This is a genomic window from Kastovskya adunca (genome assembly GCF_059505785.1).
The window spans coordinates 57,467-106,572 of record NZ_JCACLG010000057.1; the positions used below are offsets into that span (position 1 = coordinate 57,467).

The following is a 49,106-nucleotide window of genomic DNA, read 5'->3' on the forward strand; positions in this document are numbered from 1 at the left end:
TTCCCACAACAGAAGCTTTTGATCCTGGCGAAATGCGTCAACTCGCTGATGCCAGTTTTGCGGCAGAGGCTTCCCAACCCCTGAAGGTGGCTGTAGTGGGAGAAGTTGTTCGCCCCGGTCCCTACACCGTAACAGGAGCCTCGGCGGGAGCAACCAGTGCCGACCGCACCAGTGGCGGGAGCAGCAACGAAATACCAACAGTTACCCAAGCGATTCAAGTCGCTGGCGGTATTACCCAATCGGCTGATATTCGCTCAGTTCAAGTGCGCCGACCTACCAGAAATGGCAGTGATAAAACTATTGATGTCGATCTTTGGCAACTTTTGCGGGAAGGGGATCTATCGCAAGACGTAATTTTGCAGGAGGGAGACACAATTGTTGTACCGACGGCAACCGCCCTCAGTTCTGAAGAAGCAACCCGGTTAGCCTCAGCCAGTTTTTCGGCAGCCGTGATCACAATCAATGTTGTGGGGGAAGTCAAGGACCCCGGTATTGTGGAAGTGCCAGCGAATGCCCCACTTAATCAAGCCCTCCTCGCGGCTGGAGGATTTAACAATCGGGCGCGTCAGGGTGAGGTAGAGCTGATTCGCCTGCAACCTAACGGTACGGTTGACAAACGTGAAGTCTCAGTAGATTTTACAGAGGGAATCAACGATCAAACCAATCCTCCCCTCCGTCCTAATGATGTGATTGTGGTTAATCGCTCTGGTATTGCCCGTTTCTCAGACACATTAGGCACGGTTTTAAGTCCCGTAGGGGGGATTTTCTCTTTGTTCAACTTCTTTAGAATCTTTCGCTAAAGGCAGTGGATGAAGTATGAAGTATGAAGGCTGAAGGATGAAATTAATGATAGGGAGCGGGGGTGATGAGGGGATGAGGAGATGTGGTGATGAGGGGATGAGGGAATGGGTAGAACCTCTAACCCCTCATCGTTCATACTTCATCCTAGCCTTGGCTACGCCACGCTGCGCGAACAGCAACGGCTTCGCCGAACATACTTTCTTTCCGACTCACCGACTCCTTTCATCCTTCATACTTCACACTTCATCCTTATAAAGGCTTTCCTTAAATCAAATCAATCAGGCTAGGGGGAAAGATGGAATCGGGCAACAATCAAGGATCGTTATCGTCGAATGGAAACGGCAAAAATGGCAACCCGGTGCCGTCATTGCCTCTTATGTACCAAAATCAGTTTTCCGACACGGCTGATGAGTTAAATTTGCGGCAACTAGTTGTTGTGGCGCGGCGTCGGGCGCTAGTGATTGCAGGGGTAGCGATCGCCGTTACCTCCGCTGTGGCTTTTTGGACGTTCAATCGTACCCCGCAGTACGCAAGCAAGTTTCAGCTCTTAGTCGAGCCAGTAGCAGGGGAAAGTAAGCTAGACCAACTGACCTCTGGAGTTCCTGGTGTTAATCCAGAACGGCAAGGCTCCAGTTTAGATTACGAGACGCAAGTTCAGGTTTTACGCAGTTCTAACCTGATGTTGCCGATTATTGAGGAGCTTCAGACTCGCTACCCTAACATCACCTACGATGAACTGATGAGTGGCAACGGTCTGACAATTACTCGACTGGGAGAAACCAAAATTCTCGAAGTTAGTTATCGCAATCCTGACCCTAAAAAAGTTCAATTTGTTTTACACGAAGTGGCAAAAGGGTACTTGCGATATTCACTTCGCGAGCGTCAGCTCAATGTCAATCAAGGATTGAAGTTTGTTGAAGCTCAACTCCCCACCCTACGAACCCGTGTAGACAAACTCCAAGGAGACTTGCAGGACTTTCGCCAACGGTATAATCTCCTCGACCCTGAAAACCAAGCAACCGAGTTATCGCAGCGGGTCAGTACCATTGATCAGCAACGATTAGCCACTCAGGTGGAACTGCAAGAAACCCAAACTCTTTACACCACAATTTCCCGCCAACTCAATCTATCCCCCAACCAAGCGATCGCGACAGCCGCCTTAAGTGAAGCCCCGCGCTACCAAAGCTTGCTCAACCAGTTACAAGAAGTCGAAGCCAAAATTGCCATTGAGTTAGCTCGCTTCACCGAAGAAAGCCCTAGCGTCGAAGCACTGCGGGAACAACAGCGAAATTTGCTGCCACTGCTCCAACAAGAAGCCCAGAATGCCTTAGGACAGAATTTGTCTACCGCTGGTGTCTCAACGACTTCTCCTAGTTCAATTCGCTTGCAGTTGACTCAGGAATTAGTGAATTCAGCTAATCAGCTAAAAGTTTTACAAGTACGTCAAAATGCGATCGCCACCGCTCAAAGTGGTCTGGAGCAACAAGTTAAATTTATGCCCGTCATTGCCCGCCGCTACACCGATTTGCAGCGGGAACTTGGCGTCGCCACCGAGAGTTTGAACCGCTTTCTCGGTGTTCAAGAAACCTTGGAAATCGAAGCGGCGCAAAAGGCACTACCCTGGCAACTGCTCCTCAAACCCCAAGAACCCAAATTCCCCGTCTCACCAAACACTCAGCGCAATCTTACTCTCGGCGCGATCGCAGGCTTATTACTCGGTATGGGTGCGGCTTTACTAATTGAGCGACTAGACAACGTTTTCCACTCCCCCGACGAACTCAAAGACACTACAAAACTTCCCCTATTAGGCATTATCCCCTACCACAAAAAACTGCGTCAGATGACATCGTTAACTAGCATTGCCGGGTTAATGTCCAAAACGGGCAATGTTGCTGATAATCCTGCCCCCCGTGGTAACCGCCGTCAACTGCAATGGTACAACGCCTCTCCCTTCCTGGAAGCCTTCCGCTCTCTGCATACTAATATCCGGTTCTTAGGCAGCGATACCCCAGTTCACTCCTTGGTGATCAGTTCCGCCACCCCCGCCGATGGTAAATCGACTACGGCTGTCCACTTGGCACAAGCCGCCGCCGCCATGGGACAACGGGTGTTACTAGTTGATGCCGATTTGCGACGTCCGCAAGTTCATCACATTTTGGAGTTGGAAAACCACCAAGGTCTGAGCAATGTCATTGCCACAGGAGTTCCCGCCAAACAAGCCATCCAGCGCTTACCCATGTGGGATCATCTCTACGTACTCACGGCGGGACAACTGCCTCCTGACCCCACGCGGCTGCTCTGCTCCAAGAAGATGGGCTATCTGATGGAGCAGTTCCACGCTGTCTTTGACCTGGTGATTTATGACACCCCACCCCTCCTCGGCTTGGCAGACAGCCGACTCTTGGCAGCACACAGCGATGGCGTTGTTGTGGTCGTAGGACTCGGTCGAACCGACCGTTCAGCGATCATGCAAGCTTTAGATGGGTTAAAACTTTCTAGCGCCACAGTTTTAGGTGTAGTCGCCAACGGTGTCAAAAATCACATCACTACCTCCTCCTACTACCATCAACGGTATTACGCTCAAGAGTCAGAAGTAGAAAAGGCAAAACAACTGTTGCAAAAACGCATGGGCTAATTTGATTGCAAATTAATTAGCACTTCAGATCCCCGACTTCTTAGAGAAGTCGGGGATCTCCTACAACTTCCTCTGCCCAAATATCTAACCCCTCATCCCCAACCATAGAAGGGGGAAAGAGAGCAATAGAGGGTTCTTAAAGTCTCTCTTCCGTGGGAGACAGATTTAGAGTGAGGACGAAAGACTTTTGTCAGTCAACCCGCTTCATATTTCATACTTCATACTTCATCCTTCATCCTTCATCCTTCAAAGTCTCTCTTCCGCTCTGGGAGACAGATTTAGAGTGAGGACAAAAAACTTTTGTCAATCAACCCGCGTCATACTTCATACTTCATCCTTTATCCTTCATCCTTCTCCCCATCCCTGTTTTGAGACTAAATCAATACAAAGTTGATTGACGGCTTCTCTATCTACACTTTTGGGTAACTTAGAAGCAACATAAGCGCTATCAAGTTCTTTGTAGAGATTATTGGCGATCGCCATTACCTCTTCATAGCTATATTCCCCCCTTTTAATCGCCAACAACTCCTCCGCATCACCCGCTTCTCGTCGGTCAACCATTAGAGTTTGAGTCTCTAAAATCTCAATCCCCGTTCTCAATAAACGGATGGCTTGCATCGCAAATTTGCAATCGTAGCCAACCTTAGCTTCCATTGCTGCTCTCGCCGGATTGCGATTTTCCTTCCATTGCTGATAGTTTTTATACTCCCGAACAGCATTGTGATATTGCTGATTTTTTTGTAGCAATTTGATGAAATCCTTGGAGCTACTTGTCAGTTCCCTGGTATATTCTAATGTATCTTCTGGCAACGGATATTGTTTTAAAACTCCTTTGAAATCAATTTTTGCCGTCAGTAACTCATACAATTCTTGGGATTCTTCCAGAAACTGAATCCGGTTTTGAACTAACAGGTACAGGTAGCTCAAAAAAGCATGAAGCTCGCTCACACTCAGCAATTGCTTGGGCATTAAACCAAAATCTTCCGATTGTGGTTTCTTCTGCGGTGGGTCAAGTAACCAGTGGCGATGAGACTCCAGTTTTTTGATTTGAGCATAACCGTATCCCGCATAAGTATGCTTCACCTTTTTCGAGAGAAACATCTGCTTATGCTGCCTCAAAATACTACCCACTTCAGTTAGGTGAATGTAGTCTTTAAACCAGAGCAGTTCCAGAATATTTGGGTTGTTATTAGCTGAAAGTTCCAGAAACTTTTTCAACTCATAAATACAGGTATCTTTAGATAAATAGGAAAAATTTCCCGGTTCTTCTGTCCATCCCCGGTCTTTTTGTTCAATCTGACTAAATCCCAAGTAATAAGGCTTGGTAGCAATAAAAACACCGCGATAGTCGTAGTCAGAGGTGGCTGTGGCTAGCCTGTAGCCCCTGGAACCTGTCAAGGCGATGAGGATAGTTCTGGCTTCTACTTCAAGGCGGTTCATGGCTATCAAATCCCTACAATTTGCAACTTCTATCGGGCAGCGCCAGAAGTTGCTGAGTATCAAAAACTGTTTGTGTTACACGTGTAACACAAATTGATTATACCTAGATAGCATTGCTTGTGCCAAGTATTAAGTTATGAGGAAATCTGCCAAAATAAATTCCGATCCGTCAATCACTCATTACTTACTTGCACCACTTTCAGGGTTTGCAAACTGGGATCGCTAGAGCCTGTAATGCTGCCCCCAAGGTCGATAATTTGCTGCAAGTACTCTAAAGCCGCTGGGGTAATCAGTTCCCCTGGCATTAGGGCAGGGATTCCTGGTGGGTAAGGACAAATAGTTTCAGCGCTGATGCGATCGCTCGCTTGTTCGATGGGTAGGGTTTCGGTGGCGGCAAAAAATGCCTTACGGGGAGAAAGCGGCGGACAAAGGAGGAAGGATGCGGGATGAACGTATAGTAGTTCTGTCTTCCACTTGCGGAAGACCTCCTGCCAACCTGTTTGTACCACTGTTCCCCAATATTTTTCACTTAAATGGGTAAAGGCTTGAACAAGCTGGTCGATATCGGCGCTGGTATTGCCAAGGCTAATAATAAAGGTCAAATGGCGCAGCGAGGGCAACTCGGCAGTGACACCCAGTTGATGGTTGAGAATTTCATCGGCTTCAAACCCATTTAGCCCTAAGTTACTCACCGTTACAGTTAACCTTGTGCGGTCGAGGGCAACAAAACCGGAGGTTTTGACCGCATTTAGCACCGATAAACCGGGGATTTGGCTGATTTTGGCTCTAGCATCATCAGCCAAATGTAGTGTTCTTGCCATCAGCTGATCACCGTAGAGTGCCATTTGCTGACGTGCAGCATCCAAGGACGCCAAAAGCAAGTAACTGGGACTGGTAGTCTGCACGAGTTGCAAGGCTTTACTGAGGCGATCGCGATCGATTAAGTCTCCCTGAACGTGCAGCATCGAAGCTTGCGTCATTGCCCCTAATACCTTATGACTCGATTGCACGCTCAAATCTGCCCCAACAGACAAAGCGGAGGGGGGTAAATCGGGGTGAAAGGCAAAGTGGGGCCCGTGAGCTTCGTCTACGAGGAGGGGGATATCGTATTGATGGACAAGTTGCGCGATCGCCTCAATATTCCCGCAGACGCCGTAGTAGGTTGGGTAAAGCATCATCACTGCTTTCGCATCCGGATGCTGGGAGAGGGCAGCCGCGACAGTACCAGGGGTAATGCTGTGGGCAATATCCAGCCCTGGATCGTATTCTGGGTTGATAAAAACGGGTAGCGCACCGGAAAGAATCAGTCCCGCGATCGCTGATTGATGAATGTTACGCGGCAGAATGATTTTGTCCCCCGTGCCGCAGGTTGCCAGAATTGCCGCCATGATTCCACAAGTGGAGCCGTTGACTAAAAACCAGGTTTGTTCCGCCCCAAACGCCTCTGCTGCTAATTGCTGCGCCTCCTTAATTACTCCTAGGGGCGCAAACAAGTTATCTAACTCTGGCAATTCCGGCAAATCCGCTGGAAACACCGATGTCCCTAGCAATTGGGCTAACGGCTGGTGAATTCCCTGTCCTCGCTTGTGTCCTGGAGCATAAAACGGTGCGTGAGACTTACGTGCCAAGGTCTGCAACGCCTCTAACAGCGGTGCTTGCGACTGAGAAAAATCTGAAGAAGATGGCATACGGCAACTACCGATTGTTAAGTTGATCGCTTCTCGCTAGTTAGGGAAATGCATCTGAACCTTTGAAAATAGGGGCTAGAGAAAGAATTCTATATCCTTTGATGGCAATGACGCCATCATGGCTGTTTTAGATTCAAACAGACCAGAGAGAAACAAGTTTTTCCGAAAAATTTCTGGGCGGCACACAGGGGGCATCTGTTAGAGTAGTTAACCTGTGTGCTGTTGAGCCAGCACCGGATATCTATCTCAGAGTAGACCAATCAAGGGTGTAACTAATTGGAGATGTGAGAAGTCGAGATTTTTCCTTACTGTAAGAGGGTCACGTCACCCAATGAGATGATGATTATTAGCCCAACTCCTCAACCCAACCCTCCGGAAATTCCCTCGACTGAACCAAATCCCTTACCCTCACCCAATCCGCAACCAACTCCCTCCCCCTCCCCCGAACCTGTACCCAGTCCCGTTCCTCAGCCCATACCAACACCCATTCCCCAACCTGCCGTACCCGCTCCCGTTCCCCAACCTGCCGTACCCGATTCCTCAACCGATTCCCGAACCTCAGTAAAATAGTTAAATTTCTCTTCTCCAACTGACCCTACACGCTACAAATTGCTATGTTAAGAGCCGGAATTGTCGGACTGCCTAATGTTGGCAAATCTACATTATTTAATGCCCTAGTTGCCAATGCTAAAGCGGACGCTGCCAACTTTCCCTTCTGTACGATCGAACCGAATGTTGGTGTTGTGGCGGTGCCGGATGAGCGCCTAGATGTTCTGGCAAAAATTTCCAGCTCTGACCAAATTGTGCCAACTCGCGTTGAGTTTGTTGATATTGCGGGTTTAGTGAAGGGGGCTAGCAAGGGAGAAGGGCTGGGAAACCAGTTTCTTGCCAATATCCGGGAAGTGGATGCGATCGTTCATGTCGTGCGCTGCTTTGAAAATGAGGACATCATCCACGTTTCCGGTTCCATCGATCCGGTGCGCGACATTGAAGTAATTAACTTAGAACTAGCTTTAGCTGATTTAGCGCAAGTTGATCGGCGGATTGATCGTGTTCGCAAGCAAGCGCGTTCCAGTAAAGAAGCTCAAGTAGAACTGGAAATCTTGGAGAAGTTAATCGTTGATCTTAATGAAGGTAAACCCGTGCGGCAAATGGGTTTTACTGAAGAGGAAATGAACGCGATCGCTACTTTAGGATTACTCACCAGTAAGCCCATTATCTACGCCACCAACGTTTCAGAAGATGACTTAGCGACGGGTAATCAATGGGTAGAGCAAGTTAAGCAAATTGCTGCCCAAGAAAATGCCCAAGTTGTCGTGGTTTCCGCTCAAGTCGAAGCAGAACTGATCGAATTACCCCAAGCAGAACGCGGCGAATTTCTGGAATCTTTGGGGGTTGAAGAAGGCGGCTTAAAATCTTTAATCCGCGCTACTTACGAACTCTTGGGCTTACGTACCTACTTCACCACAGGGCCCAAAGAAACCCGCGCCTGGACAATCCAATCGGGAATGGTCGCTCCTCAAGCCGCAGGGGTAATTCATACTGACTTTGAGCGCGGATTCATTCGCGCCGAAACCGTTGCTTACAAAGACCTCGTCGCCACAGGTGCAATGAATGCGGCGAAGGAAAAAGGTTTAGTACGCAGTGAAGGGAAGGAGTACGTCGTCCAAGAAGGGGATGTGATGCTCTTCCGGTTTAATGTGTAACCTATAGAATTTAGTTGTCTTCTTTTGGTAGCCTCCCGCCCTTTAGTCGCAAGACGCGAGTGCGGGATTTTTGTATCTGGCAAGAAAAGTTAAGTACCAGCGATAGACAAAGCGATCGCCTCCTGTTAGTCTGGGCAATTTTCATCCCCCAAACAGAAACACAGGTTGAGCGTCCTCATCTGGCACAGGGGTATTGTATTTTAGTACCCATGCCACAATTGAGGCGACTATTTACTCCTTCGAGAACGAGCCGAAGGCGATCGCAAACAATAAAGATAAAACAGCATCTCATCTTAATCAAGCTCGTCACTATACTGCTGTGCTGTTTGCTGAACTAGTTCTAAAGGTAAATCCAACGACTGGGCAATGATCTCTAAAGTCAAACCCAACCGGAGCATTCGTGGTATGGCTTCTAACTTACCTTCCTGCTTACCTTCCTGTTTACCTTCCTGCTTACCTTCCTCTAAAGCTTCCTGATATACCCGCGTTTGTTTTAACTCACTTAGATTCAACATCGCTTCAATCTCCTCGCGGCTTTTTTTCGGTAGTTTATAAACAATTATTGTCTCAATTAAATCGATCAGTTCGCGCTTGGTGGCTTCATCAGTAATCTGTTGTCTTGCTTGCTCAATTAAGCGCTTCGCCTGTTCAACCGCCGCCTCTTCCGACTCAATCACTAACTTGACAACACCTACTCCTAAGGAGTTCTCCGCCGCGTCCCCTAGCTCATTCAAATAAATGCGTCTGACTCGATTTAGTGCCAAAATTTCACTAAATTGTAGCGACTGGTTTCTTTCTACATCACGATGCGGGTAGATGACGACAACGCGCCAAGGCGATCGCGGTTTGTATTGCCTCAAGTAGAGGAAAAGTTCGCCAAATAAGCGGTAGTACAAATCCTCGTCGGGTTGAAACTGCACTTCAACCACATAAAACGGTTTTTCTACGTCGTTGGTAGTGGGTAAAAATAAACCATCCAAGCGGAAGGCAAGTTGCTTAACTTCACGGGAAGTGAATTCGTAAGCATTTGCTTCTGCTAGAGGTTGGTTAATCAGTTCAAAGAAGATACCGGGAAACGACTGAAACAGACTATAAAAAATGGTGTCGGTTTTCACACTGTCAATCCTGCTGCTCAGCAAGCTTGATAAAGTACTGACAATCAAAATCCTGTGCAGCGGTGCTATCCGCTTTGAGCGGAATCGTCCCTCAACTGCCAAGCAATGCCCAACCAGCGAAGGTTGAGAGAAGCTAGTAATCTTGTTAAAGTTAAGTTATATGAAAAATTCTCTCAGAATCTTGGTACAAGTTGGACTAGCGATCGCGTTCAATCTTGATGAAACCTAAAACTGCCCAGAAAAGTTAAAGCAAGTTGCAGCTCTAATCCTCATCCTCCCGACAGTACTGTACTGAAGACTTATATAAATCCAAAAATCCTTAACACAAAATCCCCAATGCCACAGAAAATCCTCTATGTTCGCCTTCCCTGCAACCCAATCTTTCCAATCGGTGTCGTTTACCTAGCCGATCACGTCCACAAGCTGTTTCCAGAAGTAGAACAGCGCATCTTTGACCTGGGTGCAGTACCACCGTTAGATTTCAAGCAAGCATTAGATGAATGTATAGATGAATTTCAGCCAACGCTACTGGTATTTTCCTGGCGAGATATTCAAATCTATGCTCCAGTAGGTGGCAGAGGCGGCAACCCCCTGCAAAATGCCTTTGAATTTTACTACGCTACCCATCCCTTCATAAAACTGCGGGGAGCCTTGGGTGGACTACGTTTGGCTGCATCCTACTACACCGAACTCTGGCGCAATTTGGGATTAATCAAGCGGGGGTTAAAACGCGCCCAACGCTACCACAGCGATGCTCGTGCAGTTATTGGTGGCGGTGCAGTTAGCGTATTTTATGAGCAATTGGGAAATAAGGTACCCAAAGGCACGATTGTTTCTGTGGGTGAAGGCGAAACCCTGCTAGAGAAAATTCTGCGTGGGGAAGATCTCAGCAGCGATCGCTGTTACATTGCGGGAGACAGCCAGCCGCGCGATCGCTTAATCCACGAATGGCCCACCCCCATTGAAAAAACCGCCTGCAACTACGACTACATCAGTAGCATCTGGTCAGAATTTCAATACTACCTACAAGACCAAGACTTTTATATCGGCGTACAAACAAAACGCGGCTGTCCCCACAACTGCTGCTACTGCATCTACACCGTTGTCGAAGGTAAACAAGTCCGCATCAACCCCGCTGATGAAGTCGTTGCCGAAATGCGCCAACTCTATGATCGGGGCATTCGCAACTTCTGGTTCACCGATGCTCAGTTTATCCCAGCGCGGAAATACATGGATGATGCGATAGAACTGTTGCAAAAAATTGTTGACTCCGGCATGACAGATATCCATTGGGCTGCCTACATCCGGGCAGATAACCTCACCCCGCAGTTGTGCGAGTTGATGGTGAAAACCGGAATGAACTACTTTGAAATCGGCATCACCAGCGGCTCTCAAGAACTGGTAAGGAAGATGCGGATGGGGTACAACCTGCGAACCGTTCTGGAAAACTGTCGTGACCTCAAAGCCGCAGGCTTCAACGATTTAGTCTCTGTCAACTACTCCTTTAACGTGATTGACGAACGCCCCGAAACGATTCGCCAAACCCTTGCCTATCACCGGGAATTAGAGCGGATTTTTGGTGCCGACAAAGTAGAACCCGCCATCTTCTTCATCGGCTTACAACCACATACTCACTTAGAAGAGTATGCCTTTAAAAATGACATGCTCAAACCCGGTTACGACCCCATGAGTTTGATGCCTTGGACAGCGAAGAAATTACTTTGGAACCCAGAACCGCTTGGCTCCTTCTTTGGGGAAGTTTGTCTCCAGGCGTGGCGGCAAAATCCCAACGACTTTGGACGAGAAGTGATGCAGATTCTTGAAGAACGCCTCGGTTGTGCCGACTTAGAAGAAGCCCTAAGTGCCCCCGTTGAACCCAAAGAGAAAAAACAGCTAACAGCCGTAGGGCGCTAATCTTTAAACATCTCTAACTCCCTGCTCAACGTCCTGCTCCCACCTGAAATCTCATCGGCGTTTATCTGCGGTTAAAAATACTTTCAACCTATCTTTTTGGGATAGACGCCTAATATTCATCCTCATTAGTCAATTAGAAACAATGCTAGAAGGTTCGATTCTCCAACAACTAGAAGCCGCTCATCAAGATAGTAAACGACCCCTGAACTTTGGGGTGTATTACAAGAACACTCTAGTTGCCTTGTGTCACGCCTTGGAAGACTTCATTTTGAAGTCGAACAGTTCGCCCTTAATGATTGCAGCCTTTCAGCGGGGCAAGTGGTACCTTGAGGAGGCGGATCGGTACGGAGAAATTGCCGAGAAAACCACTCATGTGGCGATTATGGCAGCAGCGGAGTCAGGCTTTGCCGAGCATCCCACGAGCCAACGGGAGAACGTGGATCTGGTGAGCTTAGATCCAGTTGATCCCGTTGCTCAAGAGTGGCACTTGATCGTTTTTTCACCGACCTACACCGCGATGGTGTTGTGTCAGGAATTATCAGACGGCGACTACGGTATGGCTGGAGTACCGAGTGAGGATATTAAGCGCAAGTTCTATGGCTTCTGGACGTTTGAGCCGGATTTGGTGCAGGAGACAGTGGAAATAGCGATCGCTCATATCGGTCGTTATAACCCAGAGTTGCAGCAGAGTTTAACGGCTCAGATGCAGCAGCTGACGGCAAAGGTTGGCACTGAACCCCGCGATGATTTGGGTGTAGTTGTTCATCAGGTGGTGGATTATCTGCAAAACAGTGAGCAGATTTTAGCTGAGCCTCATGGTACTAAGGCAGAAGCCTCTGCCATCTACGAGCAGGCATTGGGTGACAATTTGGTATCCAATGAAATCCAGGCATTTCTGCGGATGGCGCAGCTGATGGATCAAGCTAATACGGACAATTCGCTCTCCACAGCGGAAGTAGCGACAATGGCAGAAACAATGGGGCAGCTTTTGGATTTACCCGCTTGGCAATTAAAGCGGTTGCGCCTCGCGGCTTTAATACACGCTTTAGTGCCATCAATGCGTTCAGAAATCCCCTCGGAGTCTGAAGAATCAACCGAGGAGATGGCACCGTGTTGCCAACTGCTACCTAGTGTGCAGGCACTGCGAGCTATGCCCCAGATGACGGCGATCGCGCAAATCATCACCCACCAAACCGAGTGGTGGGATGGTAGCGGCACTCCCGGTGCTTTAGCCTATGATGCGATTCCTTTGGAGTCGAGAATCCTGGCTCTGGTGGCAGACTTTCAGCGACGCGTTAACCAGATTCGTAAAGCTGAACAATCTCTCAGCCGAGAGGAAGCCCTATCCCAATCCCTAGCCGAGTGTCAATCTCAATCTGGTCAAGCCTTTGACCCCAAATTAGTCGATACCTTGGCTCTGATGGTGATGGGGATGCAGCAGGGAATGGACTTGCAAACTAATCAACCTAAAATTGCCGCAGGGATGTGGCTGCTTGACTCCCATCCCCACGAAAAGGCGCAACTGAACGCCGTAACAAAAAAGACTTGAAAGCTATCAAGGATGAAAATTAACTAAAAAAAGCTGAAACACACTAAGGACGACTGATGAAAATTGAAGCAATTCGAGCGGGGCAACTCAAGCAACTTCCCGGAGCAGATTTAGAAGATGAAGACCTTTCTGGCTGCCAGTTAGAGGGCATTAATCTCGCTGGGGCAACATTAATCGGCACCAACTTTTCTGGTGGCAATCTCAATGGGGCAAAATTAGATGGGGCAAACTTGGTTGGGGCAAGACTCACCGCTACTGATTTGCGAGCGCACTTGTTGGGAGCCAACTTGATGCAAGCGGATTTGACTAGCGCCGACTTGCGCGGGAGCAACCTGCGAGGTGCAAATTTAATGGGGGCAAAGCTTTCTCAATCTTCCTTTTCTGGGGCGTTCTTAAGTGGCGCGAACTTAATGGGCGTCAACCTGCAAGGCGTTGATCTCCGGGGTGCCGAACTGCGGGGTGCCAATCTCAACAAGGCGAATCTCAAAGGTGCCAATTTGTCTGAAGCTGACTTACGTGGCGCAAGTTTGACTGAAGCCAACCTTGAGGAAGCCGATTTGCGCGGGGCGAACCTGGCGGGAGCTAATCTCATCGGGGCAAATCTGCTATGTGCAGAGTTAGACAACGCTAACTTGAGCGGGGTGGACTTCGATCGAGCCTGTTTGGTGGGGACAAGAGCTTCCAAAATGGTGTTTTAAGCCTTGCTCCTCAGTGTCAGTTCGGCATTGCACTAATTTAGTTGCGAGTTTGATTTGCCCGGATGATGCCTTTCAAACTGGTCTGGAGCCTGAGACTGACTCGCTAGAGTTACTTGAGGTGAAGATGAAGCGCGATCGCACTTTAACTTCACCCCACCCAAAAATCTATCTCCCAAACTTCTGCCGGATGCGAGCCACAAAGATATCCACTTCTGGCAAATTCATCCGCGTAGCCAATAGGGCAAATACTCCCAAACCGACTAATCCCGCTACACTCAACTGCAACAACTGCGATAGTAAGCCACTGCTGCCAAAGGTTCGTTGTAATCCCCAACTGACGCCCCAACTGGCAATCCCTGCTAGGAAGCTACTACCTGTCAGCGCCAGAATTGGCAAACTCCACTCCCGCCAGGGTAAGCCATTCAGTTTGCGGTTCAGCAGCCACATCAGCACCAGCATGGAGAAAAGATTGACGCCTACGGTTGCCATCACTAAACCCGGTGCGCCAAACGGTCTGACAAACAGATAAGCAAGCAAGGCATTGAGAAAGATGCTAACGGCGCTAACCCGAAACGGCGTCTCGCCATCTCCCAAGGCATAAAACACCCGCACGATCACATCACGCCCCAGGTAAACAAACATCCCAAACCCGTACACAACTAGGATGGAAGCGACTAACTGAGAGGCTTCGCGGTCGAAAGCGTAACGTTCGTAAATCACCCGGACTATCGGTACAGCTAGGGTAATCATCAACGCCCCTAAGGGCAGCATGGTGAGGGCGGTGAGGAGCAGCCCTTGGCGAATCCGTTGCTTGAGTTCCACCCAATTTTCTGGTGCGGCAAGTCGGGAAAAAATCGGCAGCATTGGCACCAAAATCACATTGGAAATGATGCCGAGGGGCGTTTGTACCAGCAAGCCTGCATAGGTAAGGGCAGCGGCAGCTTGAGGGATGTAAGACGCGAAAAATAAAATGACGTAGAGGTTAATATGAGCCATGCCGGAGGAAAAGGTCGCCGGGCCCATAATTTTGATGACTTCTTTAACTCCTGGTTGCTTGAAATCAAATCGCAGCCGCAATGTTCCCATTCCTGCTTTCCACTGGGCGGGAACTTGCACCAACCACTGCAAGACAGCCCCCGCTAGGGTTCCCCAAGCCAGAACCAGACCACCAATCAGGGCATATTGAGGGGTTGTAACTTTGTCTCCCAATTGCAGCGTCAGGAAGACGAGTCCGATAATGACGGTGACGCTGGAAAATAAGGGGCTAATGGAAGGAAGCCAATAAAGTTCGGCGGCGTTGAGGCTGCCAAAGCCAATACCGATCAGCCCTGCCATGACTGCCATCGGAGCCATAATCTGTAACTGGGGAATGGCGATCGCACGAACTTCTGCATCTAATCCCGGTGCTACGATATCGATTAAGGTGCCAGCAAATAAAATCAAACCGATACAAACCAGCAGCAGGATTCCTCCCACCATTGTTGTAATCGTTTCCACCAACGGCGCAGCTTCGGATTTATCGCGCTTGGCAAGGACGCTGACAATGGCGCTGTGAAACGGGCCATTGATGCCACCTAGCAGAACCAACAAAAAGCCAGGAATCACATAGGCGTAGTTGTAAGCATCAGCAACGATTCCTACCCCAAAGGCAGCGGCGATCGCCTGTTGGCGAACTAACCCAAACACCTTACTAATCAGGGTGGCAACTGCCACAATCCCAGCAATTCCTGCTAGAGAACGAGCGGGTTTCTGCATTTTGGTCACAAACGGTTTACACTCCCCAGCATTAACTCATAACATTAGACGCGAATTTTGAACTATAGCAGGAATACTTTAGCGATTCAGCATTGAACCGCCGATCATCAGCACTGTTTTGGGGAAATGTGCAACAGGGTAATCGGTAGGTTTTAAGGCATTGCTCAAATCAGGCGATCGCACAAACGAAAAAGTGAGAAATTCTCACGTTCAAGCTTTATAGTAAAAATACGAGAAATCCTCACGTTTAAAGTGCAAGAGGAGTCAAAGCATGTCGAAACAGATCGTCATTGTTGGAGCCGGGCCCGGTGGTTTAGCAACAGCGATGCGACTCGCAAGCCAGGGATACCAAGTCCAAATCTTTGAGGCGGCTGACAGAGTTGGCGGACGAATGCGGGGCTTTGAAGAGGGGTCTTATGCCTTCGATACGGGCCCAACCATTCTTCAGGTTCCCCGCGTATATGAGGAATTATTCACCGAGTCGGGACTGAAGCTATCCGACTATATCCATTTCAAGCAACTCGATCCGAATACACGGCTTCACTTCTGGGATGGTAGCCAGCTTGACTTGACCTCCAATTTGGATGCGTTTAAAGCCCAGCTAGCGTCGATGCGTGCAGATTTACCGGAGGCATTTGACCATTGGTATGCAGAGCATGTGCGGAAGAACCTGCTGGGGTATAAGCCTTATTTAGGTACGCCAGTCCGTCCAATACTTGGGTATCTGCGTCCCGATGAAATTGCCGCTGCTTTGTCCTTTCGCCCCTGGGAAAGCCTCTATCAACATTTTTGGCGGTTTTTCAAGGATGAGCGGTTGGTTTACGCCCTCAGCTATTCATCGAAATACTTAGGAATGCATCCCACCCTTTGCTCTAGCATTTTTAGCCTGATTCCGTTTCTAGAATTTGCTGACGGCGTTTGGCATCCAGAGGGAGGATTCCGCGCCCTCGCCCAATCTATGGCTCAAGCAGCAAGGGATTTGGGGGTACAAATTCACTTGAATTGTCCGGTGAAGCAAGTTTGGATTGAGCAGAATTGCGCTCGTGGGGTGGAATTAGCGACCAGCGATCGCATTCCTGCGGATGCAGTCGTCGTGAATGCAGATTTTGGCTATGGTATCCGACACTTGGTGCCAGAGTCAGCTCGCGGTCGCTATAGCGATCGCAAACTCAATCGCCTGCAGTTTTCCTGCTCAACGTTTATGCTCTATCTAGGCATTAATCGTCGCTACGAAAATTTACCCCACCATCAACTTTATCTGTCCGATCGCATTCGCAGTCGAGAACGCCCTTGGGTAGACGATTCCGCTTTGGACGAAAAAGATCCGCCCTTTTACGTCTGCAATCCAACGATCGTAGACCCTAGTAATGCACCTGCTGGACATAGCACGCTGTTTGTGTTGGTGCCAATTCCGAATACGTCTCATAACGTTGACTGGGTAACGTCGCAGCAGGCATACCGCGACTTGATTATTCAACGGATGTCTCTGCTAGGCTACGACAACCTAGAGCAGCATATTGTGACGGAAACTTGTTACACGGCTCCCACTTGGCGCGATGATTATCGAGTCCATTTAGGTGCTGTTTTTAATCTCACCCATAGCTGGAATCAGCTTGGGCCATTTCGCCCACCGATTCGATCGGATAGTCTCCGCCGACTGTATTGGATTGGTGGTGCCGTTCATCCGGGTAGCGGATTGTTAACCATTCTGGAAGCAGCACGCAGTGCTACTACATTCGTTAGGCAGGATTTGGATATGCCTTCCCTTGTAACCAAATCCGGTAATCAGTAGAGGCGCTTATAGTAGTTTTCAACTGGCTGCAATACAGGATTCTGTAGGGGCGCAAAGCAAGAGCGCTCCTACCCTTGTGGTACAGAAAGCGTGAAAATTGCTGTATAGACAAAGTGCTGAGTGGTAGGGGAACGGGAAGCCGCCTGCATTTTGATTTGCTGGGGGAGGATATCACCGCCAACCCAGCCAGCGAAGGATGGGAACTAGTAAATAATGACTGACCCCCAGCCAGAACGCGAAGGTGATGGCAAAAAGACAAAACAGAGCAATACTCGCTCCAAAACTTGGCCAGTTGGCGTAGGAGAGGATATTCATGAAGGGGTCAGGGGGCAAGAAATTTAAGGCAACTAAACCCGCCAGAACGCCACTAGTTCCCAAGGCAGTAACGAGGGCGTGAACTAGGTGATGGCTGGGCAAACCTAAACCGAGAGCCATCGGCATCGCAGCGATCGCAATTAATCCCACCCAACTTTCGGGAGGAGCATTGGGCGTCAATTGCCAAATTAAGCCGCTCAATCCGTAGCCAAAAATCCCCATTAATCCCGCAATTATCGGACGCCGACGCTGTTCAAAGCCTCCTGCTGCCGTTAGTCCGCCTGCGGTTCCTAATCCGGCGGCAACAAATAACAAAATTTCTGGGCCGATTGTTCCTTCTGCACCGGGAAACAGACGCAGTAGCTGTTGGGAGAGAATACTTGCCGTAGCGTTACCCACAACCGTCCAGTACGCCAGCACAAACCCTGCCACTGTACCGACAGCCGCACCAATCGCGCCGAGAATCATCTCCCAGGTCGTATCCAGACAAGCTTTAACCAGCCGAATTGTTGCCCGGATGAAGAACATCGAGGCATTGGTCATACCACCACCCACAACCGCGATCGCGCCGACTACTTCTGTAATACTTCTTTGAGCAACTTGGGCGATCGTATCTGTGAAAATGGGTTTTGGCTGGCTTATCTGCGTCTTCAATTGGGAAAAATTTGCCAGTCGCCCTTGCATCTCCCTTGCGGTTGCAGGTCGTTCTTGCACATCTAGACGCACCATATCATCCAGCAAATCCGCTAGATCTGGGCTGACGCGAAGGCAATGACGCCAGCGCAACTCCCCGGAAATTGGGTCTTCCAAATCCGGTGGATACTGTCCCGTCAGCAGGTGAATCAACGTTCGTCCTAGGGCGTAAAAGTCAGTCGCAGGCCCCACAACTCCCCCCACTACTTGTTCTGGGGGGCTGTAGCCAGAGGAAAATAAGCGAGTAGAACTGGCTTGCGCTCTAGATTGCGCCGAACCCATTTGTTTTGCCCCACCAAAGTCAATTAAGACTAACTGACCCCCCGGAATTTGTCCGGGAATAGCAGTGGATGCATCCTGGGGGAGGCGCAGCATCAAGTTAGACGGCTTAATGTCGCGATGGATAATCTGACGTTGATGCAATTCCTGCAAAATCTCAACGGCTTGACTGAGCCAGTTTCGCACTACCGTCTCAGAACAGCCTTGGGGATTTTTATCCAGAATATCCTGCAAGGTATGACCGTTGATTTTCTCCATCACCAGACAGGGGATGATGCGAGGCGGATTCCCTAGGGTGATTTGAAAATAACCGTCTGGATCGCTGCTGGGGATGCCGGGATGCTTTAAGTTGCTCAACACCGCCGCTTCTTGCTCGAACAGTTGCAATGCCTTGGGAGAGGTTTCCACTAATACCTTTAGCACCCGCTCTGTTTGCGTCTGTAAGTCCCAAATACTGTAGAGGATGGCAAATCCCCCTGTCCCTAGTAGCTGCAGTGGCAAGTAGCGATCGTTCAACCGTAACAGGGAACCACAGCTATTGCAAAATTTGTTATCCCAACGCTGCGGATAGGGATGAGGACAATCAGGATTAATACAGTGAACGGCACTAGCAACAGACAAAGGTTACAACCGCTCTCAATAAGGGCGTGCGATTTGATTCTACACAAAGAAGATACGGCTGGCGAATTCCCAAAGAGGGGTAAGAGGTAGGAGTGAAGAGACAGGGTGAGAATTCTCTAAATTCTTGCTACACATAATCTTCTAGCTCCCCCTTAATAATCTACGCTGTACCCATCTCTTACTAGATGTGATGGACGAGAGACACCTGGGGATACGAGAGTCGCCGCCTTACCTTGAGCGAGACGCCACAAGCTGGATTTTCTTGCTAAACAGCGGGCTGAGCAAAATCATCAGCTTAATAGCTATTGGGGCGAAGATAAGGCTGAAGAACAGACAAATCCCTGCGGTGACGGCTGCTGCTACCTGGACGATTTCTTCTGAGGTATTAATACTGAGACAAGCAGCTACAGAGGCAAGAACCAGAGCGACTATGAAAGTTAGAAGCATCATTACAACCTCTTAACAAGACAAGATGTGGGTACGTTCCTTGGGGGGAAAAATCCCTACTTCCGTCTCTCCACTGCTTGAATACTGTCTATCAATGCTTTTACGAGTGGGGAGATGAACGAGTTACTTTACGTATTGTAATATACACTTTTTCTAATCAGGGTCAATCTCTCAGGGAAATTGTTTAGAAGCGATCGCATTTTAATTCCATAGTTAAACGCCGGAAATTGAGCTAAAACCAGGAAAACCGGCTCAAAGCAACAATTACCCTAGAGACTATTCTTCACGCACTCTTCACAATTTTGGAGGCTCAGTAGTGATGTTCCTCACATACCAGGCGTAGGTAGCATCACTAGAAAGCTGTAGCACGATCGCATTTTACTCAGGATGAGATCGCAGCGCGCTACCGTAAAATCACGGATATTTAGAAGTATCGAGTTCAGTCCTCAGTGCCATGTTTCTTCAACTTCAAATCCTCCCTGGTGCCATTTCTGAACTTTATGCTCAAGCCACGGCTTCAGGGTATCTAACCTTGGCTGACCGCTACGGGCTAATGGCAGCCGTATTAGAGATGGAAAGCCTGAATGAAGAAGAACATTGTGCTATTGACCGGATGCTGCGTGCTGTTCGCCAAGGAAAACTCACGGTAGTAGACAGGCTTTCAATAACCCGATAGAAGCGATCGCGCCAGAGCCGTTTTCTTGGGATATAGAGAAACCAATATTAGATATAGAGACAAGTATTTGTCCCTTTAACAAATTTTAAGTCTGAGCTATAGGTAGGGGCTTGCCCCATCATCATGCCCCTACTGTAATTTCTTAAGCAAACTGTTATCAGTTGAGTCAGGAGTTGTTTGTTGTTGGTAGTAGAAAAAGGCGATCGCCCCTTAACTCCCTCGACCTGCTAATGAGTAGATTATGGCTAACCATCCAACACTGAAAACCCTCCGGCTTAAACTTCGTCCTCTAACTGTCGCCGATGCCGATGTATTGTTTCCTGTGTTTAGTAATCCAGAAACAATGTGGTTCTTTGGGGAAGTTCACCGCAGCATTGACGAAACTAGAGGATTATTTGAGGCATTTATTCAAGGGGAGTACGCGGCAAATTCGCGCCAGTGGACAATCTGCCTGAAAGCAGGTCAAGTCATCGGCAGTTTATCAATCCACGGCGTAGAGGATGCGATCGCGCAAATGGGCTTCATCCTCCATGCCGATTATCAGGGTTATGGCTACGCCACTGAAGCTGTCCGGTCAGCCGTTGACTATGCCTTCACCGACTGGGGATTGCATCGGCTTTTCCTCAACATCGACCCCAACAACATCCCCTCCCAGCGAATCGCCCAAAAATTGGGCTTCACCCTCGAAGGGCATCTCCGCCAGAGTTTCTACCTTCGAGGGATCTATTTGGATGAGTTAGTTTACGGTCTGCTGGTGTCAGAGTGGACGCCTTCTGCCAAAGAGCCAACAACTGACAAGAGATCGTCCTTTGAGCTGATTTAATGCCATCACTGACGTTCCATTGTCCAGGCAATCGGAGGAACTGGATGGCAGGCGAGGGGTTTTTGCAGCGCGTTCGGCCCTGTTTCTGCATCCAAGGCATTGACTACCTGGTTGTAAAAATCATCTGCTTGCTGAAGCGAATCACCGATGCAGGTGACTCCCAGCTTGCCAAACTCCGAGAGCGCCCCCATCAAGTGGAACACGCTGCCTGTTTTGGTGCTGCTATCAAAATGCAGCCGATGCTGGGCAATGATATCCATCAAGTCGTGAGGCAACAGTCCCTGATAGCGGGGTTTTTGCAGGTTATCGGAGGCCATATAGTATTTCTCTTGACCCTGCTGGCTGTAAAACAACCCGGTTGAATAGTCATAACGACCGTTCGTTAGATAGTTGAGGGTCATAAAAGGATGGGTTGTGCCACCTTTACGTACGTTAATTTCAATTGCTTGTAAATCCCAGGCAGGAACCTTGCCCTCAGGCTGACGAACCGCAACAAAATCAACGGCGTAGCGCTCCATTGCACCTTTGGCGGCTAAGACTTTACCCACTCGCATTCCCAGGTCTTGCAGCCGGAGTCGGTAAGCGCTGTCAGAGGGAAAGCGGCAACCGAGGTAAATTTGTTGATCTGGCCCTCCCAAGATTTGATCGTGGGTGGAGAGAATTTCCACTTCTCCATTGGGCGCAATGTAGCCTTGAACACTAGGCGATCGCTTTTCTTCTCCTTCAATAAATCCTTCGACAATTGCCCCCAACTCAGGAATCCGGTTAGAGAAATTTGTCCAAGTTTCATCCTGCGACTGAAAACTCAGCTTTTCCATTTGCTCATCCAGTACAGCTACCCGTTGCGAGTGGGAGGCTGTCTCTGGTGCTACTGATTGGATGTTTCTCAAGTCCAAAATCGCATTCCCTTCTCCGGAAAAACCTTCATTGAGCTTGACAACCATCCGCTGCAAATGCGGCTGACGTTCCCACAACTCAGCAGCAGCTTCGGCTAAATCGTCAGTACTCCAGACAGATTCGTTACAGCCATCGGGATAAGGAACGCCACTTTCAGCAAAAATTTTCCGACTCCCGCTCTTAGTACCCCAGTGCAATAAATCCGGGTCTTGGGCAAGCAGAGGCAGCCCTAAGGCTACCGACAACTCTCGCTCTAAAGGCGTCGAGTTGTAACAAACCATGTAAGACTTGTTCGGGCGCAGGGCTTGGCGAATCCGCTCCATCAATCGTGGACGCTCTAAAATCTTTTGAGTCAGGGGCTTGAGAGAAGCGTCGTAGGTGGAAAGGAGCAGTAAGCGATCGCGAGCATGGGAAAAGGGAATCCCCGGCAGTAGTTGCAAGTAATAATCGATCACAATCGGCGACATCGGCTGTGCCGTGACGTAAACTAGCCGAGTGCGGGGGTTACGTAAGCGAATCAGAGAAAATAGCAGCCGCTCTTCGTAGTGCAAAAAGCCCGGAATCTTGATCAGTTCTCGCTGATCGACGCTGAAGGAGGGAACGACAAGAATGTCTTGGTCTTCCAAATCAGACAAATCGACTGTCGCCGTGGCGCGAACTTGTAACTGCTTCTGAAGTTCCCGAAACTGCTCTACTTGGTTAGAGGCAGAACTATCTAACGCTTGCATTACCCCAAACCCCTTAAATCATGCTGATAATAGCGATTTTAACGGCTACAGGGTGTGTAGGCGTCTATACAAGGATTTATTCTTAGATACAAAAAATGGAAAAGTGCGATCGCATCCGTTGTAGCCACGAATACAACAAATTAATGAATACACCTGATTGAGTATCAGGAAAGGCAAGACATAGTGCCTTGCCCTCAGCAAACTCTACCCGCAATTACGCAGGCTTATAAGCAACCCAGTACTTGCTCATAAAGTGATTTTCCGTCGAGATATTCTCAAACCCTGCTTTTTCCAGACGCTCTACCAAGTCATCGTTGATGTAGCTTCTGTAGTAAGGCTCGTGGAACATGGTGGGGAAATTTTCCATCATTGGCATCATTTCTGGCGAGTCAATCGCCTGAATCGAGTCACAGATGACAAAAACTCCTCCCGGTTGGGTGACGCGGAAGCATTGCTCAATCACACGCTGACGTACCGCTGGCGGCAACTCATGGAAGAGGAAAACACAAGTAATACCGTGGAAGTAGTTATCCAGGTACGGTAACTCCTCAGCATTTGCTTGTATGAGTTGCGGCAACTCACCCGGATTTTCCGATAGGAGTTGATTTGCCTTCCGCAGGTAAGCAGGGGATAAATCCGTCCCAAATAAAGAAGCCTCCGGCAACATTCCCCGAATAAACTTCAAGGTACGACCTGTTCCGCAAGCCGTATCCAGCACACGGATTTGGTGCGGTGGTACGGTGTCAAATGCCTTTAGTCCTTGCTTGAGGGGAGCTAGCACGCGCCGTCGCATGGCATCAGCAGAACCGTTGAAGAGAATTTCTACCTGCAAGTCATACAGGTTGGCAGACCAATCGCTAAGGTAGCCGTCTGTTTGATGGTGGAAGTTTTGCAGGTAGTAGCTGGGATATCCTGCCGTCGGAATGTCAGGTGAAAACTCCTGATGTCGCTTCTGGTTGGCACGTTCCCAAATGTTCGGCATATCGAGCCATATTGCGGGGTAGTACAAAAAGAAGTCTTCCCAAGGGTTATCAAAAAGCAAGCTGGAGGGATACACGCCCCGTTGTGAATCCTCCCAATCTGTTTCGATGATCTGATTGAGTCTTTGCTGAATCTTAAGCAAAAGCTTCGGGTCTACAGGTTTAGTCTTCAGCTCATTAACTGGGGGAGCAACCAGGTTTAGTAGCTGCGAACTGATTACCTTGTGGGCTAGACCAAAGTAGCTTTTGCCCTGCTGAAAGGACTGATAAGCCAGTTTGGTTATCGTTTCAGACATGGGAAATGCTTAGTGAATTTTAATAAGTTTTGTTGACTGTAAATAAGTGTAACGGAAAAAATGAGAACGCTTCCTCTGCTCAAAGTCTGATTATGCCTAAATAGCGGCTGAAGTTAGACTTAAAAAAACAGCCATCTCAGGTGATGGCTGGGTCAATACTGATGAACTAAGTAGTCAGAAGGGGAAAAGTCGATAAAGACGCAGGATAAAGGAGGAATTTCCGCATTTTTCCTTCTTCCTTTATCCTGGAGTCTTAATCGTTTCGTCCTAATCGGCGATCGCTATTAAACGTCGTAGTACAGAGCAAACTCATGAGGATGAGGACGCAGCTTCATGGGGTTAACTTCTTTATCGAGCTTGTACTCAATCCAGTTAGAAATGAAGTCTTCTGTAAAGACACCGGGATTGGTTAAGAAGGCATGGTCATTTTGCAGAGCGGCTAGTGCCAAATCTAGAGAACCTGGGGTAGAAGGAATCTTGCTCAGTTCCTCAGGGCTGAGGTCGTAGATATCGACATCTAAGGGTTCGCCGGGGTCAATTTCGTTCTTGATGCCATCAATCCCTGCACAGAGCATGGCTGCAAAGGCGAGGTAGGGGTTGCAGGTGGCATCAGGACAACGGAACTCTAAGCGCTTCGCCTTGGGATTCATGCCAGACAGAGGAATCCGGATGGAGGCAGAACGGTTACCTTGGGAGTAAGCCAGGTTTACTGGAGCTTCAAAGCCAGGAACCAAGCGTTTGTAGGAGTTAGTGCTGGGGTTGGTTAGAGCCAATAGTGCGGGAGCGTGCTTTAAGATACCACCGATGTAATGCAATGCCATCTTGCTCATGTTGGCATAGCCTCCTTCTTCCCAGAACAGAGGCTTCCCGTCTCTCCAGATGGATTGGTGGGTGTGCATCCCAGAACCGTTGTCATTAAACAGTGGCTTGGGCATGAAGGTAACGGTTTTGCCGTACTTCCTGGCAACGTTTTTGATGACATACTTATAGGTCATCAAGTAGTCAGCCGCTTCAATCAGACGAGCAAAGCGGAAACCGAGTTCATTTTGTCCACCTGTGGCGACTTCATGGTGGTGCTTCTCAATGGGTACGCCGCACTCTGCCATCGTCAGCAGCATTTCGGTACGCATGTCTTGCATCGTATCGGTGGGTGCAACGGGAAAGTAACCTTCTTTATAACGGGGTTTGTATCCCAGGTTACCGCCGGGTTCTTCTTTGCCGGAGTTCCAACGTCCCTCAACGGAGTCTACGTAGTAGTAGCCTGTGTTTTCTGTTTGGTCGAAGCGGACATCATCAAAGATAAAGAATTCTGCTTCTGGGCCAAAGAAGGCGGTGTCCCCCAGTCCTGTAGAGTTTAGAAATTCAATGGCTTTTGCCGCAATTGTACGGGGATCGCGGTCGTAGAATTCTCCGGTTCGCGGCTCTTTGATGCTGCAAATCATGCTCAGGGTTTTTTCTTGCATGAATGGATCGATCCAGGCTGTCTTGGGATCGGGCACCATTGCCATGTCAGATTCATTGATGGATTTCCAACCCCGAATACTGGAACCATCAAAAGGAACGCCCTCGTCAAAGGAATTTTCGTCGATTTGATCGAAGTAGAATGAGCAGTGCTGCCAGATTCCTGGCATGTCAATAAATTTGAGGTCAATTATTTTAATGTTCTCGTCTCGAATCATTTTCAAGACTTCTTGGGGGGTTTCTGGCATGAAAGACTCCTTTGGTCGGGGTGACTGGTGAAGGGAACTAAGTAATTTAAGATATTGCCCGGAAGTATAGGATTTGGTCAACAGTAGGCATAGCTACTGACGGGGAAATTGGAGCCTAAAAGGGTAGGGGGGCTGGTTAGATTTGCTCTGAGTAAGCGAAAAACTGCCACTTTTTACCTCATACCTCAATGCTTTGGCAAGGGCGTCAGCATCTTTAGCATCTAGAGGGGTCGTGAATGGGCGATTTTTTCTAGGGTAAGCCGCTAGGCGATCGCTATTTGTACACCCTGCTTGGTAAATTCCCACTTTCCTTGAAGCCTAAGTTCCTCTATACCTGACTCATCCTAAGGAGACGTTACCTGCACTTTTGTATACCAGGTTACAGAATCTCTCTGACCGCTTCTGTGGTTTGAAGAAAGGTTAAAAATTGTAGCAAAATTAATAAACCATGACCAAGCCGCTCATATTACCGATAGAATTGTATCAAAAGCTACATAATTTTCTAATTTATTATGAATTCTATTTTTGGCAATGAAACTCTTGAGGAGCAAGAAGCTAACCGATACCGCGCCGGACAGCGGGTGGAGTTAAAGTCTCGACCGGGTGTGGTGGCTGTGATCGCAGAATACGACCCGATGATGGTTCCTTCGATCTGGTTGGTGGGTGACCCTAAGCCGCGCTATCCCCACGAGTTGAACTTACTTGCCCAACCTATGATGATTTGTTGGTTAAATAATTTTCCAAAACGTGCTGGGGCTGGACATCCAGGGATCAAGTCACGCGATCGCATTGCCACAGCCTCCTGATAAAATGCCAGATTGATCTGTGTATTCAGGTAAAGTTGCTGCCGATTAACGCCTTTGCTGGTCAAGGCTATGCAATTATTTATAGATAGAGTTTTGCAAATTGTTGTTGGGAGAGCAGTTTAATGCGCGATGCAGTTACAACTCTCATAAGAAATTATGACGGCACTGGTCGTTATTTAGATCGTAATGCGATTGATTCATTAAAGTCTTACTTTGAAAGCGGAACAGAACGAGTAACGGCAGCTACTGCGATCAATGCCAATGCTGCGTCAATCGTCAAGCAGGCGGGTTCGCAGTTATTTGAAGAACTGCCAGAGTTGATTCGTCCGGGTGGCAACGCTTACACGACGCGTCGCTATTCTGCCTGTCTGCGGGATATGGATTATTACCTGCGCTATGCCAGCTACGCCCTCGTTGCTGGAGATAGCTATGTGCTGGATCAAAGAGTACTACAAGGATTGCGGGAAACCTACAATTCCTTGGGTGTACCCATTGCTCCCACTGTACGCGGTATCCAGATTATGAAGGATATCGTTAAGACAATGGCGGCAGAAATGGGCGTGAACGATACCTCGTTTATCGATCAGCCCTTTGACCACATGACTCGCGAGTTGAGTGAACAGGACGTTTAAGAAAGCTAACTTGCAGGCGTTAAGCCTAGGGTTAGATCGGTCAGCCTAATTTAGGTACGTTAGAATCAAAGGAGCGATCGCGCTTTTTCCAGGGCAGGGGAAAGAGAGCGATCGCTTTTTCGTTGGGTAGCTTCGCATCTTGCACTTCTATACCTACATAGACTTCTTGCAAAAATCTTCTAGACCCCTCCCCAACCCTCCCCTTAGTAAGGGGAGGGAGCCAGATTTTTCTTGCTTCCCCCCTTACCAAGAGGGGACTGATAGCGAAGCGGGACGCAGTCCGGGGAATCTGGCTTTGACTTTTGCAAAAGGTCTAATGTAGAGGCATAACATATTACATCTCTACACATCTGCGATTTAGGCTTTAGCCTGTGAGTGGGAGAGGTGCTACAACTGAGTGAGTTCTGGTATTGATGAGTGATGGAACCTGTAACATTGACAGCAGCAGCGATCGCTACCTTAGCATTCAATAAATCAGTTGAAACCGTAGCAGAGAAGCTGACTGAAGGGGGAATTGAGAACTTAGAACAGCTACGTCAAAATATTTGGCAAAAGCTCAGAGGTAAGCCAAAAGCTGAGGAAGCACTCACTAAACTTGAACAAGGCTCGAAGGCAGAGTTAGATCAGGTTGCGGCGTACTTGCAAATTGCAATGGATGAGGATGATGCGTTTGCTCAAAAAGTGCGGGAGCTGGCACAAGAGATTCATCAACAAATTAATATTGACAAGATACAAGCGAAGGGCGTCCAGAATGTTTACGGTGGAGAAGGTTATCAATCCATAGATAACAGGGGTCAAACGTTCCAAGGTGGCAAGCATCAGCACATCTATCCGCCTAACCCTTGACTACAGCCGCCCGAATGGGAACGGGCAAAGTTAAATCCCCCTACTAAAAGACCTTACGAAAACCTCAAGCGCCGAGGCGTTGAGCGTGAACGATTTGTTGGGCGTGACGAATCACTCAAGGAACTGCACAACTTATTGCAGCGAAGCACTCAGGTAGCCATCACTGCTGCTGTTGTTGGTATGGGGGGCGTGGGGAAAAGTGAACTTGCCCTTCAGTATGCGCGGGAACACCTGAGAACTTATCCGGGGGGTGTTTGCTTCTTGGCTGCTAATGATTTTGCAGTCGATCTTGTGCGATTTGCCCGTCGGCTTTTCTTCCCTAATGTCAGTCTTGAGGACTTCTCGCTGGCTGAGCAAGTGGCGTACTGCTGGCAGCACTGGGCTGAGGGTGAGGTGTTGCTGGTAATTGATGATGTGACGGATTACGGACAGGTAAAGCCCTACTTGCCAGAACCAACCCGCTTTAAAGTGCTGATGACGACACGGCGACAGTTGGGAAAACCCGTACAACTACTGCGGCTAGATGTGCTAGATGAAGTGGCGGCGTTGGATTTGCTCAAGTTTTTGACTGATGTGGCACGGATTGAGGGGGAGTTGGAGGATGCTAAACAACTCTGTCGGCGGCTGGGCTACTTACCGTTAGCACTGGAATTGGTGGGGCGATATCTCAGTGACAGTCAGAGATGTAGTTTGCCTCTGAAAGTAATGCTGTCGCGCCTAGAAGCCAAGGGACTCAGGCACACTTCTCTGGAAGAAGCAAAATCAGAAATGACGGCTGAGCGAGGGGTGAGAGCCGCCTTTGAGTTGAGTTGGGAAGCGTTGAACGACAATTTTAAGGCTCAACAATTGGGCTGTTTTCTGAGTTTATTTGCCTTGGCTGCGATTCCTTGGGTGTTGGTAGAATTTGCGGCACCAGAGGAAGAGGCTGAAGAGTTAGAAGATGCCAGAGTGGCGTTGGAGGAGTTGCATTTACTGCAAGCGGCGGGTGAGGAGATTTACCTGTTGCATCAGTTGATTCGGGAGTTTTTTCGGGAGAAGTTGGAGGGGTTCGCTCAGGCGGATGAGATGAAACATGCCTTTGCAGCAGTGATGGTGGCAGAGGCAAAGAAAATTCCTCAGCAGCCGACGCTGGAGTTGATTGAGTCACTTAAGCCAGCTATTCCCCACCTTGAGGAATTGGCAAGCCAATTGACAAACTGGCTCAGTGATGAAGACTTAATTATGCTTTTTACAGGTTTAGGCTTGTTCTACCAAGGTCAAGGATTCTACCAACTGGCAGAACCTTGGTTAGAGAAATGTACAGAAGTAGCGAAATCGCTTCTTAGTGCGGATCATCCTGATGTTGCTACCAGCCTCAACAACTTAGCTCTTCTCTACTATTCCCAAGGACGCTACAGCGACGCCAAACCCTTGTGGAAGCAAGCTTTGGGTATCAATAAACGCTCTCTGCCCTACAACCATCCGCGCTTAGCCCTCAGCCTCAACAACTTAGCCGCACTCTACTATTCCCAAGGATGCTACAGCAAAGCCGAACCCTTGTACCAGAAAGCCTTATATATTCTTCGCCACTCTCTGCCCTACAACCATCCACAGTTAGCTGTCAGCCTCAACAACTTAGCCGCAGTCTACAAATCCCTAGGACAGTACAGAAGAGCGAAATACTTACTTCTGCGTGCTTTAGTAATAGATTGCCGCTCACTGCCTAAAGATCATCCGCAGCTAGCCCTGCACCTCAACAACTTAGCCGAACTCTACAAATCCCTAGGACAGAACGAAAATGTCGAATCCTTGTACCTGCAAGCCATAGAGATTAACCATCGCTCCTTGCCTCCAAACCATCCGCAGTTAAACCTGCCACTCAATAACTTAGCCTATTTCTATAAGTCACAAGGAGACTACGGCAAAGCAAAACTTTTGTATCAGAAAGCTTTGAAAATAAATCGTCGCTCCCTCCCTCGCGACCATCCGGAGATAGCCATCGACCTCAACAACTTAGCTGAACTCTACCGCGCCCAAGGAGACTACAGCAAAGCAAAACTTTTGTATCAGAAAGCTTTGAAAATAAGTCGTCGCTCCCTCCCTCGCGATCACCCGCAGTTAGCCACCCACCTCAACAACTTAGCTCTTCTCTACTATTCCCAAGGAGACTACGGCAAAGTGGAACCCTTGTTGCTGCAAGCCTTGGAGATCTTTCAGCGCAGCTTGCCGGAAAATCATCCTGATATAGTCGGAACTTGGCAAAATTTAGCCTTATTCTGGGTATCTGCAATTAGTGAAGGTCGGGCTAGTTTAGAGCAGTTGCGAGATCATCCTTTGGGGGCGCAACTTTGGGCGCAAATTCAAGTTTTGGAGCAAGAAAGTTAAATTACTCAGAATTGAAGCACCTCTCCCCCAACCCCTCTCTCAGGCTACGGTGTATACACAAGTCGGAGGAGATGGCTTCGCATCATGGAGATCCCCCCTAGCCAGGGTTAAAAAGGGGGGAACAGAGATCTTAGTCCCCCTTTTTAAGGGGGATGCGAGGGGGATCAGACAACCTTTTGCATCTTGGTAAGAGATCCCCCCTAGCCCCCCTTAATAAGGGGGGAACAGAAATCAAAGTCCCCCTTAAAAAGGAGGATGCGAGGGGGATCAAACAACTTTTGGGTGGCAATACGCTGTTAGGCTCAACTGCTATATTCCCTTTACTAAATAATTCGTGAAGGCAAAATCTCCAACTTGTCTAAAAAGTCGGGAATTTGAGGCGATCGCATTTCACAGGTGAAAACCGCACAGGGAAAATAGAGGTAGTGCGATCGCCTCCACCACCCCACTCATTGATAAGGGATGACAGGGCATCTGGTGAGGATGCCCCGACTAAATTTACATACACAATGTTATTTAACTCGACAGACTCTCCACACTGAGTGGAACCAAATCCCCACTTGCCGTCACGCCTAATAACATTGGCTCGTTCTCTTGAATAAACTGACCTGTGAGTACGCAGCGCTCGTCCCGATGAGCAGTTGCCTCTATACTGGCTCTAATATCGGAACGGGAAAACTCAGGTCGGTAATCGCCAGACTTCTGTTGCACGTAGTTCCAGAGGATATCCCGAATCAGTGCCTGATACCCCTGGTTGCCAGAAAGTTCTTTGAGTTTCTCCTTCAAATCTCGTTCCAGACGAATGCTGGTGACTTCCATGTCGGTGGTCGAAGTCCGGCTGATTGTACGCATCATGATTTTTTCCTCTAAAATATGTGGACATGTTCGTAATACAAGTGTAGTATTTAAAAGTTAGGATTCAAGTTTCCAGCCCATACTTTAATCAATTAATTCTAAGCGTGAGCCTTCTTATATCTACTTCCTCCACCAACTGCTCTGTCGCCAACCGCCTACACGGTTGGTCAAATACAGTAGCGTCGGTGGAGATTTTGTTTATAGAGGGCTATGGCAGACTCAGGCTTATTAAAGGTACGGGAATTGATTTTAGCGTTAGTAATGTCAGTGATTTGCCGGGTATAAATCCACAATTAGATCAGCGAAGCGGTAGGTACAGGCGCAGAGTGACTGTACCGATATAGGACGAAAAAACCCCACAAGTTTTTCCAGCCCCCGCTTCTGACCAAGAAACGGGGGCGTTTTTTTTATCAGGAGTCTAGCCGTGACTAGCGCAATAGACATCTTAGGACAGTCAGTGGTGGTGTTCTCCAAGAACTACCTACCGTTAGCAAGCATCAACATTAAGCGAGCGATCGCCCTACTCGTCACAGGGAAAGCAGAACCACTCTCGTTTACAAACAGCAAGAGTATTGCTGTGCGATCGCCGAGTGTCGTGCTACTGGTACCTAACCATATCCGCTTGACGATTACTGATGCGGAGCGAGTTTGGAAAGTCCCGCCTGTTAGCCGCCGAGAAGTATTGCGGCGCGACAAGCACACCTGCCAATACTGCGGTAGCACAAAAAAATTAACGCTCGATCACGTTAATCCCAAGTCAAAAGGCGGAAAACATAGCTGGGACAACGTAGTTATAGCCTGCGAACGGTGCAACTCCCGAAAAGGCGATCGCACTCCCGCTCAAGCCGGAATGACCTTACGCACAAAACCCAGAACACCAATCCACCCTACCGTGGCATTTTCCGAACAGTTCTGGCGCGAACAGACAGAAAACCTGGAATAGAAGGAGATCACCAGGCAAAATGCTGAAACTCACCTATACCGAAAACAACTTCACCTTAGAGCATCTGGCTCAACCTTTAGAAGAGTGGGTGACTTCGCGGGTCATTCTGGCGATGCGAATCGGTACAGCGATCGCTGTTGAACCCAGCACCGCTTCCTTCCTGCTTCCAGCTAACTTACCGCAGTTGCGTCATCTAGAGCGAACTGGAGAACAAGAAGAGGCGATCGACTTATCTCCCTGCGATGCTGACTACATCGAAGTCAGCTTGCAAGGAACCTGGCTCACCTCCGACTCAGAAAGCGACACGGGTATTTTTGTCACATCGATGAATTACGCTGTTGAGTTCTTTCTCCTGAAGCTGTGGCAAGAATCTCAAAATCATGCCGCCTTTCTAGAAACCTAAGCACCTAGTTTTCTGAAGTAAGCCCACTACAAAGGTGCTCAACTGAGCGCCTTTTTACTTTATTGACCAAGTAAACCAAGGGATTCACCAGCACCACAAAAAAAGTTTTAGAAAACCCTTGACATTTTTGTAGTATGTTTGTAGTATAAACATAGTGAAGCAACAAAGGAGTCAAAACTCCTACTACAAAACGTCATGTCCTCACTAACTCTAAGACCCTCAGGTCAACCGAGATTGCTACAAGAGTTGATTACAAAACTTAGCCCACTTCCTTCCCAAAAACCTGAAGGAAAGATGGAACAAAACAGTTGTAAACCTAATACCTGCAACAAAAATCCCGAAGCCATTCGTAATATTTATCAAGTCTATTACCTAGAACGGCGGTTGTTTTTGTAAGCAAGACAAGTCTTTTTACTGAACCTTGAAAACTAAATAATTAAACTCCATTTAATTGATCTGTGTTTTTGGACACAGGCATCTTATAGGGGCGGTGGTTGAGTCAACTGATAAAACCTGACGCGTAAAAGGCGATCGCCCCCACTAAAAGAGATGCGATCAATAGAAAGAGAGCATGAGATTGATACCCGCTTTGAGTTTGTTGTTAATCATTGGGTTCATTGCTTTACAAGGCAAGAAAAGCAACTCCAACTTGATGCAACTTTACTCAACAGCAATTATCAAGTTCCAACTCATCGCTCTGGCTACATCGCCCCATCGTAAGCGCGGCCAAGGATTTCTGGCTTTCGACCAGAAGACACGGGTACCCTTCGGGAACGCCTTCGGCGAACAAGTCCCGTTGGGGCGATCGCATAGACTAACGAGGTCGAGTACCCAAATGGTTACGGGGGGAGTCTGCAAAACTCCTTTGCGTGGGTTCGATTCCCACCTCGACCTCTAATTACATCCTGTAATACAGGTATGGGAGTATAGCTCAGTCGGCAGAGCAGACGGCTCTTAACCGTATGGTCGCGGGTTCGATCCCTGCTACTCCCACCTTTCATACAAGGCTCCATCGTCTAGTTTGGCCTAGGATGCTGCTCTGTCGAAGCAGAGACAGGAGTACTCCTTCGGAGAACGCTAACGCGAACAAATCTCCTTGGAGTCGTGTCGTAAAACACAAGGGAGTATAGCTCAGTGGTAGAGCAGTCCTCTCATAAGGGACTAGTCGCAGGTTCAAGTCCTGCTACTCCTACTGACGAAACATAGCCTTATCGTCTAGCAGCTTAGGACGCTGCCCCCTCAAGGCAGAAACAAGGGTGCAAATCCCTTTAGGGCTATCTGGAGAGGTGGCTGAATTGGTTAAAGCACTTCCCTGCTAAGGAAGCGTGGGTTTCCCGCGTGCAGGTTCGACTCCTGTCCTCTCCGTTGAAATTTCCCCCGGTAGCTCAGTTGGTAGTAGCGCCTGTCTGAAGCACAGGAGGTCGTCGGTTCGATTCCGACCTGGGGGGCTGTCGTTGCCTTGTAGCTCAGGGGTAGAGCGATCGCCTGTTAAGCGAATGGTCGTAGGTTCAATCCCTACCAAGGCAGCCATTTCATTTATTGCCGGGTAGACGAATTGGTAAAGTCCTCCGCCTCTGAAGCGGAAGTCATGTAGGTTCAAACCCTACCCCGGCAGCCATTTCATTGATTGGGGAGTAGGCGACGTTGGCAAAGCCACCTGATTTTGGATCAGGGTTTCGTAGGTTCGATTCCTGCCTCCCCAGTTCTGCTCGATCCCAGTGAGAGAGCAGCTAAGTAATGCTCCTGTAGCCCAATTGGAAGTAGGCGGCTGTCTTAAAAACAGTCTACGTGTGGGTTCAAGCCCCACCAGGAGTATCAACGGGATGTAGCGCAGTTGGTAGCGCGGCAGCTTTGGGAGCTGATGGTCGCAGGTTCAAATCCTGCCATCCCGATACGCCCCTGTAGCCCAATCGGCAAGAGGTGCCTCGCTTAGAACGAGGAGGTTACTGGTTCAAGTCCAGTCAGGGGTATTGGTGACGATGCGGGTGAAGTAGCCACGGTAGGCTTGGAGGTCTCATAAGCCTCTTATTAGTAGGTACCCTTCGGGAACGCTAACGCGAACAATTCCTACCCCCGCCACCAAATGCTGGTGTAGCTCAAGTGGAAGAGCGATCGCTTTGTAAGCGAACGGTTGCAGGTTCAATTCCTGTCACCAGCCCCAGAATGCGGGTGTGATGTAGCGGCTAGCATCTGAGTGCGCCACACTCAGTGCATGGGTTCAAGTCCCATCACCCGCTTCCGTAGTCTTGTAGCTCAGTTGGGACGCCTCTCTCACAAAGAGGATGCCACAGGTTCAAGCCCTGTCAGGACTACCAATTCAAGCCCTCATAGCTCAGTGAAAGAGCCACATCCTTCTAAGATGAGAGTCCCAGGTTTGAATCCTGGTGAGGGCGTCATTGAACCTAAATCATGATAAATTTACTTTCATGGTTTAGGTTCAATTCATGATCACTCATCATACCAAAGGAAAAGCAGACTTAGCTGTAGCGAAAACTATAGCTGATTTAACTGTTAAAGGTTATGTGATTTTCACCCCTTTGATTTGCGAACACTTGCCATTTGATTTAGTAGCATGGAAAGAAAATAAATTCCTGAAAATTCAGGTTAAATATTCTAGCATTGGACGAGTTTTCGGTCATACAACATGGAATGACAAACATGGAAATCATAAACGCCAGTATCAAAAAGATGATTTTGATTATTACGCCATTTACTTGCCGGATAAAGATAAGGTTATTTACCCCAGTTTTGATTACCGAGGCATCATAATTAGAACCGAAATACCCAATAGCACTACTCCTTTTTATTGGTGGGAGGACTTTCTGGTAATTCAATTTGAAGTTCTCAAAAGGGAGCTTAAAGATTTTCAGCTTCAAGCAAGCCGAGTAAGAATAAAAAGGCGTTATTCGGCAAGACCTAAGTCCAGAAAGGTTGAACGTCCATCTAAAGAAGAATTGCATAAGCTAGTCTGGACTAAACCAACTGCTCACATAGCTAAAGATTTTGGTGTGAGCGATAAGGCAGTAGAAAAATGGTGTAAAGCTTATGGGATTGAGAAACCTCCTAGAGGTTATTGGGCAAAAATTTATAGCAGCAAATAAACTAAGTTTGTAGATTGCGATCGCACATACAGCGTGACCTAATCTTTAGAGCTTACATACTTTAGTACGAGAGGAAAAGTAACGATGTTCTAATATAGTGGGCGTGGCGAACAAGGAGTGCGAAGAACCCTTGTTTGTGGGCTTAGAGGTAGCCCTCCTTTAAAGAGTGTGTAGTAACTTATCGGCGGAGTTTCTCTAGTAACTGAGAAAACACATATTGCTCTGAAAACTTGCACGCTATTTGTGAGGCAAGCCATAACGGGTTTAAGTCCCGTCAGACACCCTCAAGGAAGATACCGCCGAATGGACGGCAAGCGGTCTTGAAAACCGTGGTACGGCTGACGCTGTAGGGGTTAGAGTCCTCTATCTTCCTCTGCCCACTGGAGGCTGAAAAGTGAAGCACCGTGCTGATAACGCGGCTATAGAAGGGGCAGTACCTTCCCAGTGGATTTCCCTCTGTAAATGGAACTGGAGCTAATACTACGTTGGCGAAGCCTTGGCGTAGGCTATGCCAAATTTGATAGTTTGATGCCATCCAGAGGGGGTTTTTCTTACCTGCGGGATGCAGACCTGTCTCTCCGAAGGACGGGAACCAAGTTCGACTCTTGGGTAAGGGGTTAATGCCAGATAGCTCAATTGGCTGAGCAAGCGGCTGTTAACCGTGAGGTTGTGGGTTCGAGTCCCACTCTGGCAGTTTTGTTTTCACGGGTGGTTGGCATAGCGGCTGTGCAGCGGGCTTTTAATCCGCACTAGATAGGTTCGATTCCTATACCACCCACTTCAGGTAGCTGTAGCAATAATAATTGTGTAATTGTGAACTCACGCACAACTGCCCAGTTCCATTCACAGAAAACCAAGATCTATGGAAACGGTGTCGTATTGCTTTTTTATCGCCTGAAGAACCGTTGAGTTATTGAAAGCGATCGCGATCGAGCAAGGAATGCGCTTTGCGATTCGCGTAACAGAAATATTAACCGCACCTTACGATTGAATGTATCATTTAGTCCATTTCTTTAATTGTCAAATGAATTTACTACCAGTTGTAGAATTTGCTCCCACATATTATCAAACAAAGCATCATGCAATGCCGGAGTGCTCAAAATGGAATTGCTGTGATGACTGGGATGCTTACTGGAAAAATTCTCTTGCTGATTCAGGCATTATTAGTCTTGAGCCTTATGCCAAGGGTTTGTGGTTAGTTGAAACGGAAGAATTGCTTAACCATAACAAAGCAATAGAACTTATGCTGCAAAAGCATCTGATTGACTCAAAAGGAAATATCAAAGAAGATTTTAGTGCTTTATATGGGGGTTACATTCTCGAAATTAATGAAACATTTCAAATTTATCCTGAGTGCTGCGGTAGCCTTAAAGATATTCATGAATGGAAGGATATCTCTAAGTGGACAGATAGCCAAGAAACAATGCTTTGGATTGGTCATCCTTGGTTAATGGTAAGTGCAATAGAAGAAGAATATCTTCAGTTTAGGAGAACAGCAGAATATGGTGAACCTCCAAAACCTGTAATTTTTAAGGTGAAGAGGAGTGATTTGAAATTAGCAGTAGCGGGTGCAGAAGAGAAATTATTTAACTTTCAGCAATTCCTGTTGCCAATATTGAGAAAAATTATGTAGAACAATGCTGAATAAGCTCTCAAAATACTGATATATGGCTAGCGAGAATCAATTACCCTAATAAATCGATGCACCTAACCCTCTAAGAGTGTGATCGCGTCTACCATCTCACTTCAGTCGTTAGCATTCCAAGGATGCGATCGCGCTTAGGTTGAGATTGAGTAGACGCTCAACATTGAATCTGCCTTAATAGGAGTACTCATCCCAAACAATTATTGTCATGATAGATTGATAAAGTAAGCCCTACACGGTGTTTCATGCTATGAGCTTCAGTGATTTAGTTGAGGCAATCAAAAGCCTTTCCACAGAAGAAAAGCAAGAAATTCAATTGCTAGTGAAACAGTATCTACGGGAAGAACGCCGAGAGGAAATATATGAAAACTTCAAAACAGCACAAATAGAAGAGAAAAATGGCGAACTGAAGTTATCCTCTAATATTAATGAGCTGAGACTCTTGATAGAGGAGTGATGGTAGAAATCAGTTTTAGCTCTTCATTCCAACGTGCTTACAAAAAGCGAATCAAGGGAAATTTAGATTTAGAAGCAAAATTCTGGCAAAAGGTAGAGCAGTTTACCATAGACCCCTTCGAGCAAAGCTTGAAAACTCACAAATTGTCGGGCTAGCTCAAAGACCTATGGAGTTTTAGTGTGGAGTACGATGAACGGGTGTTATTTTACTTCACTGAGGATGGGAATGCGGTATTTGTAGATATTGGTAGCCACGACGAGGTGTATTAAGAAACACAATCGTGCTGTAAGCAATCTCCATATAACCTCGCTGCACTAGATATCTCACTTCAATTATTGAGCTTCCATCTATGCCAATAAAAGCGATTTCCTACGGCATCAGCGAAGCGGATCGCGCCTACCATCTCACTTCAGTCGTTAACGTTGCAAGGATGCGATCGCTCAACAGTGCCATCGCTATGATGTCTCGTAAACGACTACCTAAGTTTTAGAGCCATGACTAAATGATTTCAGCGCGTCATCGCAGAACTTGAGAAACTGCCAGAGGAAGAACAAGATGCGATCGCTACTCGTCTTTTAGCTGAATTATTGAAAATGAACAAGCATGGCTCCGCTTTGAAACGGGCGCGAAGTAACGCATGTCCTGTCAGTGGCAATATTTCTTCATATACTGAGCAAGAAATAATTTCTCTGGATACCACATTAGTAATTTTGCAGCTAATCTTAATCTGGTAGTTAGTCAGCACAAAATCAGGAGTGAGCATGTTCCGTCTGCCTGACAAGCATCAAGTCTTTACCCGTTCTTGGTTGTGGTCGGTTTCCTTGGTTTCCGTTGCCGTCTTTGTGCCGATTGTGTTGGCTAGAGCCTTACCGTCTCGTTCTCCCCTGACGGTATCCTCATCCTCTGAGCCTTCTCCGCAAGCGTCGCCGCCACCACCTCAGGAAGACAAAGACTTCTTGGCTGAACAACAGTGGCGTCAGCAGATTATGAGCAAAAGTCTTCTGTTGCAGCCGCCGACTGCTACAAACGCCAAGAGTACAACGGTTGCGAATAAAGCACCAGACGCCAAAGCTGATCCCCCAAAACCTCAGTCTCCAACGGCTAAGGCATCTACTACCGCAAAACCTCAGTCTCCAACGGCTAAGGCTTCTACACCACAGGAGAAACAATCTACTCCTAAAACTCCAGCGTCTAAGCCAGCTCAAAGCAAACAACAGCAGACACCGAAAGCGGCTACTTTAGGCAAGACAACACCCATACCCGCACAGCGTCAAGCGACACAAAGTTTGGAGATGCGAGTAGCGATCGCTGATGGAGCAAGTTCCCTCGTTGTTGCCTCTTCAACGGCGGCTGAACTCCAAACAGCTAATGGAAAAAGCATTGGCAAACTGCCAGCCAGTCAAGGAAAGCACGTTCTCCCAGAAGGACAAACGATTCGCCTTGGCGATGTACAAGCTCCCCAGGCGATTTGGGTCAAACCAGCAAGCGGTGGGTTAGTTTTGGTGAACGACCGCTGGTATCGCGGCGATATGCTGCTGATTTCTTTGGGAGACACCCTGCTTGCCGTAAACTACGTTGAACTAGAGTCTTACCTAGCAAGTGTCGTGGGGAGTGAAATGCCCTCAAGTTGGCCACTAGCTGCTTTGAAGGCACAAGCGATCGCGGCTCGTTCTTACGCCATTGTCCATTCCCTGCGACCTGCTAGCCGGATGTACGATTTGGGCAGCACGCAACGCTGGCAAGTCTATAAAGGGGTCAATTCCGAGTGGAATACTACCACGCAAGCAGTCATGGAAACGGCGGGTGTTTTCCTCAGCTACAAAGGTGGGATTGTGGAATCGATGTATGCCGCATCAGATGACATTGTGGTCAATGTCTTTGGCGGCATTGGGATGAGCCAAAACGGCGCTCGCGATTTAGCCGTTCAGGGTTACGACTACCAGCAAATTTTAGGCACCTATTACCCAGGCGCAGGTTTGTCTTGGATTGAGTAGCTGGGAAGGGAGTCGGTGAGTCTTGAGTAGAGGTTAGGGTGATGGGGAGATGAGGAGAACCAATAAACTCTTTCATACTTCATCCTTCCTCTAATTTGGTATGCTAGTATTTGCAAACTACGGCGGCATAGCCAAGTGGTAAGGCAGAGGTCTGCAAAACCTCCACCCCCAGTTCAAATCTGGGTGCCGCCTTTAAAAATCCCAGAGAGTTCGCTAGGGAATTAATTCCTTGGCGAATTACTCTTGTAGAGTCTCGGGTACACCAACTAATTCACCAGTACCGCTAATGACTTCACCAATGGTGTAAGCAGCGATCTTTTGGGACTCAAACCATCGGACTGTCTGCTCTGCCTGATCGGGAGGTACGAGCAGCACAAACCCGATACCCATGTTGAAGGTGTTGTACATGGCTTCAGCGCTGACTTTGCCCATCTCTGCTAGCCAGGGAAAAATGGGCGGGATTTTCCAACTTCCGGGATTGATGCGGATGGACTGATCTTTACCCAAACAACGGGGCAGGTTTTCCGGTAAGCCGCCGCCTGTGATGTGCGCCATGCCATGAATGTTGATTCCGGCACGAGCTTCTAGAACGGGTTTGACGTAAATTTGAGTCGGGGTGAGTAAGTTTTCACCCAAACTTTGACCGCCGAGGGAGTCTGGGCTTTCGCTCCAATCCAACTGGCGATCGCTAATAATTTTTCGTACTAAGCTAAAACCGTTGCTATGCACTCCCTGACTAGCTAAACCAATCGCCACGTCCCCAACATTCACCTGGGAACCATCCAGCATTTGGCTCTTTTCCACAATTCCCACGCAAAAACCCGCCAAGTCATACTCGCCAAGTTGGTAGAAACCGGGCATTTCTGCGGTTTCTCCTCCTAGCAGTGCGGCTCCCGATTGGCGGCATCCTTCGGCAATTCCTGCCACAACGGAGGTTAGTTGCTCAGAATTTAATTTGCCTGTTGCTAAATAATCCAGGAAAAATAACGGTTCTGCCCCAGAGGTCAAAATGTCATTGACACACATCGCTACTAAGTCAATCCCAACAGTCTCATGGGAGTTGAGGGCTTGAGCCAGTTTGAGCTTAGTACCAACGCCATCGGTTCCTGAGACTAAAACGGGTTCTTTGTAGCCCGTTGGTAATTGAAAGCAACCACTAAAGCCGCCAAATTTTCCCAATACTTCCGAACGGTGCGTGCTTTGTACTAGGCTGCGGATTTGCTGGACAAAATCTCTACCTGCTTCAACATTGACCCCGGCTTCTCGATAATCCATTACGACAAAAACAATAGTTTGAGCTAATCGTTGACTGCATCCTTCCCACCCATTGATCGGCTTCAGGCTCGGCTTAGACACAAAAAAGAGCAGAAAATCTAACTCTTATCTCGTCCCCATGCGCTCTACCGCTGTTACTCCATCAAAGTCCTGGCAATCGGCTCCTAGAGGTGCAGGATGTATTCTACCGAGTTCCCTGGGGGTTTATTGCAAAGAGAGCAATATTTCTGACTTCTCTCTCACAGAAGGAAAAATCATGTTGTAAAGATTTTGTAAAGTTGATGTAAATTTATTTTAAGAAGAGGATGCTTGTAAAGCTTATCCAGTAGGAATTTCAGAGCTAACACGTAGGTGAAGCCTTAATAAAATTGTGGGGAATGTCCGTATCTCCCTGATCCCGAACCCAAAAAGTTCATGTTAGTCTGTTTCAGTTCAATGACACAGGACGAACCCGGAACGAGTACGAGTTGTTGGTTAATTTATGTGTGTTCAATCACACAACCTCAATACTCAGTCTCAATCTCCAAATGTTTTGGGCAAAGAATCTATGAATCAACGATTTTGGAATGGTTTCACTGCTGCTTTGTTAGTCACAGCTCTCGGTACGGCGACAGCCAGTTATGCTGAACCAACAAAGCCAGGTAGCCAAGATGCGGAAGAGGGTGTTACTACTTCGGTGCGGTCGGAAGAAGAGATGATGTCAGCCTCTACTTCTGCACCAAACCAGGCGATAGAAGTGGTCAAAGTAGGGGAGTTTCAATCGCAGCCAGAAGATACGGCTACTGAACAAGAAGCGATCGCTAAAATTAACGTCCATGAAATCAACGGGCGTCAGGCAGCAACGCTTTCTGTCCAAAGAATTCCAGTTCTAACCTTCTTGAGTTCCCAGCCCGCTGCCGCTAACCGCACACAAGCAGCGGCGAATGGCACCAAAAAAGCAGCGAGTACTGCCAATCCAAATAGCCCTTCAGCACACAGAGGGCAGGCTAACAACCCAGAGGATGATGCGGTTTGGCGGGCAACAGCCGTAGCTGCAAGACTCAATCAGTTGTATCGAGAAAATGTTGATGCAGAAGCGATCGCCGTAACATGGAAGCAAGAGTGCAACTGCTACGCCATCCAAGTCAATGGTGAAGAGTTAGTCACCGTCAACGAGCAAACTATTCTGCCAGATACTACCCGTAACTTGGAAGTAGATGCTCTGCAAGCGACAAACCGACTGCGACGCCTAATGGGGAATGCAGCCCCCCTGAGAGAGGTGGCAGGCAAACCGATACCGCAACCGCAGAAACCCACACAGATCGCCGTTGGGCCCCTGCGCCTCCAAGTCAACGGATTAGCTTCTTGGTATGGCCCAGGTTTCCATGGTCGCCGTAGCGCCAGTGGAGAACGCTTCAATCAAAATGCGATGACTGCTGCCCACCGCCACTTACCCTTCGGAACGCAGGTACGCGTCACCAACGTGAATAATGGTCGCTCGGTTGTCGTGCGAATCAACGACCGTGGGCCTTATGCACGGGGTCGAGTCATTGACCTTTCAGCGGCAGCGGCTAAGGTTCTGGGATTGGTGCAGACGGGTGTCGCCCCTGTGCAGATAGATGTTCTCGGTAAATAGGGAAGAGGGACTAGGGAGTGTTTTAAAACCCGGAGATCCCCCCAGCGCCTTAAAAAGGGGGGAGAATTCAGTTAAATTCCCCCATCTTGATGCTTCCTGACTCAGAGGAATCGGACGTGTCCCAGCATCCGAGGGGGATTTAGGGGTAAAGCCTTCTTTGCTGCCAACCCTGAGCAGTTTTCAATGGGGTGAGGTACACACCGAAATGAAAACTGCTGTAATATTCCAGATTCCTTGAGCACAAGCATCATCAAGACATTTAGTTAGTGCCTCTAGCGCCTTGGCGATCGCTATCAGACACCTCCACCTCATCTTCCGGCTCCGTTGGTGTAAATGAGGGTTGCCAAGGTTCTCCTGCTAGAGGATTGTGAAAGAAAGAACCCGTTTGTGGTGGCAAAGTGGGATCGAGAACAATTTCGACGAGGCTTTTCACCACACCTGTGAGGGGAATCGCGAGAATCACTCCCAGTAATCCCCCTATCTTGCCGCCTAAAATTAGGGAGACAAAGAGAATCACCGGGGAAAGCCCGGTCAAACTGCCCATGATCCGGGGGGCGATTAAATTATCCTTTACCTGCTGCACAGCGATCGCCACTCCTAACACTTGCAGTGCCAACCACCAATTCATAAACGCCACCACAATCACCACTGTGGCAATTCCTAAGGTTGCCCCGACAAACGGAATCACTTCCATTAAGCCAATGAAGATGGCAAACAGCAGGAAAAAGGGCACCCGCAAGAGCCAAAACGCCAGTGCTAGGGTTGTTGCCATAAATAGCCCCAGCAGCAACTGCCCAGAGACAAAACGCTGGAGATTGCGTTGTAAGGCGGACGTTAAGCCTTCGCGGATGCGCGGGGACAAAATGCTAGTGAGACTCTGCCATACCCGCGTGCCATCGATTAGCATGTAAAACGAAATCACCAGCACCAAAATCAAATCGAGGAACCAGTTAAAGGTTCCTAAAACCAAGCCAAATCCTGTAGAAGCGATCGCCTCTGCTTGCTCCTGCACCCTTGCCAGCAGTTGCGACGCCAAAATTCGCACATCAAAGGGCAAATTATGCTCCACACTCCAAGCTTGAAAATTAACTAGCTGTTGCTGGCTTTTCTCTAGTAGAGAAGGTAGATTTGTGACAAATTGCCGCCCCTGGATAAAGACAGGAGGCACCACCGTCAAGGCAATCACCACCAAAGCTACCCCAGCCGCCAAATACACCACGACGGCTGCCACAGTTCGAGGTAAGAAAGGTCGCAGCACCACAACCGCATAGTTGAGTAAAAAGGCAATCAGTGCCGCTGTCAGCAAAATGCTAATCAGTTCGCCGATGTAGCTCAACGCACTAAACGTCAGCGTTGCTGCTAGCAGGACGAGCAGCCAGGTAATTAAAAACTGTTGAACGGGTGTAAAGATATTAGAATTCATTGAGGCTCTCTTCTACGGCAACCCATGCTTACCTGCCGCTGATAGGATGACACTCAAGAATGTCATCTATAAGATAGCGGTCAAAGGCTTCAACCTGAGCAGTGCTCAGTTGGGGAGTCCGAGTAACAATTTTCTAGCTAACGTTGGTTGAAGTGCAATTCTTGCATGATTCAAGTACTAACTCTACGCAGCAAGCCTTAAGTTTTCCCTGATTTGAAAAGACCTATTGCATAAGTCTAATAGACCCCCCTTAATCCCCCCTTAGTAAGGGGGGAGACTTGAAATCTTGCCCCCTCCCCTTACTAAGGGGAGGGTTGGGGAGGGGTCTGGTACATTTTTGCAAGAGGTCTAAAGTGGAAATCAACTCCACGCTTAGATTGTGGGTAGGTTAACTCAATTATGCTTGATGACTTCTCCTGTGGAGCTGGAAACTAGCGATCGCCCTCATTAGCGATGAGGAATTACTCCTCGTTAGATTGACCAAGACTTACACGAATGAAGCATAAAAACATTGATTCTCTCCTAGGGATACGGCGTTGCCATGCCCTTACAGGAGTAGGCTTTGCTTTGCATAAATCCTACTGACAAAAAAATAGCCGCTGGGCGGCTGGAAAATTTACTCCAACTCCTCAGCGGCAAAAGATGCCAAATTTAATTGTTAAGCCGTTTGCTTAACCTGTTAGCTCATCCTAGACAGCGGCTGGCTGATTAGCCTTGTCTTCTTGAGCTTGGTTGCTAGGTTCAATGGCTTCTTGACCTAGATTGAGCTTCACAACCCGGTTTTGAACGGATTCTACCTTGGGCAGCGTCAGCGTCAAGATGCCGTTGGTGAAGTCCGCTTGAACTTTATCGTTCTGGACAGCAACGGTATCTGGTTCACACCTCCTGATGATGCCAAAGCTCAAATCCAGTGACAGTAAAGGAAACCGCAATTTAGATGGAGTGTTTTCCCGAAATTAGCGGCTTGGGGAAGAGGTTCCTCGTGAGCAGTTTTTCAGCGATTAACCAGAGTGCCAGAGTGCCATTCAACATTACGTTGTTTGAAGTTCTGTTGCCTTTTACATAAGGCAGTGAAAGCCCTACGGTAAACTAGCTACGAATCCTGAGTCTTGTTAGCAAAAGAACTCTCGTTTGGAGCTGTTATTCAATGTCTCATAGCGTCAAAATCTATGACACCTGCATTGGCTGTACCCAGTGCGTGCGGGCTTGCCCATTAGATGTTCTGGAAATGGTTCCCTGGGATGGCTGTAAGGCAGGTCAGATTGCTTCTTCTCCTCGCACAGAGGACTGCGTTGGTTGCAAACGTTGCGAAACGGCTTGCCCAACTGACTTTCTGAGCATCCGGGTTTACCTGGGAGCACAGGAGACCACCCGTAGCATGGGTCTTGCTTACTAATAAGCTGGACAGTCCTTCAGGTCTTTACCGTCCTGGTATTTTCCATAGCAAGCGTCTTTAAGATGCATTTATCAGATAGAGGGAGCAGCACTGCCCCCTCTTTTTTGCGAGTTTTTTAGGTGGGATGGGAAGAATGGCAGTTTTAATAAACCACACCACACCAGCCACAGAGGTAAGAGAAGGAGAGGGAGATGAGGTGATGGGGAGAATATCCTTCATACTTCATAAAAGATCCGGTTCTTGACGAGTCTTGAAGAGATAAGTAGCGTGGAAATCATTATTAGCGTGCAGGAGTGAGACCGCCTTATGTGTGGAATCGTTGGCTACATCGGCACCCAAACGGCTACAGATATTTTGATGGCAGGGTTAGAGAAACTCGAATACAGGGGTTATGATTCTGCTGGAGTCGCCACAGTCTTAGAAGGAGAGATTCACTGCGTCCGGGCTAAGGGCAAGCTTTGCAATCTCCGCGAGAAACTACAACGAGAGATAAATCCGGCTCAAGTTGGTATTGGACACACTCGCTGGGCAACTCACGGCAAGCCAGAAGAGTATAACGCGCACCCCCACATGGATGCAGCAATGCGGGTGGCGGTGGTGCAAAACGGGATTATCGAAAACTATCGGGAATTGCGTGAGGAATTGAAGGCTAGGGGGCATGAATTCCGCTCTGATACCGATACAGAGGTGATTCCTCACTTAATTGCTGAATTTTTACAGAAAACGCCAGATTCCTTTCTAGAGGCAGTCCGGCAGGCAGTAAATGAGCTAAGGGGCGCGTTTGCGATCGCTGTTATTTCTGCCGATTATCCCGACGAACTGATCGCTGCACGGCAACAAGCCCCCTTAACCATTGGCTTTGGGCAAGGAGAATTTTTCTGCGCCTCGGATACTCCCGCCCTTGTCCCCCATACCCGTGCGGTGCTGACGCTGGAAAATGGCGAACTAGCACGACTGACGCCAGTGGGAGTAGAGGTGTACAGCTTTGAAGGCGATCGCCTCAAAAAAGCCCCCCGCACCCTCAACTGGAACCCCGTTTTAGTTGAAAAGCAAGGCTTCCGGCACTTCATGCTCAAGGAAATCTACGAGCAGCCGGGGGTGGTGCGGGCTTGCTTAGAAGCTTACCTAGATGCCAATTGGAGTGCTGAAAATGCCTCTAAATCTCCGGTTAATCTCAGCTTGCTACCACAACTCACCGACAGTTTAGAACGCATTCAAATCCTTGCTTGCGGCACGAGTTGGCACGCCAGCTTAGTTGGGAAGTATTTGTTGGAACAACTCGCAGAAATTCCGACAGAGGTGCAGTACGCCTCTGAGTTTCGTTACGCCCCGACACCGCTAACCCCCAACACTCTAACCATTGGCGTTACTCAATCGGGAGAAACTGCCGATACCCTCGCCGCCTTGGAGATGGAAAAACGGCGTCGTATTGATTTAGATCCCAAGTTCCAGCCGCGATTATTAGGCATTACCAATCGTCCTGAAAGTTCTTTGGGTCATTTAGTGCCTAATATTATTGATACCCACGCTGGAATTGAAATCGGCGTAGCAGCAACGAAAACCTTTATCAGCCAGTTGGTGGCGTTTTACTGTTTAGCTCTCGATTTAGCCTATCAACGTCGAACTGTGCCCCCTGCACGCATTGAGGAAATCATCGAAGGCTTGCGGCTACTCCCGGCGCAGATTGAGCTGATATTAGAAAGTCAAGAGCGCTATATCGAAGAGTTAGCCCATGAGTTTGCTGAAACGCAAGACTTTATTTTCCTAGGACGCGGGATTAACTTCCCCATCGCCTTAGAGGGGGCGTTGAAACTCAAGGAAATTAGTTATATCCATGCTGAAGGTTATCCCGCTGGGGAGATGAAGCACGGGCCGATCGCGCTGTTGGATGCAAAGGTTCCTGTGGTGGCGATCGCGATGCCGGGTAGTGTTTTTGAAAAGGTTCTCTCCAATGCCCAAGAAGCTAAAGCCCGCGATGCGCGATTGATTGGGGTGACACCGATAGATGATCAAGACGCCGAAGAAACCTTCGATAACTTGTTACCTGTTCCCGTCGTGGAAGAACTTCTCTCTCCCATCCTGACTGTTATTCCCTTGCAGCTTTTGGCGTATCACATTGCCGCACGGCGAGGCTTGGATGTCGATCAGCCCAGGAACCTCGCTAAGTCGGTGACGGTAGAGTAGGCGATCGCTTTGATTTTCCTGCGTACTCAATGGAGATAACTGCCCCATTGAGTACCTTTTTTGCTAGCGCGATCGCCAACGCTAAAATACAAGCACGTTGCTTGTTAATGAGCTAAATCATGACTCCAAAAACCCACCGCAGAGTCCCCCTGGGTAGTCCCATTTTTCCCGATCGCCCTCCCCTTTCTCCTGAAGAAAAAGCCAAGCGCAAGGCGGAGAATGAAGCTTTTGCCAAGCGTTGTCGGGTAATTTTTGACCGAGTTTACCCGGAATTAGTAACGGAGCATTATGGCTGGGCAATCATGATTGAGCCAGATCGCGGCGATTATTTTATCGACCCCGATCCAGAAGTTGCTTTTCAAAAAGCCCGTCAGAAGCATCCCACAGCCCTGATTTTAGAAATGCGCGTCAATGAAACCGGGACTTGCGGCAGAATATGATTCATGGCTATTTTGGCAGCCAGGGGGAACTCTATTTTGAGATTGATTTGATTGCTGGTGATGGTGCAATGATTGCAGTTGATGCCTTGTTAGATACAGGTTTTACTGACTATCTGGCAATGAATATCCAAGAAGTAGAAGGTTTAGGCTGGTCGTTTGTTCGCAAACAGGATAGGCAGACAGCACGGGGAGAAGCAACTTTTAGTCTCTATCAAGGTAGGGTCATTTTTGACGATCGGGAGTTCGTCATCCCGGTTTTAGGGGGTGAAGAAATTAATGAGGTTTTGATTGGTTTGCCTTGGCTAGAAACCCGGCGGTTGGTAGTAGATAAAAAGGCGGGATTGCTGACTTTAGGAGAAGCGTGAAAGAGGCGATCGCTCCTAAGCTTTAAGTCAGAAAGGCGTTATTTTTACTAACTTGTAATATGAAGAAAAACTAGCCAGCAAAAACTGACCAGTTTCTTAGTGGAAATAAGTTGCCGCTAGGCTGCTGTGTATTTCACAGCTAGAAGCAGAATTCAAAATCCAAATATTCTACGTGCTTGAGCGATGAGCCAACCAGGAGTTTCTCCGTATCCATGTGCCCACACTTGACCGTTGACTTTAACTTCCCATTTACTACCAGGATAGGCTAGTGTCGGGTCGTAGCTGTAGTCACCGAAATAAAACTTTTTGCCATCAATTTCAAAGTAAATTCCTGTGGGTACTGGCAACCAATTCCCAATCCCTTGGGCTGTAGCTGGCTTGGTGTTTGCTAAAGGCGTAAACACCATAGCACTGCCTAGCGCGAGGGAACTGAAAAGAAGCAGAAAACTCGAAAGAAATAGAGAGGCGGATTTGGAACGAGTCATAGTTGAGATTCCTTTGAAAAGATTTTGGAAAGGCTGGTACGGTTGAGCTATAGAGCAGACACTGCCCTTCTTGCTTACTCGGCTTCGTGAACTGAAAAGTGTTGGAAGAAACCCCCTCAGCTAAGTTGCCAAGGGGGATTGTCTCGGCATACTATTAACAACAGAATCGATTCAGCGCCAGTCAACTACTTGTCATAGTGCCGGGTGACCGGATCGCCCCAAAAATCAGTTTCTTGCTTGGTGTAGCCAGTTTGTTCGTGAGTCGTGTCATAGTGCCGGGTGACCGGATCGCCCCAAAAATCAGTTTCTTGCTTGGTGTA

At 48.2% G+C, this 49,106-nt stretch carries 43 protein-coding genes, 19 tRNA genes, 2 pseudogenes and 1 riboswitch (1 of these 65 cut by a window edge); of the genes and pseudogenes, 48 read left to right on the top strand and 16 right to left on the bottom strand.

The window, feature by feature from the left end; genetic code table 11:
* Both AC5JR3_RS21745 and AC5JR3_RS21750 read left to right on the top strand, forming a co-directional pair.
* A protein-coding gene (locus tag AC5JR3_RS21745; protein ID WP_495848663.1) for a polysaccharide biosynthesis/export family protein crosses the window boundary here: on the top strand, nucleotides 1–800 show its 3' portion. Its footprint begins 652 nt before the window's first position; only the last 800 of its 1,452 coding nucleotides appear in the window; its start codon lies beyond the left edge, outside the window; it ends in the stop codon at nucleotides 798–800.
* Between the two features lie 296 nt (nucleotides 801–1,096).
* Entirely contained in the window at nucleotides 1,097–3,436 is a 2,340-nt protein-coding gene (locus AC5JR3_RS21750; RefSeq protein ID WP_495848664.1) for a GumC family protein, read from the top strand.
* Between the two features lie 345 nt (nucleotides 3,437–3,781).
* Here AC5JR3_RS21750 and AC5JR3_RS21755 read toward each other — a convergent pair whose 3' ends face one another.
* The gene (locus AC5JR3_RS21755) at nucleotides 3,782–4,876 is read right to left on the bottom strand and encodes a nucleotidyltransferase domain-containing protein (RefSeq protein WP_495848665.1); all 1,095 of its coding nucleotides are present in this window, start codon (nucleotides 4,874–4,876) and stop codon (nucleotides 3,782–3,784) included.
* A 173-nt stretch (nucleotides 4,877–5,049) separates the two neighbouring features.
* A complete protein-coding gene (locus AC5JR3_RS21760) occupies nucleotides 5,050–6,564 on the bottom strand; it encodes an aminotransferase class I/II-fold pyridoxal phosphate-dependent enzyme (RefSeq protein ID WP_495848666.1) in 1,515 nt (504 codons plus the stop codon).
* Nucleotides 6,565–6,900: 336 nt separating this feature from the next.
* Here AC5JR3_RS21760 and AC5JR3_RS21765 point away from each other — a divergent pair, with 336 nt between their 5' ends.
* The gene (locus tag AC5JR3_RS21765; RefSeq protein ID WP_495848667.1) at nucleotides 6,901–7,134 is read left to right on the top strand and encodes a hypothetical protein; all 234 of its coding nucleotides are present in this window, start codon (nucleotides 6,901–6,903) and stop codon (nucleotides 7,132–7,134) included.
* Between the two features lie 44 nt (nucleotides 7,135–7,178).
* Nucleotides 7,179–8,270: a redox-regulated ATPase YchF gene (gene ychF / locus AC5JR3_RS21770; RefSeq protein ID WP_495848668.1), complete on the top strand. Its 1,092-nt coding sequence runs from the start codon at nucleotides 7,179–7,181 to the stop codon at nucleotides 8,268–8,270.
* 293 nt (nucleotides 8,271–8,563) lie between these two features.
* Here the strand turns inward: ychF and AC5JR3_RS21775 are convergent, their stop codons facing one another.
* Nucleotides 8,564–9,385 carry an Rpn family recombination-promoting nuclease/putative transposase gene (locus tag AC5JR3_RS21775; protein ID WP_495848669.1) on the bottom strand — a complete coding sequence of 274 codons (822 nt, stop codon included), beginning with the start codon at nucleotides 9,383–9,385 and terminating at the stop codon, nucleotides 8,564–8,566.
* Nucleotides 9,386–9,721: 336 nt separating this feature from the next.
* On the opposite strand from AC5JR3_RS21775, the gene AC5JR3_RS21780 reads away from it, so the two are divergent.
* The 3 genes from AC5JR3_RS21780 to AC5JR3_RS21790 all read left to right on the top strand — a co-directional run bounded on the left by AC5JR3_RS21780 (nucleotide 9,722) and on the right by AC5JR3_RS21790 (nucleotide 13,546).
* Nucleotides 9,722–11,299: a photosystem II high light acclimation radical SAM protein gene (locus tag AC5JR3_RS21780; RefSeq protein ID WP_495848670.1), complete on the top strand. Its 1,578-nt coding sequence runs from the start codon at nucleotides 9,722–9,724 to the stop codon at nucleotides 11,297–11,299.
* A gap of 142 nt (nucleotides 11,300–11,441) precedes the next feature.
* Entirely contained in the window at nucleotides 11,442–12,848 is a 1,407-nt protein-coding gene (locus AC5JR3_RS21785) for a DICT sensory domain-containing protein (protein WP_495848671.1), read from the top strand.
* Between the two features lie 56 nt (nucleotides 12,849–12,904).
* Entirely contained in the window at nucleotides 12,905–13,546 is a 642-nt protein-coding gene (locus tag AC5JR3_RS21790) for a pentapeptide repeat-containing protein (protein WP_495848672.1), read from the top strand.
* A gap of 165 nt (nucleotides 13,547–13,711) precedes the next feature.
* On the opposite strand, the gene murJ is transcribed toward AC5JR3_RS21790, so the two are convergent.
* On the bottom strand, nucleotides 13,712–15,301 hold the full coding sequence (murJ, locus tag AC5JR3_RS21795) for a murein biosynthesis integral membrane protein MurJ (RefSeq protein WP_495848727.1): 1,590 nt from the start codon (nucleotides 15,299–15,301) through the stop codon (nucleotides 13,712–13,714).
* 271 nt (nucleotides 15,302–15,572) lie between these two features.
* On the opposite strand from murJ, the gene AC5JR3_RS21800 reads away from it, so the two are divergent.
* Nucleotides 15,573–17,093, top strand: a complete 1,521-nt coding sequence (locus tag AC5JR3_RS21800) for a phytoene desaturase family protein (protein WP_495848673.1) — start codon at nucleotides 15,573–15,575, stop codon at nucleotides 17,091–17,093.
* A 171-nt stretch (nucleotides 17,094–17,264) separates the two neighbouring features.
* Here the strand turns inward: AC5JR3_RS21800 and AC5JR3_RS21805 are convergent, their stop codons facing one another.
* Nucleotides 17,265–19,001, bottom strand: coding sequence for a serine/threonine protein kinase (locus AC5JR3_RS21805; protein ID WP_495848674.1), 1,737 nt, complete (start codon nucleotides 18,999–19,001; stop codon nucleotides 17,265–17,267).
* A gap of 228 nt (nucleotides 19,002–19,229) precedes the next feature.
* On the bottom strand, nucleotides 19,230–19,451 hold the full coding sequence (locus tag AC5JR3_RS21810) for a hypothetical protein (protein WP_495848675.1): 222 nt from the start codon (nucleotides 19,449–19,451) through the stop codon (nucleotides 19,230–19,232).
* Between the two features lie 27 nt (nucleotides 19,452–19,478).
* Nucleotides 19,479–19,571: riboswitch (Glutamine riboswitch) on the bottom strand.
* Between the two features lie 331 nt (nucleotides 19,572–19,902).
* On the opposite strand from AC5JR3_RS21810, the gene AC5JR3_RS21815 reads away from it, so the two are divergent.
* Both AC5JR3_RS21815 and AC5JR3_RS21820 read left to right on the top strand, forming a co-directional pair.
* Nucleotides 19,903–20,124: a hypothetical protein gene (locus AC5JR3_RS21815; RefSeq protein ID WP_495848676.1), complete on the top strand. Its 222-nt coding sequence runs from the start codon at nucleotides 19,903–19,905 to the stop codon at nucleotides 20,122–20,124.
* A gap of 241 nt (nucleotides 20,125–20,365) precedes the next feature.
* Complete coding sequence (locus AC5JR3_RS21820) at nucleotides 20,366–20,947, top strand: GNAT family N-acetyltransferase (RefSeq protein WP_495848677.1); 582 nt, start codon at nucleotides 20,366–20,368, stop codon at nucleotides 20,945–20,947.
* Between the two features lie 5 nt (nucleotides 20,948–20,952).
* Here the strand turns inward: AC5JR3_RS21820 and AC5JR3_RS21825 are convergent, their stop codons facing one another.
* From AC5JR3_RS21825 to glnA, 3 genes are all read right to left on the bottom strand, one after another.
* On the bottom strand, nucleotides 20,953–22,572 hold the full coding sequence (locus tag AC5JR3_RS21825) for a peptide ligase PGM1-related protein (RefSeq protein WP_495848678.1): 1,620 nt from the start codon (nucleotides 22,570–22,572) through the stop codon (nucleotides 20,953–20,955).
* Between the two features lie 214 nt (nucleotides 22,573–22,786).
* Complete coding sequence (locus AC5JR3_RS21830; protein ID WP_495848679.1) at nucleotides 22,787–23,848, bottom strand: class I SAM-dependent methyltransferase; 1,062 nt, start codon at nucleotides 23,846–23,848, stop codon at nucleotides 22,787–22,789.
* A 284-nt stretch (nucleotides 23,849–24,132) separates the two neighbouring features.
* Entirely contained in the window at nucleotides 24,133–25,557 is a 1,425-nt protein-coding gene (glnA, locus tag AC5JR3_RS21835) for a type I glutamate--ammonia ligase (RefSeq protein ID WP_495848680.1), read from the bottom strand.
* 512 nt (nucleotides 25,558–26,069) lie between these two features.
* Between glnA and AC5JR3_RS21840 the strand changes: the two genes are divergently transcribed.
* The gene (locus AC5JR3_RS21840; RefSeq protein WP_495848681.1) at nucleotides 26,070–26,363 is read left to right on the top strand and encodes a hypothetical protein; all 294 of its coding nucleotides are present in this window, start codon (nucleotides 26,070–26,072) and stop codon (nucleotides 26,361–26,363) included.
* Between the two features lie 122 nt (nucleotides 26,364–26,485).
* Nucleotides 26,486–26,995 (top strand): allophycocyanin subunit beta, encoded by a 510-nt coding sequence (apcB, locus tag AC5JR3_RS21845; protein ID WP_495848682.1) that lies wholly within the window; start codon nucleotides 26,486–26,488, stop codon nucleotides 26,993–26,995.
* 40 nt (nucleotides 26,996–27,035) lie between these two features.
* Here apcB and AC5JR3_RS21850 read toward each other — a convergent pair whose 3' ends face one another.
* Complete coding sequence (locus AC5JR3_RS21850; protein WP_495848683.1) at nucleotides 27,036–27,167, bottom strand: hypothetical protein; 132 nt, start codon at nucleotides 27,165–27,167, stop codon at nucleotides 27,036–27,038.
* Nucleotides 27,168–27,415: 248 nt separating this feature from the next.
* Between AC5JR3_RS21850 and AC5JR3_RS21855 the strand changes: the two genes are divergently transcribed.
* From AC5JR3_RS21855 to AC5JR3_RS21865, 3 genes and pseudogenes are all read left to right on the top strand, one after another.
* Nucleotides 27,416–27,841: a hypothetical protein gene (locus tag AC5JR3_RS21855; RefSeq protein WP_495848684.1), complete on the top strand. Its 426-nt coding sequence runs from the start codon at nucleotides 27,416–27,418 to the stop codon at nucleotides 27,839–27,841.
* A 117-nt stretch (nucleotides 27,842–27,958) separates the two neighbouring features.
* Nucleotides 27,959–28,321, top strand: a pseudogene (locus AC5JR3_RS21860) (NB-ARC domain-containing protein); the annotation flags it as partial.
* A 741-nt stretch (nucleotides 28,322–29,062) separates the two neighbouring features.
* Nucleotides 29,063–30,205, top strand: a complete 1,143-nt coding sequence (locus AC5JR3_RS21865) for a tetratricopeptide repeat protein (protein WP_495848728.1) — start codon at nucleotides 29,063–29,065, stop codon at nucleotides 30,203–30,205.
* 358 nt (nucleotides 30,206–30,563) lie between these two features.
* Here the strand turns inward: AC5JR3_RS21865 and AC5JR3_RS21870 are convergent, their stop codons facing one another.
* Together AC5JR3_RS21870 and AC5JR3_RS21875 are read right to left on the bottom strand one after the other, a co-directional pair.
* Entirely contained in the window at nucleotides 30,564–30,713 is a 150-nt protein-coding gene (locus AC5JR3_RS21870; protein ID WP_495848685.1) for a hypothetical protein, read from the bottom strand.
* A gap of 8 nt (nucleotides 30,714–30,721) precedes the next feature.
* Nucleotides 30,722–31,057 carry a hypothetical protein gene (locus tag AC5JR3_RS21875; protein WP_495848729.1) on the bottom strand — a complete coding sequence of 112 codons (336 nt, stop codon included), beginning with the start codon at nucleotides 31,055–31,057 and terminating at the stop codon, nucleotides 30,722–30,724.
* A 427-nt stretch (nucleotides 31,058–31,484) separates the two neighbouring features.
* Here AC5JR3_RS21875 and AC5JR3_RS21880 point away from each other — a divergent pair, with 427 nt between their 5' ends.
* The 28 genes and pseudogenes from AC5JR3_RS21880 (at nucleotide 31,485) to AC5JR3_RS22015 (ending at nucleotide 39,795) form a co-directional block, all read left to right on the top strand.
* Nucleotides 31,485–32,003, top strand: coding sequence for an HNH endonuclease (locus AC5JR3_RS21880; RefSeq protein WP_495848686.1), 519 nt, complete (start codon nucleotides 31,485–31,487; stop codon nucleotides 32,001–32,003).
* 19 nt (nucleotides 32,004–32,022) lie between these two features.
* Nucleotides 32,023–32,406, top strand: a complete 384-nt coding sequence (locus AC5JR3_RS21885; protein ID WP_495848687.1) for an alr0857 family protein — start codon at nucleotides 32,023–32,025, stop codon at nucleotides 32,404–32,406.
* Between the two features lie 195 nt (nucleotides 32,407–32,601).
* Entirely contained in the window at nucleotides 32,602–32,802 is a 201-nt protein-coding gene (locus AC5JR3_RS21890; RefSeq protein ID WP_495848688.1) for a hypothetical protein, read from the top strand.
* Between the two features lie 425 nt (nucleotides 32,803–33,227).
* A tRNA-Cys gene (locus AC5JR3_RS21895) sits at nucleotides 33,228–33,300 on the top strand.
* Between the two features lie 26 nt (nucleotides 33,301–33,326).
* A tRNA-Lys gene (locus AC5JR3_RS21900) sits at nucleotides 33,327–33,399 on the top strand.
* Between the two features lie 127 nt (nucleotides 33,400–33,526).
* A tRNA-Met gene (locus tag AC5JR3_RS21905) sits at nucleotides 33,527–33,598 on the top strand.
* Between the two features lie 88 nt (nucleotides 33,599–33,686).
* Nucleotides 33,687–33,771: transfer RNA gene (locus tag AC5JR3_RS21910), tRNA-Ser, on the top strand.
* A 9-nt stretch (nucleotides 33,772–33,780) separates the two neighbouring features.
* Nucleotides 33,781–33,854 (top strand) — tRNA-Phe (locus AC5JR3_RS21915).
* 7 nt (nucleotides 33,855–33,861) lie between these two features.
* Nucleotides 33,862–33,936: transfer RNA gene (locus tag AC5JR3_RS21920), tRNA-Asn, on the top strand.
* A gap of 10 nt (nucleotides 33,937–33,946) precedes the next feature.
* Nucleotides 33,947–34,024 (top strand) — tRNA-Gln (locus AC5JR3_RS21925).
* Nucleotides 34,025–34,034: 10 nt separating this feature from the next.
* Nucleotides 34,035–34,109 (top strand) — tRNA-Gln (locus tag AC5JR3_RS21930).
* A 36-nt stretch (nucleotides 34,110–34,145) separates the two neighbouring features.
* Nucleotides 34,146–34,221: transfer RNA gene (locus AC5JR3_RS21935), tRNA-Leu, on the top strand.
* Between the two features lie 4 nt (nucleotides 34,222–34,225).
* Nucleotides 34,226–34,298, top strand: a tRNA-Pro gene (locus AC5JR3_RS21940).
* Between the two features lie 3 nt (nucleotides 34,299–34,301).
* A tRNA-Leu gene (locus AC5JR3_RS21945) sits at nucleotides 34,302–34,376 on the top strand.
* A 115-nt stretch (nucleotides 34,377–34,491) separates the two neighbouring features.
* A tRNA-Thr gene (locus tag AC5JR3_RS21950) sits at nucleotides 34,492–34,567 on the top strand.
* A 4-nt stretch (nucleotides 34,568–34,571) separates the two neighbouring features.
* Nucleotides 34,572–34,643 (top strand) — tRNA-Gly (locus AC5JR3_RS21955).
* Nucleotides 34,644–34,648: 5 nt separating this feature from the next.
* Nucleotides 34,649–34,721, top strand: a tRNA-Val gene (locus AC5JR3_RS21960).
* Between the two features lie 6 nt (nucleotides 34,722–34,727).
* Nucleotides 34,728–34,799: transfer RNA gene (locus AC5JR3_RS21965), tRNA-Arg, on the top strand.
* A 51-nt stretch (nucleotides 34,800–34,850) separates the two neighbouring features.
* Nucleotides 34,851–35,507, top strand: coding sequence for a group I intron-associated PD-(D/E)XK endonuclease (locus tag AC5JR3_RS21970; protein WP_495848689.1), 657 nt, complete (start codon nucleotides 34,851–34,853; stop codon nucleotides 35,505–35,507).
* A 288-nt stretch (nucleotides 35,508–35,795) separates the two neighbouring features.
* A tRNA-OTHER gene (locus tag AC5JR3_RS21975) sits at nucleotides 35,796–35,880 on the top strand.
* Between the two features lie 248 nt (nucleotides 35,881–36,128).
* A tRNA-Asn gene (locus AC5JR3_RS21980) sits at nucleotides 36,129–36,201 on the top strand.
* A 12-nt stretch (nucleotides 36,202–36,213) separates the two neighbouring features.
* A tRNA-Lys gene (locus AC5JR3_RS21985) sits at nucleotides 36,214–36,285 on the top strand.
* A gap of 246 nt (nucleotides 36,286–36,531) precedes the next feature.
* A complete protein-coding gene (locus tag AC5JR3_RS21990; protein WP_495848690.1) occupies nucleotides 36,532–37,140 on the top strand; it encodes a hypothetical protein in 609 nt (202 codons plus the stop codon).
* A 262-nt stretch (nucleotides 37,141–37,402) separates the two neighbouring features.
* The gene (locus tag AC5JR3_RS21995; protein WP_495848691.1) at nucleotides 37,403–37,609 is read left to right on the top strand and encodes a hypothetical protein; all 207 of its coding nucleotides are present in this window, start codon (nucleotides 37,403–37,405) and stop codon (nucleotides 37,607–37,609) included.
* A pseudogene (locus tag AC5JR3_RS22000) lies at nucleotides 37,609–37,878 on the top strand (type II toxin-antitoxin system RelE/ParE family toxin). The gene AC5JR3_RS21995 and the pseudogene AC5JR3_RS22000 overlap by 1 nt, the downstream one beginning before the upstream one ends.
* 80 nt (nucleotides 37,879–37,958) lie before the next feature.
* Entirely contained in the window at nucleotides 37,959–38,099 is a 141-nt protein-coding gene (locus AC5JR3_RS22005; protein ID WP_495848692.1) for a hypothetical protein, read from the top strand.
* Between the two features lie 271 nt (nucleotides 38,100–38,370).
* Entirely contained in the window at nucleotides 38,371–39,603 is a 1,233-nt protein-coding gene (locus tag AC5JR3_RS22010) for a SpoIID/LytB domain-containing protein (protein ID WP_495848693.1), read from the top strand.
* Nucleotides 39,604–39,724: 121 nt separating this feature from the next.
* Nucleotides 39,725–39,795, top strand: a tRNA-Cys gene (locus tag AC5JR3_RS22015).
* A gap of 45 nt (nucleotides 39,796–39,840) precedes the next feature.
* Here the strand turns inward: AC5JR3_RS22015 and purM are convergent.
* Nucleotides 39,841–40,878 (bottom strand): phosphoribosylformylglycinamidine cyclo-ligase, encoded by a 1,038-nt coding sequence (purM, locus tag AC5JR3_RS22020; RefSeq protein WP_495848694.1) that lies wholly within the window; start codon nucleotides 40,876–40,878, stop codon nucleotides 39,841–39,843.
* A 481-nt stretch (nucleotides 40,879–41,359) separates the two neighbouring features.
* On the opposite strand from purM, the gene AC5JR3_RS22025 reads away from it, so the two are divergent.
* A complete protein-coding gene (locus tag AC5JR3_RS22025) occupies nucleotides 41,360–42,493 on the top strand; it encodes a septal ring lytic transglycosylase RlpA family protein (RefSeq protein ID WP_495848695.1) in 1,134 nt (377 codons plus the stop codon).
* Nucleotides 42,494–42,752: 259 nt separating this feature from the next.
* On the opposite strand, the gene AC5JR3_RS22030 is transcribed toward AC5JR3_RS22025, so the two are convergent.
* Both AC5JR3_RS22030 and AC5JR3_RS22035 read right to left on the bottom strand, forming a co-directional pair.
* Nucleotides 42,753–43,916: an AI-2E family transporter gene (locus AC5JR3_RS22030; RefSeq protein ID WP_495848696.1), complete on the bottom strand. Its 1,164-nt coding sequence runs from the start codon at nucleotides 43,914–43,916 to the stop codon at nucleotides 42,753–42,755.
* Between the two features lie 689 nt (nucleotides 43,917–44,605).
* Nucleotides 44,606–44,848 carry a hypothetical protein gene (locus tag AC5JR3_RS22035; protein ID WP_495848697.1) on the bottom strand — a complete coding sequence of 81 codons (243 nt, stop codon included), beginning with the start codon at nucleotides 44,846–44,848 and terminating at the stop codon, nucleotides 44,606–44,608.
* Between the two features lie 215 nt (nucleotides 44,849–45,063).
* Here AC5JR3_RS22035 and psaC point away from each other — a divergent pair, with 215 nt between their 5' ends.
* From psaC to AC5JR3_RS22055, 4 genes are all read left to right on the top strand, one after another.
* The gene (gene psaC, locus AC5JR3_RS22040) at nucleotides 45,064–45,312 is read left to right on the top strand and encodes a photosystem I iron-sulfur center protein PsaC (protein ID WP_495848698.1); all 249 of its coding nucleotides are present in this window, start codon (nucleotides 45,064–45,066) and stop codon (nucleotides 45,310–45,312) included.
* Between the two features lie 306 nt (nucleotides 45,313–45,618).
* Nucleotides 45,619–47,496, top strand: coding sequence for a glutamine--fructose-6-phosphate transaminase (isomerizing) (gene glmS, locus AC5JR3_RS22045; RefSeq protein ID WP_495848699.1), 1,878 nt, complete (start codon nucleotides 45,619–45,621; stop codon nucleotides 47,494–47,496).
* Nucleotides 47,497–47,615: 119 nt separating this feature from the next.
* Nucleotides 47,616–47,936 carry a hypothetical protein gene (locus AC5JR3_RS22050; RefSeq protein WP_495848700.1) on the top strand — a complete coding sequence of 107 codons (321 nt, stop codon included), beginning with the start codon at nucleotides 47,616–47,618 and terminating at the stop codon, nucleotides 47,934–47,936.
* Nucleotides 47,933–48,301, top strand: a complete 369-nt coding sequence (locus tag AC5JR3_RS22055) for an aspartyl protease (RefSeq protein ID WP_495848701.1) — start codon at nucleotides 47,933–47,935, stop codon at nucleotides 48,299–48,301. The genes AC5JR3_RS22050 and AC5JR3_RS22055 overlap by 4 nt, the downstream gene beginning before the upstream one ends.
* A 152-nt stretch (nucleotides 48,302–48,453) precedes the next feature.
* On the opposite strand, the gene AC5JR3_RS22060 is transcribed toward AC5JR3_RS22055, so the two are convergent.
* Nucleotides 48,454–48,786, bottom strand: coding sequence for a hypothetical protein (locus AC5JR3_RS22060; protein ID WP_495848702.1), 333 nt, complete (start codon nucleotides 48,784–48,786; stop codon nucleotides 48,454–48,456).
* Nucleotides 48,787–49,106: the final 320 nt, after the last annotated feature.

Bases quoted from the DNA above. Each gene is read 5' to 3' on its own strand.
- AC5JR3_RS21815 (WP_495848676.1), top strand. From the start codon at position 19,903: ATGTTTCTTCAACTTCAAATCCTCCCTGGTGCCATTTCTGAACTTTAT.
- ychF (WP_495848668.1), top strand. From the start codon at position 7,179: ATGTTAAGAGCCGGAATTGTCGGACTGCCTAATGTTGGCAAATCTACA.
- AC5JR3_RS22055 (WP_495848701.1), top strand. From the start codon at position 47,933: ATGATTCATGGCTATTTTGGCAGCCAGGGGGAACTCTATTTTGAGATT.
- AC5JR3_RS21760 (WP_495848666.1), bottom strand. From the start codon at position 6,564: ATGCCATCTTCTTCAGATTTTTCTCAGTCGCAAGCACCGCTGTTAGAG.
- AC5JR3_RS21990 (WP_495848690.1), top strand. From the start codon at position 36,532: ATGAATTTACTACCAGTTGTAGAATTTGCTCCCACATATTATCAAACA.
- AC5JR3_RS21800 (WP_495848673.1), top strand. From the start codon at position 15,573: ATGTCGAAACAGATCGTCATTGTTGGAGCCGGGCCCGGTGGTTTAGCA.
- AC5JR3_RS21755 (WP_495848665.1), bottom strand. From the start codon at position 4,876: ATGAACCGCCTTGAAGTAGAAGCCAGAACTATCCTCATCGCCTTGACA.
- AC5JR3_RS21780 (WP_495848670.1), top strand. From the start codon at position 9,722: ATGCCACAGAAAATCCTCTATGTTCGCCTTCCCTGCAACCCAATCTTT.
- AC5JR3_RS22010 (WP_495848693.1), top strand. From the start codon at position 38,371: ATGTTCCGTCTGCCTGACAAGCATCAAGTCTTTACCCGTTCTTGGTTG.
- glmS (WP_495848699.1), top strand. From the start codon at position 45,619: ATGTGTGGAATCGTTGGCTACATCGGCACCCAAACGGCTACAGATATT.
- AC5JR3_RS21995 (WP_495848691.1), top strand. From the start codon at position 37,403: ATGAGCTTCAGTGATTTAGTTGAGGCAATCAAAAGCCTTTCCACAGAA.
- psaC (WP_495848698.1), top strand. From the start codon at position 45,064: ATGTCTCATAGCGTCAAAATCTATGACACCTGCATTGGCTGTACCCAG.
- AC5JR3_RS21765 (WP_495848667.1), top strand. From the start codon at position 6,901: ATGATGATTATTAGCCCAACTCCTCAACCCAACCCTCCGGAAATTCCC.
- AC5JR3_RS21885 (WP_495848687.1), top strand. From the start codon at position 32,023: ATGCTGAAACTCACCTATACCGAAAACAACTTCACCTTAGAGCATCTG.
- apcB (WP_495848682.1), top strand. From the start codon at position 26,486: ATGCGCGATGCAGTTACAACTCTCATAAGAAATTATGACGGCACTGGT.
- AC5JR3_RS21825 (WP_495848678.1), bottom strand. From the start codon at position 22,572: ATGCAAGCGTTAGATAGTTCTGCCTCTAACCAAGTAGAGCAGTTTCGG.
- AC5JR3_RS22005 (WP_495848692.1), top strand. From the start codon at position 37,959: ATGCCAATAAAAGCGATTTCCTACGGCATCAGCGAAGCGGATCGCGCC.
- murJ (WP_495848727.1), bottom strand. From the start codon at position 15,301: ATGCAGAAACCCGCTCGTTCTCTAGCAGGAATTGCTGGGATTGTGGCA.
- AC5JR3_RS22050 (WP_495848700.1), top strand. From the start codon at position 47,616: ATGACTCCAAAAACCCACCGCAGAGTCCCCCTGGGTAGTCCCATTTTT.
- AC5JR3_RS21830 (WP_495848679.1), bottom strand. From the start codon at position 23,848: ATGTCTGAAACGATAACCAAACTGGCTTATCAGTCCTTTCAGCAGGGC.
- AC5JR3_RS22030 (WP_495848696.1), bottom strand. From the start codon at position 43,916: ATGAATTCTAATATCTTTACACCCGTTCAACAGTTTTTAATTACCTGG.
- AC5JR3_RS21820 (WP_495848677.1), top strand. From the start codon at position 20,366: ATGGCTAACCATCCAACACTGAAAACCCTCCGGCTTAAACTTCGTCCT.
- purM (WP_495848694.1), bottom strand. From the start codon at position 40,878: ATGGATTATCGAGAAGCCGGGGTCAATGTTGAAGCAGGTAGAGATTTT.
- AC5JR3_RS21790 (WP_495848672.1), top strand. From the start codon at position 12,905: ATGAAAATTGAAGCAATTCGAGCGGGGCAACTCAAGCAACTTCCCGGA.
- AC5JR3_RS21865 (WP_495848728.1), top strand. From the start codon at position 29,063: ATGCTTTTTACAGGTTTAGGCTTGTTCTACCAAGGTCAAGGATTCTAC.
- AC5JR3_RS21840 (WP_495848681.1), top strand. From the start codon at position 26,070: ATGAATTCTATTTTTGGCAATGAAACTCTTGAGGAGCAAGAAGCTAAC.
- AC5JR3_RS21855 (WP_495848684.1), top strand. From the start codon at position 27,416: ATGGAACCTGTAACATTGACAGCAGCAGCGATCGCTACCTTAGCATTC.
- AC5JR3_RS22025 (WP_495848695.1), top strand. From the start codon at position 41,360: ATGTGTGTTCAATCACACAACCTCAATACTCAGTCTCAATCTCCAAAT.
- AC5JR3_RS21970 (WP_495848689.1), top strand. From the start codon at position 34,851: ATGATCACTCATCATACCAAAGGAAAAGCAGACTTAGCTGTAGCGAAA.
- AC5JR3_RS21875 (WP_495848729.1), bottom strand. From the start codon at position 31,057: ATGCGTACAATCAGCCGGACTTCGACCACCGACATGGAAGTCACCAGC.
- glnA (WP_495848680.1), bottom strand. From the start codon at position 25,557: ATGCCAGAAACCCCCCAAGAAGTCTTGAAAATGATTCGAGACGAGAAC.
- AC5JR3_RS21785 (WP_495848671.1), top strand. From the start codon at position 11,442: ATGCTAGAAGGTTCGATTCTCCAACAACTAGAAGCCGCTCATCAAGAT.
- AC5JR3_RS21750 (WP_495848664.1), top strand. From the start codon at position 1,097: ATGGAATCGGGCAACAATCAAGGATCGTTATCGTCGAATGGAAACGGC.
- AC5JR3_RS22060 (WP_495848702.1), bottom strand. From the start codon at position 48,786: ATGACTCGTTCCAAATCCGCCTCTCTATTTCTTTCGAGTTTTCTGCTT.
- AC5JR3_RS21890 (WP_495848688.1), top strand. From the start codon at position 32,602: ATGTCCTCACTAACTCTAAGACCCTCAGGTCAACCGAGATTGCTACAA.
- AC5JR3_RS21810 (WP_495848675.1), bottom strand. From the start codon at position 19,451: ATGATGCTTCTAACTTTCATAGTCGCTCTGGTTCTTGCCTCTGTAGCT.